Annotated in this window: 51 protein-coding genes and 1 riboswitch (1 of these 52 running past the window's edge); of the genes, 23 read left to right on the top strand and 28 right to left on the bottom strand. The window is 56.7% G+C overall.

What is annotated here, in order from left to right; genetic code table 11:
• A protein-coding gene (gene tnpA, locus AC13DJ_RS15730) for an IS200/IS605 family transposase (protein WP_081697630.1) crosses the window boundary here: on the top strand, positions 1 to 92 show its 3' portion. 325 nt of this gene lie to the left of the window's left edge; only the last 92 of its 417 coding nucleotides appear in the window; its start codon lies beyond the left edge, outside the window; it ends in the stop codon at positions 90 to 92.
• A 317-nt stretch (positions 93 to 409) separates the two neighbouring features.
• A complete protein-coding gene (locus AC13DJ_RS15725; RefSeq protein ID WP_482933171.1) occupies positions 410 to 568 on the top strand; it encodes a hypothetical protein in 159 nt (52 codons plus the stop codon).
• Positions 569 to 600: 32 nt separating this feature from the next.
• Here AC13DJ_RS15725 and AC13DJ_RS15720 read toward each other — a convergent pair whose 3' ends face one another.
• The 3 genes from AC13DJ_RS15720 to AC13DJ_RS15710 form a co-directional block, all read right to left on the bottom strand.
• On the bottom strand, positions 601 to 1842 hold the full coding sequence (locus AC13DJ_RS15720) for a patatin-like phospholipase family protein (RefSeq protein WP_482933170.1): 1242 nt from the start codon (positions 1840 to 1842) through the stop codon (positions 601 to 603).
• A gap of 87 nt (positions 1843 to 1929) precedes the next feature.
• On the bottom strand, positions 1930 to 4236 hold the full coding sequence (gene ptsP / locus AC13DJ_RS15715; protein ID WP_482933169.1) for a phosphoenolpyruvate--protein phosphotransferase: 2307 nt from the start codon (positions 4234 to 4236) through the stop codon (positions 1930 to 1932).
• Positions 4237 to 4265: 29 nt separating this feature from the next.
• A complete protein-coding gene (locus AC13DJ_RS15710) occupies positions 4266 to 4778 on the bottom strand; it encodes an RNA pyrophosphohydrolase (protein WP_022989890.1) in 513 nt (170 codons plus the stop codon).
• A 171-nt stretch (positions 4779 to 4949) separates the two neighbouring features.
• Here AC13DJ_RS15710 and AC13DJ_RS15705 point away from each other — a divergent pair, with 171 nt between their 5' ends.
• On the top strand, positions 4950 to 5606 hold the full coding sequence (locus AC13DJ_RS15705) for a histidinol-phosphatase (RefSeq protein WP_482933168.1): 657 nt from the start codon (positions 4950 to 4952) through the stop codon (positions 5604 to 5606).
• 95 nt (positions 5607 to 5701) lie between these two features.
• Here AC13DJ_RS15705 and AC13DJ_RS15700 read toward each other — a convergent pair whose 3' ends face one another.
• The 3 genes from AC13DJ_RS15700 to AC13DJ_RS15690 are packed head-to-tail and all read right to left on the bottom strand — an operon-like array spanning position 5702 to position 8235.
• Complete coding sequence (locus AC13DJ_RS15700; RefSeq protein WP_199456767.1) at positions 5702 to 6898, bottom strand: class I SAM-dependent rRNA methyltransferase; 1197 nt, start codon at positions 6896 to 6898, stop codon at positions 5702 to 5704.
• A 6-nt stretch (positions 6899 to 6904) separates the two neighbouring features.
• A complete protein-coding gene (gene gcvH, locus AC13DJ_RS15695) occupies positions 6905 to 7297 on the bottom strand; it encodes a glycine cleavage system protein GcvH (protein WP_153741312.1) in 393 nt (130 codons plus the stop codon).
• A gap of 47 nt (positions 7298 to 7344) precedes the next feature.
• Positions 7345 to 8235: a LysR family transcriptional regulator gene (locus tag AC13DJ_RS15690; protein WP_474540653.1), complete on the bottom strand. Its 891-nt coding sequence runs from the start codon at positions 8233 to 8235 to the stop codon at positions 7345 to 7347.
• A gap of 111 nt (positions 8236 to 8346) precedes the next feature.
• On the opposite strand from AC13DJ_RS15690, the gene metE reads away from it, so the two are divergent.
• Positions 8347 to 10617: a 5-methyltetrahydropteroyltriglutamate--homocysteine S-methyltransferase gene (metE, locus tag AC13DJ_RS15685; RefSeq protein WP_474544113.1), complete on the top strand. Its 2271-nt coding sequence runs from the start codon at positions 8347 to 8349 to the stop codon at positions 10615 to 10617.
• 83 nt (positions 10618 to 10700) lie between these two features.
• Here metE and cpdA read toward each other — a convergent pair whose 3' ends face one another.
• The 3 genes from cpdA to AC13DJ_RS15670 form a co-directional block, all read right to left on the bottom strand.
• Positions 10701 to 11507, bottom strand: coding sequence for a 3',5'-cyclic-AMP phosphodiesterase (cpdA, locus tag AC13DJ_RS15680; RefSeq protein ID WP_482933167.1), 807 nt, complete (start codon positions 11505 to 11507; stop codon positions 10701 to 10703).
• A 165-nt stretch (positions 11508 to 11672) separates the two neighbouring features.
• The gene (locus AC13DJ_RS15675) at positions 11673 to 12158 is read right to left on the bottom strand and encodes a DUF1249 domain-containing protein (protein WP_286815767.1); all 486 of its coding nucleotides are present in this window, start codon (positions 12156 to 12158) and stop codon (positions 11673 to 11675) included.
• Complete coding sequence (locus AC13DJ_RS15670; RefSeq protein ID WP_482933166.1) at positions 12155 to 12775, bottom strand: NUDIX domain-containing protein; 621 nt, start codon at positions 12773 to 12775, stop codon at positions 12155 to 12157. Before AC13DJ_RS15670 ends, AC13DJ_RS15675 begins: the two co-directional genes overlap by 4 nt.
• Positions 12776 to 12829: 54 nt before the next feature.
• Here AC13DJ_RS15670 and AC13DJ_RS15665 point away from each other — a divergent pair, with 54 nt between their 5' ends.
• Complete coding sequence (locus AC13DJ_RS15665; protein WP_482933165.1) at positions 12830 to 13345, top strand: toxin-antitoxin system TumE family protein; 516 nt, start codon at positions 12830 to 12832, stop codon at positions 13343 to 13345.
• Entirely contained in the window at positions 13342 to 13743 is a 402-nt protein-coding gene (locus AC13DJ_RS15660; protein WP_288372739.1) for an HVO_A0114 family putative DNA-binding protein, read from the top strand. Before AC13DJ_RS15665 ends, AC13DJ_RS15660 begins: the two co-directional genes overlap by 4 nt.
• A 172-nt stretch (positions 13744 to 13915) precedes the next feature.
• Here AC13DJ_RS15660 and thiC read toward each other — a convergent pair whose 3' ends face one another.
• Positions 13916 to 15793: a phosphomethylpyrimidine synthase ThiC gene (thiC, locus tag AC13DJ_RS15655; RefSeq protein WP_473802380.1), complete on the bottom strand. Its 1878-nt coding sequence runs from the start codon at positions 15791 to 15793 to the stop codon at positions 13916 to 13918.
• 80 nt (positions 15794 to 15873) lie between these two features.
• A riboswitch (TPP riboswitch) is annotated at positions 15874 to 15987 on the bottom strand.
• A gap of 137 nt (positions 15988 to 16124) precedes the next feature.
• Here thiC and AC13DJ_RS15650 point away from each other — a divergent pair.
• On the top strand, positions 16125 to 17528 hold the full coding sequence (locus tag AC13DJ_RS15650; protein WP_482933164.1) for a TolC family outer membrane protein: 1404 nt from the start codon (positions 16125 to 16127) through the stop codon (positions 17526 to 17528).
• Between the two features lie 56 nt (positions 17529 to 17584).
• Here AC13DJ_RS15650 and waaA read toward each other — a convergent pair whose 3' ends face one another.
• Positions 17585 to 18838: a lipid IV(A) 3-deoxy-D-manno-octulosonic acid transferase gene (gene waaA / locus AC13DJ_RS15645; RefSeq protein WP_031211220.1), complete on the bottom strand. Its 1254-nt coding sequence runs from the start codon at positions 18836 to 18838 to the stop codon at positions 17585 to 17587.
• A gap of 17 nt (positions 18839 to 18855) precedes the next feature.
• Between waaA and lpxL the strand changes: the two genes are divergently transcribed.
• Genes lpxL through AC13DJ_RS15605 form a run of 8 tightly spaced genes read left to right on the top strand, consistent with a single transcriptional unit; the run spans position 18856 to position 26574 of the window.
• A complete protein-coding gene (gene lpxL / locus AC13DJ_RS15640) occupies positions 18856 to 19908 on the top strand; it encodes an LpxL/LpxP family Kdo(2)-lipid IV(A) lauroyl/palmitoleoyl acyltransferase (protein ID WP_482933163.1) in 1053 nt (350 codons plus the stop codon).
• 16 nt (positions 19909 to 19924) lie between these two features.
• Complete coding sequence (locus AC13DJ_RS15635; RefSeq protein WP_288370555.1) at positions 19925 to 20830, top strand: lysophospholipid acyltransferase family protein; 906 nt, start codon at positions 19925 to 19927, stop codon at positions 20828 to 20830.
• 2 nt (positions 20831 to 20832) lie between these two features.
• Entirely contained in the window at positions 20833 to 21768 is a 936-nt protein-coding gene (locus tag AC13DJ_RS15630; protein ID WP_482933162.1) for a mitochondrial fission ELM1 family protein, read from the top strand.
• Positions 21765 to 22865 carry a glycosyltransferase family 4 protein gene (locus AC13DJ_RS15625; protein ID WP_482933161.1) on the top strand — a complete coding sequence of 367 codons (1101 nt, stop codon included), beginning with the start codon at positions 21765 to 21767 and terminating at the stop codon, positions 22863 to 22865. Before AC13DJ_RS15630 ends, AC13DJ_RS15625 begins: the two co-directional genes overlap by 4 nt.
• 60 nt (positions 22866 to 22925) lie before the next feature.
• Positions 22926 to 23966 carry a glycosyltransferase family protein gene (locus AC13DJ_RS15620; RefSeq protein ID WP_482933160.1) on the top strand — a complete coding sequence of 347 codons (1041 nt, stop codon included), beginning with the start codon at positions 22926 to 22928 and terminating at the stop codon, positions 23964 to 23966.
• On the top strand, positions 23963 to 24706 hold the full coding sequence (locus AC13DJ_RS15615; protein ID WP_482933159.1) for a YrbL family protein: 744 nt from the start codon (positions 23963 to 23965) through the stop codon (positions 24704 to 24706). The genes AC13DJ_RS15620 and AC13DJ_RS15615 overlap by 4 nt, the downstream gene beginning before the upstream one ends.
• 38 nt (positions 24707 to 24744) lie before the next feature.
• A complete protein-coding gene (locus AC13DJ_RS15610; protein ID WP_482936984.1) occupies positions 24745 to 25755 on the top strand; it encodes a glycosyltransferase in 1011 nt (336 codons plus the stop codon).
• Positions 25756 to 25767: 12 nt separating this feature from the next.
• The gene (locus AC13DJ_RS15605; protein ID WP_482933157.1) at positions 25768 to 26574 is read left to right on the top strand and encodes a glycosyltransferase family 25 protein; all 807 of its coding nucleotides are present in this window, start codon (positions 25768 to 25770) and stop codon (positions 26572 to 26574) included.
• 9 nt (positions 26575 to 26583) lie between these two features.
• Here the strand turns inward: AC13DJ_RS15605 and rfbC are convergent, their stop codons facing one another.
• Genes rfbC through rfbB form a run of 4 tightly spaced genes read right to left on the bottom strand, consistent with a single transcriptional unit; the run spans position 26584 to position 29981 of the window.
• Entirely contained in the window at positions 26584 to 27159 is a 576-nt protein-coding gene (gene rfbC / locus AC13DJ_RS15600) for a dTDP-4-dehydrorhamnose 3,5-epimerase (RefSeq protein ID WP_482933156.1), read from the bottom strand.
• A 12-nt stretch (positions 27160 to 27171) separates the two neighbouring features.
• The gene (gene rfbA / locus AC13DJ_RS15595) at positions 27172 to 28038 is read right to left on the bottom strand and encodes a glucose-1-phosphate thymidylyltransferase RfbA (protein WP_286874793.1); all 867 of its coding nucleotides are present in this window, start codon (positions 28036 to 28038) and stop codon (positions 27172 to 27174) included.
• Entirely contained in the window at positions 28039 to 28911 is an 873-nt protein-coding gene (gene rfbD, locus AC13DJ_RS15590) for a dTDP-4-dehydrorhamnose reductase (protein ID WP_286874791.1), read from the bottom strand.
• Entirely contained in the window at positions 28908 to 29981 is a 1074-nt protein-coding gene (gene rfbB, locus AC13DJ_RS15585; protein WP_286874789.1) for a dTDP-glucose 4,6-dehydratase, read from the bottom strand. The genes rfbD and rfbB overlap by 4 nt, the downstream gene beginning before the upstream one ends.
• A gap of 124 nt (positions 29982 to 30105) precedes the next feature.
• On the opposite strand from rfbB, the gene AC13DJ_RS15580 reads away from it, so the two are divergent.
• Positions 30106 to 31353, top strand: a complete 1248-nt coding sequence (locus tag AC13DJ_RS15580; RefSeq protein WP_286874787.1) for an O-antigen ligase family protein — start codon at positions 30106 to 30108, stop codon at positions 31351 to 31353.
• On the opposite strand, the gene AC13DJ_RS15575 is transcribed toward AC13DJ_RS15580, so the two are convergent.
• The 5 genes from AC13DJ_RS15575 to glnE form a co-directional block, all read right to left on the bottom strand.
• Complete coding sequence (locus tag AC13DJ_RS15575; RefSeq protein WP_286874785.1) at positions 31329 to 32159, bottom strand: glycosyltransferase family 2 protein; 831 nt, start codon at positions 32157 to 32159, stop codon at positions 31329 to 31331. The two genes, AC13DJ_RS15580 and AC13DJ_RS15575, sit on opposite strands and share 25 nt — an antisense overlap.
• A 72-nt stretch (positions 32160 to 32231) precedes the next feature.
• Entirely contained in the window at positions 32232 to 33263 is a 1032-nt protein-coding gene (locus AC13DJ_RS15570) for a hypothetical protein (RefSeq protein WP_474547855.1), read from the bottom strand.
• An 86-nt stretch (positions 33264 to 33349) separates the two neighbouring features.
• The gene (locus AC13DJ_RS15565; RefSeq protein WP_286874782.1) at positions 33350 to 34297 is read right to left on the bottom strand and encodes a KpsF/GutQ family sugar-phosphate isomerase; all 948 of its coding nucleotides are present in this window, start codon (positions 34295 to 34297) and stop codon (positions 33350 to 33352) included.
• A gap of 36 nt (positions 34298 to 34333) precedes the next feature.
• Entirely contained in the window at positions 34334 to 35260 is a 927-nt protein-coding gene (locus tag AC13DJ_RS15560; RefSeq protein WP_482933155.1) for a branched-chain amino acid transaminase, read from the bottom strand.
• Positions 35261 to 35340: 80 nt separating this feature from the next.
• Positions 35341 to 38166, bottom strand: coding sequence for a bifunctional [glutamate--ammonia ligase]-adenylyl-L-tyrosine phosphorylase/[glutamate--ammonia-ligase] adenylyltransferase (glnE, locus tag AC13DJ_RS15555; RefSeq protein ID WP_482933154.1), 2826 nt, complete (start codon positions 38164 to 38166; stop codon positions 35341 to 35343).
• An 80-nt stretch (positions 38167 to 38246) separates the two neighbouring features.
• Here glnE and AC13DJ_RS15550 point away from each other — a divergent pair, with 80 nt between their 5' ends.
• The gene (locus tag AC13DJ_RS15550) at positions 38247 to 39440 is read left to right on the top strand and encodes a potassium channel family protein (protein ID WP_482933153.1); all 1194 of its coding nucleotides are present in this window, start codon (positions 38247 to 38249) and stop codon (positions 39438 to 39440) included.
• On the opposite strand, the gene AC13DJ_RS15545 is transcribed toward AC13DJ_RS15550, so the two are convergent.
• The 3 genes from AC13DJ_RS15545 to AC13DJ_RS15535 form a co-directional block, all read right to left on the bottom strand.
• Positions 39417 to 40277 (bottom strand): CYTH domain-containing protein, encoded by an 861-nt coding sequence (locus AC13DJ_RS15545; RefSeq protein ID WP_199456756.1) that lies wholly within the window; start codon positions 40275 to 40277, stop codon positions 39417 to 39419. The genes AC13DJ_RS15550 and AC13DJ_RS15545 overlap by 24 nt on opposite strands.
• A gap of 172 nt (positions 40278 to 40449) precedes the next feature.
• A complete protein-coding gene (locus tag AC13DJ_RS15540; protein WP_473802399.1) occupies positions 40450 to 41280 on the bottom strand; it encodes a porin in 831 nt (276 codons plus the stop codon).
• 272 nt (positions 41281 to 41552) lie between these two features.
• Positions 41553 to 42698, bottom strand: coding sequence for an ISL3 family transposase (locus tag AC13DJ_RS15535; RefSeq protein ID WP_482933196.1), 1146 nt, complete (start codon positions 42696 to 42698; stop codon positions 41553 to 41555).
• Here AC13DJ_RS15535 and AC13DJ_RS15530 point away from each other — a divergent pair.
• Positions 42606 to 42869 carry a hypothetical protein gene (locus AC13DJ_RS15530; RefSeq protein ID WP_482933197.1) on the top strand — a complete coding sequence of 88 codons (264 nt, stop codon included), beginning with the start codon at positions 42606 to 42608 and terminating at the stop codon, positions 42867 to 42869. The two genes, AC13DJ_RS15535 and AC13DJ_RS15530, sit on opposite strands and share 93 nt — an antisense overlap.
• 216 nt (positions 42870 to 43085) lie before the next feature.
• Here AC13DJ_RS15530 and dtd read toward each other — a convergent pair whose 3' ends face one another.
• The 3 genes from dtd to typA form a co-directional block, all read right to left on the bottom strand.
• Positions 43086 to 43541, bottom strand: a complete 456-nt coding sequence (dtd, locus tag AC13DJ_RS15525) for a D-aminoacyl-tRNA deacylase (RefSeq protein WP_482933152.1) — start codon at positions 43539 to 43541, stop codon at positions 43086 to 43088.
• Between the two features lie 108 nt (positions 43542 to 43649).
• On the bottom strand, positions 43650 to 44612 hold the full coding sequence (gene pip, locus AC13DJ_RS15520; RefSeq protein WP_473802581.1) for a prolyl aminopeptidase: 963 nt from the start codon (positions 44610 to 44612) through the stop codon (positions 43650 to 43652).
• A gap of 262 nt (positions 44613 to 44874) precedes the next feature.
• On the bottom strand, positions 44875 to 46686 hold the full coding sequence (gene typA, locus AC13DJ_RS15515) for a translational GTPase TypA (protein WP_482933151.1): 1812 nt from the start codon (positions 46684 to 46686) through the stop codon (positions 44875 to 44877).
• A gap of 392 nt (positions 46687 to 47078) precedes the next feature.
• Between typA and glnA the strand changes: the two genes are divergently transcribed.
• The 4 genes from glnA to glnG all read left to right on the top strand — a co-directional run bounded on the left by glnA (position 47079) and on the right by glnG (position 51933).
• Positions 47079 to 48482: a glutamate--ammonia ligase gene (glnA, locus tag AC13DJ_RS15510; protein ID WP_058341484.1), complete on the top strand. Its 1404-nt coding sequence runs from the start codon at positions 47079 to 47081 to the stop codon at positions 48480 to 48482.
• Positions 48483 to 48613: 131 nt separating this feature from the next.
• Entirely contained in the window at positions 48614 to 49141 is a 528-nt protein-coding gene (locus tag AC13DJ_RS15505; protein ID WP_289103272.1) for a DUF4124 domain-containing protein, read from the top strand.
• A 261-nt stretch (positions 49142 to 49402) separates the two neighbouring features.
• Positions 49403 to 50503: a nitrogen regulation protein NR(II) gene (gene glnL / locus AC13DJ_RS15500; protein ID WP_482933150.1), complete on the top strand. Its 1101-nt coding sequence runs from the start codon at positions 49403 to 49405 to the stop codon at positions 50501 to 50503.
• Positions 50500 to 51933, top strand: coding sequence for a nitrogen regulation protein NR(I) (glnG, locus tag AC13DJ_RS15495; protein WP_482933149.1), 1434 nt, complete (start codon positions 50500 to 50502; stop codon positions 51931 to 51933). The genes glnL and glnG overlap by 4 nt, the downstream gene beginning before the upstream one ends.
• Before the next feature lie 582 nt (positions 51934 to 52515).
• On the opposite strand, the gene ssb is transcribed toward glnG, so the two are convergent.
• Entirely contained in the window at positions 52516 to 53058 is a 543-nt protein-coding gene (ssb, locus tag AC13DJ_RS15490) for a single-stranded DNA-binding protein (protein ID WP_199456750.1), read from the bottom strand.
• A 57-nt stretch (positions 53059 to 53115) separates the two neighbouring features.
• Entirely contained in the window at positions 53116 to 54486 is a 1371-nt protein-coding gene (locus tag AC13DJ_RS15485) for an MFS transporter (protein ID WP_482933148.1), read from the bottom strand.
• A 202-nt stretch (positions 54487 to 54688) separates the two neighbouring features.
• On the opposite strand from AC13DJ_RS15485, the gene uvrA reads away from it, so the two are divergent.
• A complete protein-coding gene (gene uvrA / locus AC13DJ_RS15480; protein WP_482933147.1) occupies positions 54689 to 57511 on the top strand; it encodes an excinuclease ABC subunit UvrA in 2823 nt (940 codons plus the stop codon).
• Positions 57512 to 57671 lie beyond the last annotated feature (160 nt).

Below are 57671 nucleotides of genomic sequence, written 5' to 3'. Positions count from 1 at the left end.
TCTGGTCTCCGTCCTACTTTGCGTCCAGTTGTGGTGGGGCGCCGATAGAGATCATTCGCCAATATATCGAGCAGCAACAAACACCGCACTAACCGACCAATGGAGCGGCGACGCCGCTCTCACCTTATATCCCCGCCATGAATGACCGGGCTTTACGGTGTGTTGGGTAAGCAAAAGGCCGGAGGGAGTTATCCCGTCCGGCCTTTTTTGTGCCAGCTTGCCAGGCAGCCATTCAGAAAGCGGACTTTAAACCGGACATTTAACGCCTAAAAAGCAGCTCTTTCCTGCGACCGACTCACACCAAAGCCTTTATTTATGGGCGCTCACTGTGGCATTGTGGAGCTTTCAAAGCGGAAATTAAACCGGACACTCTCGCTCAAGTGCTATCAGAATATACCAAGGACTGTGTATGACTTCATTTATGGACCTGGCCCCGTTCGTACCGCAGGAAGAGGCGTTGATTAAGCACGAGCTTCTCGACCTTGCCAGCAGTCGATCCCCTCTGAAATGGGAAATCCCGGAACATGCGGAACCTTACTACTTCCCGCAGCTTGCTCCCGGTATCTGACTATCGATCAAAGGACAAAAGAGCCACAGACCCTACTGGACCCGGGAAAACAGATGGGTAACGTTACTCAGCCCGCTGGCCAGCTTGCCCTTCTCAGCCTGCTTCTTGCGGCCCTTGGCCACGTACAGCGGTAACAGCTCGCCATACAGGCTGGTGGAGATGGTGCGCTGTTCGTCTTCCAGGCGATCCCGACGCAGCTTGATGCCGTATTTCGCCAGTTTCGGTTCCAGCTCATCAGCCCGGCTGAGCAGGTCCCGCCGGGTCATCTGGTAGGCATGTTCGCACACCATGCGCCGGCTCTGGAAGCTGAAGACGTTGGAGAAGAACAGCTTGGCGTCGTCCCGGGTGGGCTCGAACAGCAGGATGTCTTTGTCCGGGTAATCCCGGGCGTATTGGGCAATACCCGACTGCATTCTCGAATAGACCATGGTGCGGAACATCTGGGACAGCAGGTTGGGCATGCCCGAGCGGGTGAGATCGCCCGGCTGCATGGTGCCTGCCCGCACGGCGGCGCTGGCATCGATGGGCACTTGCGGATTAACCGCCAGCACCAGGTCCGCACCATCCTCGAAAGCGACGGATGCATGCAGGCCTTTTCTCAGGGTGCCGTCCACATAGTACCGGCCATCTACGTCTACCGGTACATACAAGCCTGGAGAGGCCGTGCTGGCCTGCACCGCCCTGGAAATGGGCACGTGGTCAAAACCCGGCGCCCCGAAACACACGGCTTCGGTGCTTTCTACATCGGCAGCCACCACGTACAGCCGGTGCTTCAGTTGCCGGAAGTCGTTAGTACGCCCCAGCATGGTGAACGCCCGGCGCAGGTAATCATGAAGACCTTCATTGTCGAACAGCCCCGCCGGGGCTGCCTGGGCCAGGATGGTCATGGCTTCCAGAAGGCTCTGGTCGTACGGGTTGTTGACGAAACGGCTGATGGCGGTGGAAATCAGCTTCGGCACGGCCAGCAAGCGGTTACCGTACTCCCGGAGCGCCGGGCGGTAGAACACTTCCGGATGGAAGGGATGCACTTCGGCTTCGTTGCGCACAAAGATCCGGCACAGCTGGGCGGTGGTCACCTGGTTGGCCAGGTTGGCGGCCACAAAGGAGCCGGAGTTCACGCCTACGTACACGTCCACATTATTGAAGTCGAGGCCGTCCAGCGCTTCATCCAGCGCCCGCAGGGCACCGATTTCATAAATACCGCCCAATGGGCCGCCGCCGCCAAGGGCGAGGCCAATGCGTGGTGCGGATTTAAGCTCGGTCGACTGCTTCATCGGCTGTCCTTCACGGTTACTGCAGCGAATTTACCCTACTAACCTAACAACGGTTTTTAGAGTGCGCACCCTATAACCACCGGAAAATCAGGAAACGGCCTGTTCCGCCAGTGCAACGGGGGAGGATTTCACCGGGCGCAGGTAGCGGCCGAAACCGGCATTTCGGATGGCCAGGTCAACGCAGCTCTTGATCACATGCGGAGAGTCCAGCAGCAATACATCTTCCAGCAACTGGATCGCCCATTCCCGGTCGATACTGCGAATAACCGATTTCACCTTGGGCAGGCTGGCTGCGTTCATAGATAGCGAATCGTAACCCATGGCCATCAGCAACAAGGCACCGCCCGGATCACCGGCCAGCTCGCCACAGATGCCCACCGGCTTGCCTACGGAGTGGGCGTCCTGTGCAATCCGCACCAGGGCCTGCAACACGGCCGGGTGGTAGGAGTGGTAAAGCTGGGCCACGCGGGGGTTGTTTCGGTCGACCGCCAGCAGGTACTGGGTGAGGTCGTTGGAGCCTACCGACAGGAAGTCCACCCGCTCGGCCAGTTCGCGAATCTGGTACACCGCAGCCGGCACTTCCACCATCACGCCCACCTTGGGCATGTGAATGTCGTAACCTTCTTCCCGAACCTCGTGATAGACCCGGTAAATCAGGTGCAGAGACTCCTCCACCTCGGAGATATTGCTGATCATAGGCAGCATGATCTGCAGATTGTTCAGGCCCTCGCTGGCCTTGAGCATGGCCCGCACCTGCACCAGGAAGATTTCCGGGTGGTCCAGGGTAACCCGGATGCCACGCCAGCCCAGGAACGGGTTTTCTTCCTGGATAGGGAAATAGGTCAGGGCCTTGTCGCCGCCAATGTCCAGGGTACGCATAGTAACCGGGTTGGGGGCGAAGGCTTCCAACTGCTCCCGATAGTATTCCCGCTGCTCCTGCTCGGACGGGAAGCGATCCTTGATCATAAACGGCACTTCGGTGCGGTAAAGGCCAATACCCTCGGCGCCATGGGAAAGCGACCGCAATACATCGGTCATCAGGCCGGTATTCACCAGCAACGCGACCCGGTGGCCGTCGGTGGTTTCACAGGGTTTGTCCCGCAGGGCTTCCAGGCCGCGAATCAGCTCGTTTTCTTCATCGCAAATAGCCTGGTAGAAGGCCCTCAGATCCGCTGAGGGCGAGGCGAAAATCTGCCCTTCGAAACCGTCGACAATCAGTTCCCTGCCATCCAGCTGGTTCACCGGGATGTCCACCAGGCCCATCACCGTTGGCACACCCATGGCCCGGGCCAGGATGGCCACGTGGGAGTTACTGGAGCCTTTTACGGATACCAGCCCCACAAGCTGGCCTTTGGGCACTTCCCCGAGCATGGCCGGAGTGATTTCTTCACTGACCAGTATTGTATGCTCCGGATATTCCAGGTGCTTCTGCTCACCTTCCTGCAAATGTGACAGCAGGCGGCGGCCGAGATCCCGGATATCCACCACCCGCTCCTGCAGGTAGTGGTCGTCCATCATTTCAAAATGCCGGATGTACTGCTGAACTACCTGCTTAAGGGCGCCCTGAGCCCAGATGCCTTCGCGGATCTTGTTGACCACCTCGCCGGGCAGTGCTTCATCGCTGAGCATGCGCAGATACACGTCGAACAGTGCCTGCTCTTCCGGGCGCAGCTGGGACGCGAGCCGGTTCGCTACCCGTTCGATGTCTTCCCGTACTGCCTGCACGGCGGACTGGAACAGCGCCAGTTCCTGCTCGATCTCCTCGGTGGGCTTCTCGGGCACCAGATCCAGGTCTGCCGCCGGATACACAACTACGCCAGTGCCAATGGCCACACCCGGAGCGCCGGGCACGCCGTTGAAGCTGACGTCCTGGGTTTCTTCACCGGTAAGCGACAAGCCACTGATCGCGCCCGTGGCTTCACTGTGGGCGATCACCCCGGCCAGTTGGGCTGATACGGTGACCAGGAATGCCTCTTCCCCTTCATCAAAGCACCGGGAGCTTTCCCGCTGCTGTACCACCAGCACACCAAGTACGCGACGGTGGTGGATAATGGGCACACCCAGGAAGGAACGGAATCGTTCCTCACCGGTTTCAGGAAAGTAGCGGTAGCGCGGATGGGAAGGCGCATCTTCAAGGTTGATAGGCTCCTCACGGGAGCCGACCAGGCCAACCAGGCCTTCGGAGTAGGCCAGGCTGACCTTGCTCACAGAATCCTTATAAAGGCCTTCGGTGGCCATCAGGATATAGCGGTTGGAGGCAGGGTCGAGCAGATAAACGGAGCAGACCTCGGTGTTCATAGCCTTCTGCACCCGCGATACGATGATATCCAGCGCCTCGTTCAGATCGCGGGCGCTGTTCACCTCTTGTACTAGACTTCGCAGGATGCTCAGCATGGAGTCAGTCCGTCATTTCTGGTGTTCCTTCAACGCCGGTTCTGCTCACTCCGATGCCACTGTTCCATGTTATGGAACAGTCTGGGAGCCAGTTCTCTCAGCGCACGTCTGTATACTTCTCTCTTGAATGAGACCACCTGCCCCAACGGATACCAGTAGCTTACCCACTGCCAGCCGTCGAACTCCGGTGAATCCGTGCCATCCACGCGTACATGCGCGTCTGGCGATAACATCCTCAGCAGGAACCATTTCTGTTTTTGCCCCACACAAACGGGGTGCGAGTTGTGGCGTACCATCCTTCGCGGAAGACGGTATCGCAGCCAGCCCCGGGTGCAGCTGATGATTTCCACATCGCTGGCACTGAGGCCGATTTCCTCTCCAAGCTCCCGATACAGCGCGTCTTCCGGTGATTCATTGTGCTTGATACCACCCTGCGGAAACTGCCAGGAGTCCTGCCCTATTCGCCTTGCCCAGAGAACTTCGCCCCTGTGGTTGGCCAGAATGATTCCGACGTTGGGTCTGAAACCGTCTGAGTCGATCACGGCACAGTCCTCGTTAAAGTCGGCTGCCGGTTAATTTGTAACCGGCGGAAATTGTCCAAGTTGCTCTCATTCTTACAGAATCCCAAGGGTTCGGCAAACGGAGCCGTTGGCGGCAGGTCATGCTAGACTGTGCGCCTTGCTACGAAGCCTGTAACGATGGGAGGAAACGGCTTGACGCTCGCAATTTTTGATCTGGACAACACCCTGCTCAATGGTGACAGCGACCACGCATGGGGTGAGTTTCTGGTGGAAGAAGGCATGGTGGATGCCGAAGAGTACAAGCGGGCCAATGACCGCTTTTACGAGGAATACCTGAACGGCGAGCTGGACGTTTTCCACTATCAGCGCTTTGTACTGGCACCGTTAACCCGGCACAGCATGGATGAGCTGGAAAGCTGGCGCGAAGCCTTTATGGCCAAGAAAGTTCAGCCGATGATGCAAGACAAGGCCGCGAAACTGCTGGCAGAGCACCGCGAGCAGGGTCATACGCTGATGATCATCACCGCCACTAACCGATTTATTACCGAACCGATTGCCGAGTTACTGGGCGTAGACCACCTGATTGCTACGGAACCGGAGCTGGTAAACGGCAAGTTCACCGGCGAAGTGGCAGGTACGCCGAGCTTCCAGGAAGGCAAGGTGGTGCGGCTGAATGACTGGCTGGCCGCCCATAACGAGAGCCTGGACGGAGCCTGGTTCTACAGTGATTCCCACAATGATTTGCCGCTTTTGCGGAAGGTGGAGAATCCAGTGGCGGTGGATCCGGATCCGACGCTGGAGAAGACGGCGATCGAGAACGGCTGGGCGGTGATGTCGCTGCGGGATTGATCTTGGCTGGTGCACCAACCCTGACGGATGCAAAGGGGTCTGACCCTACGGGTCAGACCCCACCCTTCTCTACCGCCATTCTCCCCTGGCGGCAATCACAAAAACCCGGTAAGAGAGCGCACAAAGCACGACTTGATATAGTCGGTCTCCGGAATCCCCGGCACGATCGGATGATCAGGTGCCTGATGGCCCTGCTCCAACAGCTGCACAAACCGGTCAATCTTGCGGCCGCTGCCACGGATGATGTCAATCAGCTTTTCCTGGGACAAATGCATGGAGCAAGATGCGGACACCAGCAAGCCATCACGCTCCAGCAAACGCAGCCCCAGTTGGTTCAGGCGGGCATAGGCCTGCTCACCGGCTTTCTGGTCCCGGCGGCGGGGAATGAGTGCGGGCGGGTCCAGCACTACGATGTCGAACTTCTCTTTCTCGTCCGCCAGGGCTTTCAGGGCGTCGAAAGCATCGCCTTCAATCGTATCCACATTCTCCAGCCCGTTCAGTTTGGCATTGTGATGCACCGCATCCACTGCCGATGAAGACGCGTCTACACAGGTCACCTGGGATGCACCCGCACAAGCCGCTTGAATACCCCAACCACCCACGTAGCTGAACACATCCAGCACCTTCTTGCCGGGCGCATAGGCCTGAAGGCGCTGGCGGTTCATGCGGTGGTCGTAGAACCAGCCGGTTTTCTGGCCGCCAGCCAATGGCACTTCAAAGCGGGCGCCGTTTTCTTCTACCAGAACGGTGTCGGCTTCCGGGCCATGAGCAAATTCCACGTAGGTATCCAGACCTTCCACCTTGCGCATCTTGCCATCGTTTTTCAGCACGATAATGCGGGCATGGGCCAGGCGCTGAACGGCTCGCACGATGGCGTCTTTCATTTGCTCCATGCCGGCGGTGGAGATTTGCACCACGACTACGTCGTCAAAGCGGTCAACCACCAGACCAGACAAGCCATCGCTGTCGCCAAAGACCCAGCGGTAGAACGGTTTGTGAAACAATCTTTCCCGCAGACTCAGTGCTGCCTCCATGCGGTCGGTTAAGCGCTTCGGCGTCATGCCATGGTCCGCCTCCCGGCTGATCAGCCGGCCGCAAATCAACGCATGAGGATTCACAAAGGCGATACCCATGGGCTTGTCATTCGAAGCACGCACCTGCACCTGCGAGCCAGGTTCAAACCCCGGCAGCGGGCTACGCTTGGTGTCCACCTCATTGCTGTAAACCCACAAGTGGCCGGCACGGAGACGGCGTTCTGCGCCTTTGCGCAGGTAGAGAACGGGAAAGTCCATCAATGATTATTCCTCAGCGGCCACGTGTTCTGCGTACGCCGCAGCATCCATCAGGCCGTCAAGCTCGCCTTCATCGGCCAGCTTCACCTTGAACATCCAGCCATCGCCATACGGGTCTTCATTGACGATTTCCGGCTCGTCTTCAAGCTTTTCATTGATCTCGATAACCTCACCGGTCACCGGGCTGAATACGTCAGACGCTGACTTAACGGATTCCGCCACACCGGCTTCCTCACCACCGTTAACAGTCACGCCGACCTCGGGCACGCCGATATAGACCACATCGCCCAGTTGCTCCTGGGCAAAGTCGGTGATGCCCACGGTAGCCGTGCCGTCAGCCTCTACCCGCACCCATTGGTGAGTCTCGATGTATTTCAGATCTGCAGGAATGTCGCTCATGATTTGTGTGTCCTGTTGAAATTTTCCGCGCAGTTTAACCGAAGAGATTAGTTCCAGCGAATGCTCCGGGCCAGCTTCACGAACGCGCTCAGGTAATCCACGGCTTCGTCGCGCTCCCGGAAGCCCAGAAAGATCTGTTTGGGCATGCCCTGCTGGCCCAGTTTCAGGGCTTTTATAGGCAGGTTGCGGGCATATTCATCTACCAGCCACCGGGGCAGTGCACTCACGCCTCGCCCTGCGGCCACCATCTGCAACATGATGTCAGTGGTTTCAATGGTTTTATGCCGAGCCGGACCAGTATGGGCGGGCAGGAAGAACCGGGTAAAAATGTCCAGGCGCTCGACCGCAACCGGATAGGTAATGAGGGTTTCCTGCTCGAGCTGATGGGGTTCTACCCAGTGCTCGCCCGCCAGCGGATGGGTTTCGGGGACGACCAGCACCTGCTCATAATCGAATACCGGCTCGAAACACACGCCGGGCTTGTGCAGCGGGTCCGGGGTCACCAGCAGGTCGATGTCATGGCCGAACAACGCGCCCATGCCACCGAACTGGAACTCCTGTTTTACATCCACATCGACATCCGGCCATTGCTGCAAGTAGGGGCCGACGACCTTCAACAGCCATTGGTAACAGGGATGGCATTCCATACCCACCCGCAAGCTGCCTCGCTGGCCTTTGGCAATCTGGCGGATCTGCATTTCTGCATGCTCAAACTGTGGCAGCAACCGATTCGCCAGCCCCAGCAGCTGATTGCCGGCCTGGGTAAACCGCAACTGGCGGCCTTCCCGAAGCCAGACAGGCGTACCCAGCTGCTGCTCCAGCTTTCGCATGGCATGGGACAACGCCGACTGGGTAAGGTGCAGCTGTTCGGCCGCAGCCGTCAGGGAACCCTGCCGTTCAACAGCGCGCAGAATCTCCAGGTGATTTCGTTCGATCATGACCATCCGTGAATTTTGTTCATTGAATGTTGAAATAATACCATTTTTATTCATGCAATCACCCACCTAACCTTAGCTCCTGATTCAACACACAGATTCAAGGATTTGATCATGGCAACCACACACAACCTGGGCTTCCCCCGCATTGGCGGACAGCGGGAGCTGAAATTTGCACTGGAAGATTACTGGGCCGGCCGGCAAACCGAGCAGAAGCTGGCAATCACCGCCACTGACCTGCGTCGGCACCACTGGCAGCAACAGGCCGGGCTGGATTTCGTACCTGTGGGAGATTTTTCCCTGTACGACCAGGTGTTAGACATGTCCGTTACCCTGGGCAACCTGCCGGCACGAGTCGCAGACAAGCAAGGTTCGGAGCTGGACGCCTATTTCCGCGCCGCCCGGGGCCGGGGCGCCAACGACAGCCCCTGTTGCGCCACCGCAGCGGGCGAGATGACCAAGTGGTTCGACACCAACTATCACTACATTGTGCCGGAGTTTACCGCCGACACCCGTTTTGAACTGAACCCTGAGCGACTGCTCGCCCAACTGGCCGAAGCGCAAAAACAGGGCGTTAAGGCCAAACCCATCATCATCGGGCCAGTGACCTACCTCTGGCTGGGTAAAACCTCCGATGGCAGCAACCGGCTGGACTTGCTGGAACGCCTGCTGCCTGCGTATTCGCAACTGCTGGAAGCCCTGGCCGATGCCGGCGCCGACTGGGTACAGATTGATGAACCGGCCCTGGTGACCGACCTGGACGCCAACTGGCGCTATGCCTTCAATCTGGCCTATCACCAGCTCAAGGCCAATCGCCCGAAACTGCTGCTGGCCACCTACTTCGGAGAACTCCGGGACAACCTGCAACTGGCCTGCGAACTGCCGGTGGCCGGGCTGCACATTGATGCCGTGAGCGCACCGGCAGAAGTCAGCCGGGTGGCGGACTGGCTGCCGAGCCACAAGATTCTCTCGCTGGGCGTGGTCAATGGCCGCAACATCTGGAAATCCGACCTGAACAATATTCTGGACTGGCTCGAACCACTGAACGAAAAGCTGGGCGAGCGCCTGTGGCTGGCGCCCTCCTGTTCACTGCTGCACGTGCCGGTCGACCTGGCCCGTGAGCAGGAGCTGGATACCGAAATCCGTAGCTGGCTGGCCTTTGCAGTGCAGAAACTCGATGAGCTGCAAACGCTTGCAAAAGCACTTAACGAAGGTCGCACCGCCGTGCGCAGCGAACTGGCTGAAAACCGTATCGCCATCGAAAGCCGTCGCAGATCCAGCCGGGTAACCAACCCTACCGTTCAAAAAGCCGTTGCTGCGGTAACGCCAGAGCTGGGCAATCGCCAAAGCCCCTACCCCCAGCGAATCGCCAAACAACGGCAAATTCTTAGCCTGCCGGCATTCCCGACCACCACCATTGGCTCCTTCCCGCAAACCCCGGAAATCCGCCAGGCCCGCCTGCAGTTCCGCAAAGGCGAGCTGAGCGGCACCCAATACACCGAGCAAATGCAGGCAGAAATCGCCCGTTGCATCGAAGCGCAGGAAAAACTGGGGCTGGATGTGTTGGTGCACGGCGAACCCGAGCGCAACGACATGGTGGAATACTTCGGTGAACAGCTCGACGGCTACGCCTTTACGCGCTTCGGCTGGGTACAGTCCTATGGCTCCCGCTGCGTGAAACCGCCCATTCTGTTTGGCGATATTCGCCGGCCCAGGGCAATGACTGTGGACTGGATCCGCTACGCCCAGTCTCTCACCGACAAACCGGTGAAGGGTATGCTGACCGGCCCGGTGACCATTCTGAACTGGTCCTTCGTGCGGGACGATCAGCCAAGAAAAGACTCCTGCCTGCAACTGGCCCTGGCCATTCGCGAGGAAGTGCAGGATCTGGAGAAAGCCGGCGTGAATATCATCCAGATCGACGAAGCCGCCCTGCGCGAAGGCCTGCCGTTGCGGCAGTCAGACTGGGCAAACTACCTGGACTGGGCCATCAACAGCTTCCGCATCGCTGCCAATGGCGTGGAAGACGGCACCCAGATCCACACCCATATGTGCTATTCGGAGTTCAACGACATCATCGAAGCCATCGCCCGCATGGATGCCGATGTGATCACCATTGAAACCTCGCGGTCAGATATGGAACTGCTGGATGCCTTCCGGAACTTTGAATACCCGAACGATATCGGGCCGGGCGTGTATGACATCCACTCGCCCAACATTCCGGACAAGGACCACATCATCAACCTGATGACCCTGGCGGCAGAGCGCATCCCGGCAGAGCGGCTGTGGATTAACCCGGATTGCGGATTGAAAACCCGCAAGTGGGAGGAAGTAACGCCGGCGCTGGAGACAATGGTGGCGGCTGCGCAAGCACTGCGGGCCTGACACTCGCGCACAGTTTTGTCCCTATATGTTACAAACCGGCGTGCAGGTCAGCCATTGGGAATATATAGGGACATCTTGATCGGCTAGTAGCCGGCGCTACCTTCATCCAGGTTGAACCGGAACTGCTCTGCGCGGCAGACTTTTGTGGTGATGTTGCCGGAAGGATCGAGCTCAAACCAACGGTAGCCCGGGGCTAACGGTTCTACCGCAAAATCAGTGGAACCTCGCGTAAACTGAATACAGGTCGACGGAGAGGCCATTAGCTGCACGCCATTGCGCTGCTGCTGAAGCTCCTGATGAATGTGCCCCCAGAGCACGCCTCTGACGTTCGTGTGCCGGTCGATCACCTGCCAGAAAGCCTCACGGTTTTTGAGGCCTATCTGGTTCATCCAGTCCGAGCCGATATCGACGGGGTGATGGTGCAGGCAAACCATGGCGGGCAAGCCCGAGTGTTCCGACAGGGTTTGATCCAGGAACGCCAATTCGTCCGCCGAAAGTTCTCCATGCACTTTCCCGTGTACGGAGGAGTCCAGCATAACGAAGTGCCAGCCCCCAAGCACAAACTGCCGGCGCCGGGCGTCGAATTCATCCGCAACGGCGTACATGGTGGCTGAGTCATCGTGGTTACCGGCAATCCATGCAGACGGGCACTGGAAAGCCTCCAGTTTCTGCCCGAAATAATGATAGGAAGCCACGGAAGCATCCTGGCTGATATCGCCGGTGGCCAGAATCAGGTCAGGCTGGCCATGGCTGCGCAGAGCCTCTTCAATGACGGCCGACAGGCTTTCGCGGGTGTTCACCCCCAGCAGGGCACCATCTTCCCGTGCCATCAGGTGCGGGTCTGTCAGCTGTAAGACTTTTAGCGGGCGGGCAGATTTGGGGTCAGACATTCAGGACCTGCTGTGTTCGGAGCAAATGGTTGAAATTACAACGAGTGTACGATGGCCGGGTTCCTTTTGATTAATGTGAAATCGTAGATTGTTCACATTCTGGCCCGCAGACACAAAATTTTTGCAGTTTTTGACAACTTCACCACAGGCAGAGTGAGATGCTGTCTAGTCGATCCCCTCACCCGCCGACCAGACGGCATTCTCCATAGGCAGGTGCCCAAAGCGCAAACAGTAGTCCAGCCAGTCGGCCAGGAAACCATTCACCTGAACCTTTTCATCGGGGTGATGCATAAAACGGTTCGGGTAATCGTTCACCGGCGCGATCTGGCGCTGCCGGTAGCAACTGATGACTTCCGCCATCATTGCATCGTGGTAGACCCGCACGGTCATCTGTGGATTATTCAGCCAGCGGCCGCTGTTGTGGACCTGCTCCAGCAACAGGGTTTCGGTAAACTTTGCCGTTTGCAGCACTTCAATCCGCACTCGCCCCAGGTACTGGTTCTCCCGGTGCAATTCAAACTCGCACACCGGCTTGCCATCGGATTCCAGCTGCCGCAGTTTGCGGAGCCGCTGATAGTTGCCATCACACAACGCACCCAGCTGGCGTAAATCCGGCACATAGGACTTGGGACGCTTCACCCACTCAGTCATGCCAACCACTCCCGGCGCAGCCTGTCGCGGTTCAGCTGTAGCCACTGGATAGCAATGATCGCAGCGGCATTGTTAATGCGGCCATCGGCCATCATGGCGAAGCACTCGTCGGCGCTGACCACGTGGCTGAGAATGTCTTCGTGTTCATGCTCCACACCGAAAATACCACCGGCTTCGGCAGTGCTGACCTGGCCACAGTACAGGTGGATCATCTCGGTGGTGCCGCCGGGGGAAACCAGGTAATCACAGATCTTGTCCAGCCGGCTGAAACTTAACCCGGCCTCTTCCTGCCCTTCCCTCTGCGCCACGTCTTCCGGGCTTTCGCCCTCTTCGTTCATTCCGGCTACGAGCTCCAGCAACCAGGGGGATTGGTTGCGGCCCAGGGCGCCGAGACGGAACTGCTCCAACAGCACGACTTCATCCGTTTGCGGGTCGTAGGGGAGCACGCAGGTGGCATCGCCGCGGATGAAGAGTTCGCGGGTGAACGTGGGCATGTCGCGGCCGTCAAAGCGCGGGTGGGTCAGCCAGAGCTTGTCCATGCGGAAGAAGCCCTGGAAAACGGTTTCGCGTTTTTCGATTTTGACGTCGCTGGCGTTGAACTGGAACGGTTTCGGCATTCGGGTTTCCGGTTTGGTGTTCGGCTTGGAACGATAGCCTTTGGGGTTGCTTGGGTGCAAGTGTCTTACGGCTGGTGTAATGGTTTGGTTCTGGCCCCAGCCTTCCTCGGGTTGGCGCATGGCAGAACGCCATCTCTATATCAGCGATTTCTCAAGATCAAAAACTCATGTTATGATCTGAGCATAACTTTAGAGGTAGGCAATCCATTGGACGGATTAGAACAGCTTCTGGCCATGCATGGCAGCCAGGTGCACAGGGATGATGGTTACTGGTGGAAGATTGAAGCGTGGTGCGTGCCGCCAACGCGAGAGAGGCCCCATGGTATCCGGTATAACCTCACGCTCCATGACAAGCACAACCGGCGTCTATTTGGCATGGACAATGCCCATGCGGTAAAGCCGGCGAGAACGGGGCTGAACAGCGGCAAGGTGCATGAGTTCGATCATGTTCACCAAACCATGTCAGACACAGGTACACCTTACGAGTTTAAGGATTGTTTTGCGTTGCTGAGCGATTTCTTTTCTGGCGTGGATAAAACAATCTCAGACATCAACGGAGGCCGTCGATGAAAGCATGCATTGGCATAATGCCCGAGGAGTTGATTCGAAAAAGATTACTGGCGATGGCTCAGGGGCTGTACACACCGGGGGCTGACGAACCCCTGGTTTGGTATACCTCACTAAATGCGGTGTCTCAGGTTTTGTGCCCGGAAAACATCAGGCTTTTGCGCTTAATCGATTCGGAAAAACCTCAAACAATGACGGAGCTCGCCCGCCTGACTGGTCGTGCAAAAAGCAACTTGTCCCACACGTTGAAATCCCTGAGCGACAAGGGGTTTGTCAGGCTTGAGAGGCAGAGCGGAAACACTCTTAAACCAGTGGCCTTATTTACAGATTTCGAGATCATTTCCAGCTCGGAAATTGAGAACAAGATTCGCAAAGTGGCAAAAGACAGAGACGTAGCCTAGATATTACTGCAAAAACCGCAAAGAGCCGGGGTGGTGGGCCGGTTCAGAAATTTGCGGAGCCATGGATGGCGGAGCAGAAGCGCCCACGGATGGCTTGAGCGTTTTCTGAACCGGCCCACCACCCCGGCTCTAAGCACCCAACCAAAAGGCTAGGTGCTCACAAACTCCAACCTCAAACCTTGTCGTAAAGCTTGGAGCCAGACTCCACGAACTCCCGCGATTTAGCCTCCATGCCGGCGTCAATTGCCGAGACTTCGTCAATGCCCTGCTCTGCTGCGTAATCCCGCACTTCCTGCGAGATTTTCATGGAACAGAACTTCGGCCCGCACATGGAGCAGAAGTGGGCCACTTTGGCGGATTCCTTGGGCAGGGTTTCGTCGTGGTAGGCGCGGGCGGTGTCCGGGTCCAGGCCGAGGTTGAACTGGTCTTCCCAGCGGAACTCGAAGCGGGCCTTGGACAGCGCGTTGTCGCGAATCTGGGCGCCTGGGTGGCCTTTGGCGAGATCGGCAGCGTGGGCGGCGATTTTGTAGGTGATGATGCCGGTTTTCACGTCGTCTTTATTGGGCAGGCCCAGATGCTCTTTCGGGGTGACGTAGCAAAGCATGGCGCAGCCATACCAGCCGATCATCGCCGCGCCGATGCCGGAGGTGATGTGGTCATAGCCCGGGGCGATGTCGGTGGTCAGCGGGCCGAGGGTGTAGAACGGGGCTTCATCGCAGCATTCCAGTTGCTTGTCCATGTTCTCCTTGATCAGGTGCATGGGCACGTGGCCGGGGCCTTCGATCATGCACTGGACGTCGTGTTTCCAGGCGATCTTGGTGAGCTCTCCCAAAGTTTCCAGTTCGCCAAATTGTGCCGCGTCGTTGGCATCGGCAATGGAACCCGGGCGCAGGCCGTCACCGAGGCTGAAGGAGACATCGTAGGCCTTCATGATTTCGCAGATGTCTTCAAAGTGCTCGTACAGGAAGCTTTCTTTGTGGTGCGCCAGGCACCACTTGGCCATGATGGAGCCACCCCGGGAAACGATGCCGGTGGTGCGTTTGGCGGTGAGGGGCACGTGGTGTAAACGAACACCCGCGTGGATGGTGAAGTAATCCACGCCTTGCTCGGCTTGTTCGATCAGGGTGTCCCGGAAGATTTCCCAGGTCAGGTCTTCCGCAACGCCGCCCACCTTTTCCAGCGCCTGATAGATAGGCACGGTGCCGATGGGAACCGGGGAGTTGCGGATGATCCACTCGCGGGTTTCGTGGATGTTCTTGCCGGTGGACAGGTCCATCACCGTGTCGGAACCCCAGCGGATACCCCAGGTCAGTTTTTCTACTTCGTCTTCGATGGACGAGGTCACCGCCGAGTTGCCGATGTTGCCGTTGATTTTCACCAGGAAGTTGCGACCGATGATCATCGGCTCGGTTTCCGGATGGTTGATGTTGGCGGGAATAATCGCACGGCCCCGGGCCACTTCATCCCGAACAAACTCGGGGGTGATCTCCGGCGGCAGGTTGGCACCGAAGGACTGGCCGGGGTGCTGGTCCGCCAGCAAGCCGTTGGCCCGGGCCTCCTGCAGCTTCATATTTTCCCGAATGGCAACGTATTCCATCTCCGGCGTAATGATGCCCTGGCGAGCATAGTGCATCTGGGATACGTTTCTGCCGGGCTTGGCGCGCAGTGGCTTGCGCTCGTCCATAAACCGCAGGGGGTCAAGCTGAGGGTCTTTCATGCGGCGGCGGGTGAATTCGGAGGTGTAGCCGTCCAGTTGCTGTACATCGCCCCGCTCGGCAATCCAGGCGGCGCGAACCGGCGGCAGGCCCTTGCGGAGATCAATGGTGGCTTCCGGGTCTGTGTAGGGCCCAGAGGTATCGTATACCACCACGGGCGGGTTCTTTTCGCCACCCATTTCAGTGGGGGTGTCGCCCACAGTAATTTCCCGCATAGGCACGCGCAGATCGGCTCGGCTACCCTGCACGTATATTTTTCGTGAGCTTGGTAATGGTTTGATTGCTGCGGAGTCTACTTTTGCGGAGTCGCTGAGGTATGCTGGTAAGTCCGTCATGATCTGCTCCCGGATGGTCTTGTGGTATCGGGTCGCGTATGACGGAGTTGCGACAAATAGCCCTACAGGCATGGTGTCGCGGTTCATCTGGCCTTAATCCCTACGTCGGTATTATCCGGATCAGGTCGCGGGTTCTGCGTTGCAATCTCAGCCGATCGCCAGTTTATGGCGAATCAGCACCCCGTCAAGACGCGATTCTGAATTCGTTTGTCCACAAAATACGTGGACTTAGCAAGTCTAGAGACGGGAACGATTATTGTCCATAATGGCCAACCAATACCTTTGAGTCATTGCCGGGCAGATTCCCGGAGTCAGTATTTCAGGAGAACCAATGAAAAAACGTTTACTTCCAGGATTGATCACCCTGCTCGCAGCCCAGCCTGCGCTTGCTCTGGATCTGATGGAAACCTACGAGAAAGCCCTGTCTTATGACTCCGGCATTGCCTCTGCCATGGCACAGTTCCAGGCCCAGCAGGCAACCAGCGATGTCAGCAAGAGCGCCCTGCTGCCCAAAATCTCGGCGGTTGGGTCAGCAAGCTACACACGTTTCAAGCCCAGGAATATACCCGGGGGGGCAAACGCCGATGAGCTGGTGCGGCAACTCTTCGCGGGAGACAGTTATCGAACCTACCGCTACGGCGTCGAGCTGACCCAGCCACTGTTCCGGGCTCAAGACTGGTTCAGCTACGAAGCCAGCCAGTTCCAGGCCGAGGCGGCCGAGGCCCAGTACAACCTGGCCCAGCAACAACTGATTCTGGATGTGGCAACCGCCTACTTCGATGTCCTGCGCGCCAAGGACACCGTCACAACCGCAAAAGCGACTGAAACGGCCATCCAGCGCCAGTACGAACAGGCCCGGGAACGGTTTGACGTGGGGCTCATTGCCGTCACCGAAGTCTATGAAGCGCGTGCCAGCTACGACGATGCCAGGAGCCAGCGCATCGCCGCCGACAACGACCTGAATGTGGCCAGGGAACAACTGGCCCGGTTAACCGGAGAATATCCGGACGCCATGGAAAATCTCAGGCAGAATTTTCCGCTCGGGCGCCCGGAGCCCATGGATCCGACTTCGTGGGAAGCAACCGCGGTGGAGCAAAACTGGTCTATTCAGGCGGCCCTGAGGCAACTCAATGCCAGCGAAGCCAGCCTGAAAGCGGCAAAGTCCGGTCATTTGCCAACCCTTGAGCTGAGCGCCTCCTACCAGGAAACCAGTCTGGAGAACGCCCTTTTTACCCAGCAGGAGCGCAGCCAGTCCGTTGCCTCACTGTCACTGACCATCCCGCTCTACACGGGCGGCGGCACCCAGGCCGGCGTGCGCCAACAGCGCTCACTGGTCACCGTGGCCGAGCAGGACCTGAACACCACGCGCCGGGATGTGCAGGTGAACACCCGCAGCCTGTTCCTGACCGTGAACAACAACGTGGAGACAGCCTCTGCCCTTGAGCAGACCATCATCTCCCGCCGCAGTGCACTGGATGCAACCCGCGCCGGCTACGATGTAGGTACCCGGAACATTGTGGAAGTGCTGGATGCAGAACGTGCGTACTACGTGGCGCTGCGGGATTACGCCAACGCCCGCTATGACTACGTGATCAACACCCTGCAACTGAAGCAGGCGGCAGGCACCCTGAGCCCGCAGGATCTGATTGACCTGAACAACTGGCTCAGTGAAGGCGCTCAGGGCATAGAGGCACTGGCCAACGATGAGGAAGTGCTGGACGACCCGATGCAATAACGCTGGCCTTGAGCATTACACCAGCCAGGCGGGCCTCCTGATTCAGGGGCCCGTTTTTACAGGCGCTCGACAATACCCTCAACGACCCTGTCCAGTGCCCCGCGATTTTTATTCACCACCGCCAGTGCCCGCTCCCCCAGAGCCTGCCGTTCTTCCCGGGTCGCCATTAAACGGACCACGGCCTGGCCCAACTCGTCCCCGCTTTGGACCATCACCACACCCTCGCCGGCACGAAGGCGCTCATACACCGTCTCAAAGTTGAACACATGCGGGCCGGAAAGTACCGGAATACCCCAGGCCGCCGGCTCCAGCGGGTTGTGCCCGCCCCTTTCAATCAATGAACCGCCGACAAACGCCATGTCACCCGCGCCGTAGAGCATCATCAGCTCGCCCATGGTGTCGCCCAGGTATACCTGAGCATGGGCAGGATCTTGCTGCAGTGAGCGGCGGGCCACGTTGAAACCGGCTTTTTCCGCCAGCTCCGCCACCGAACCAAACCGGTCCGGGTGGCGGGGCACAATCACCAGCAAAGCCTGCGGGTGTTGCCCGAGCACCGCCCGATGGGCCTCCAGCAGCTGTTCATCTTCGCCGGCATGCGTACTGCCAGCGACCCACACGGGCCGCGCTCCCAGGATTTGTCGACACTGGCGGGCTGACTCACGAATGCCTTCGGTGATATCCACGTCAAATTTCACGCTACCCGTCACTTCCACACTGGCCGGTGCGACACCAATGCGCCGAAAACGCTCAGCATCTTTCTCCGCCTGGGCGGCGATCCAGGTAATTTTCTGCATGACCGGTCGGACCAGTCCCCGCACCCGCTCGTAGCCCCGGGCCGAACGCTCCGAGAGACGGGCGTTGATGAGGAAAACGGGAACCTGTTTGCGGTAGCACTGGGTGATCAGGTTCGGCCAGATTTCGGTTTCCATCACTACCAGGATGCGAGGCTTTATTTGTTTCAGAAAGCGCCCTACGGAGCCTGGCGTGTCGTATGGGGCGTAGGCGTAGGCAATTTTGTCGCCAAACATCTTCCGGGCCTGGGCCAGTCCTGTTTCAGTTGTCGCAGTCATTAGAATGGAGGCATCGGGATTTTCCGCAACCAGCCGCCCGACCATAGGACCTGCTGCAATCGTCTCACCAACGGATACCGCATGTACCCATATAACTGTACCCGACATCTCTGGAACATAGCCTAAACGATGCCACCATTTCTCTCGACGCGCGGGCGCCTTCCGACCACGCCACCATAACCGGCACAAAATCAATGGCAACGCCAACCTGATTAGCTGCGAATAAATGAAGAGCAACACGCGGGACTCCCGGCGAAATGATGCGTTATCATAGTGAAATCATTGTATCGCGGGGCATCTTGCCTTCGGACAAACTTTTTGTCGATTCAGGAACAGCAATTTTGAATAAGAAGTACCGCCAAAAATCCCGGAATACTGACTACTCAGCCTACCTCCATCCCCGCTGGTGGCCAACCTGGGTGGGCATTGCTCTCATGTGGTTTACCGCACAGCTTCCCCTGCGTATTCAGTGGAAGTTGGGGAAAGCTGCCGGACTGATCACATGGAAGTTGGCGAAGAGCCGCCGGCACATCACCGAAACAAATATCCAGCTGTGTTTTCCGGAATACAATGACAAACAACGGGCGGCCTTGGTCCGCAACTCATTTATCGCCAATGGCATTGGCCTGATGGAAATTGGAATTGGGTGGTTCAGAAACACTGAAAAGCTGAAAAAAATCACCTCTATTCATGGCCTCGAACATTTCGAGAAAGCCAAACAGGAAGGTCACGGCATTTTGCTGATTGGCGGCCACTACAGCACATTGGAAATGGGTGGTTCCCTGGCAACCCTGTATATCGATTCTGATGTCATGCAGCGCGACCACAACAACCCGCTGATGAACGCCGTAATGACCCGTTCCCGCGCCAAACGCTATGGCAAAGTCCTCCCGGCCAAAGATCTTCGCGGACTGTTGCGCAGCCTGAAAGACAACCATGCAGTATGGTACGCCACCGACCAGGACTATGGCCGAAAAGACATCGTCTTCGCACCCTTTTTCGGCGTACCCGCAGGCACAATCACAGCAACCTCCCGCATTGCTGAACGCAGTAAGTGCGTAGTGATGCCGTTCAGCCATTTCCGTCGAGAAGACAAGCCCGGATATGACATCTATTTCCACCCCCCTTTAGAGCATTTCCCAAGCGGGGACGATCTCGAAGATGCCACGCGCATCAACGCGGTTATTGAAAATGAAATTCGAAAAGCACCGGATCAGTATCTCTGGATGCACCGCCGGTTCAAGACCCGACCGAACCCAGAGGACCCCGGATTCTATAACAAGAAGCGCAGGAAACGTTCCAGACGTTGATAGACAAGGCTTCAAAATGAATAAGCTCAAGTACTATGTGATTACCAGCCCTATGAAAGTTGCCGGAGCTTTCTCTTTAAGACTGGCGCAACTCATTGGGTCTTGGGGAGGCGACTTGGCGTGGAAACTGGACACCGAGGCACGAAAGGTCACCGAAACGAATGTAAGATTGTGTTTCCCGGAACTCTCGCAACAGGAACAGAACACCCTGGCCAGAAGCTCACTCAGACATACAGGGATGACAGCGATCGAAATCCCCATGATGTGGGAGTGGCCCGTAGAGAAATGCCTGAAGCAAATTCGAGAAACCCGGGGAATAGAGTTGGTTGATCAGGCTCTGGCAACAGGTAAAGGGCTGGTACTCCTGGCCCCGCACTTGGGTAATTGGGAGCTCGCCGGGCTCTTTTTTTCATCCCGATATAACATGGCGGCACTTTACAGTCCGCCCAAGATGCCAGAATTCGAAGACTATATGATCAAAGTCAGAGGCCGACTCGGCAGCGAACTGGTTCGTGGTGATCGAAAAGGATTGTCCAGACTCATTGGCATACTGAAAGAAGGCGGCATTGCCGGCATTCTGCCGGATCAGTCCCCTAGGGGGAAAAACAATGCCTATGCGCCATTCTTTGGCATTGAAGTACGCACCATGAATCTGGCAAGCAAGCTTCTCCAGAAAACCGGTGCGGCGGTCCTTGTGTGCTACGCGGAGCGCTTGCCCAATCATCAGGGTTTTCGGCTTGTAGTCACTGAACCCGAACCCGGAATGGCTGACGAAGATCCGGTAATGGCGGCAACTGCACTGAACCAGTCGGTGGAGAACGTAGTACGCCGCATTCCCGAACAATACCAGTGGGAATACAAGCGTTTTCGTCATCAGCCTGAGGGTCGCCCCAATCCCTACAAAGAGAGCGGGAAAAACTGATTATGGCCGCCCCAAAGCTCAGTGGACCCGTCGTTTGGTTACTGACCGATAATAAACCGGGCCATAAGAACCAACTCCGGGGACTTGCCGAGCGGTTGGAAGCGCGTGCAGAGGCGCGGCTAGCGTGGATTGAAACCCATAAATACCCGGTTTCCTGGGCCCGCGCGCTTCTGGGTATTACTCCCGCCATCGAGCACTCGAAGCCAGACATCATCGTCGCTGCCGGCAGCCAGACCCAAAAACTGCTGCTGGCCTGCCGCAAACGTTATGATGCAATGACTGTTGTGCTGATGCGCCCGGCACTTCCATTCGCAAAACCAGACCTTTCGATCATCCCGGCCCACGACAACCCGCCGGACCGCCCAGATGTACTGATCACCCGAGGTGTTCTCAACGCCATCAAGCCACAAGAGCAGGCCGTCGAAGCACAAAACGGCCTGATCTTGCTTGGGGGCCCTTCAGAGCATTACGAATGGGACGGTGAAGCCATCTTAGGGCAGGTCAGCACCCTGGCCGACGAATACCGCGATTGGCACTGGACAGTCACCTCTTCACGCCGGACGCCAGCCGCCCTGCTCGTACAACTGACTGACATCCAGCGTAACAACGTGACATTCCACCACCACGAAAAGACCGGCCCCAACTGGTTAATCGACACGCTGGCCGAGACACGCACCACCTGGGTCTCCCCAGACAGCGTGTCCATGGTTTATGAAGCACTCACCGCAGGCACATCTACAGGATTATTAGATCTGAAAGCCCGCAACAACAGCCGTGTCGTTCGGGGTCTGGAGTCACTAAAGGCCGATGGATTGGTGACTGAATGGCAGGACCGCGCTCAACTCATGCAGGCGGAACCCGGCAAAGCCCCCAAACTGTGGGAAGCCGACCGTGCCGCTGAGTGGGTGATCAGAAAATTCAGGGAGTTTCATCAATGAGAGTACTGCAAGTCCTGCCGGCACTGAACAGTGGCGGCGTGGAACGGGGCACGGTGGAGTTCGCCCGGGAACTGGTCAAACAGGGGCATGAATCCATCGTGCTTTCCTCGGGCGGTCGCCTGGTTGATCAACTGGAAGCCGAAGGTTCACGCCACATCACCATGCCGGTCCACCGAAAATCCCTGGCCTCATTTGGACAGATACTGCCGGTGCGCCAACTCCTGAAACAGCTGAAGCCGGATGTTGTTCACGTCCGCTCGCGGCTCCCGGCCTGGATCATCTGGCTGGCCTGGAGGGGCCTGCCGGAAAAGGATCGCCCGGCCCTGGTCAGTACCTTTCACGGCATGTATTCCGTGAACGCCTACAGCGCCATCATGGCCAAACCGCAGCATCTGATCGCCATTTCCCACTGCGTGGAACGGTACATTCTCGATAACTACAAGGTAGCCCCCGAACGCATTACCGTCATTCAGCGCGGCGTGGATACCCGCGCCTTCCACCCGGCACCTCCCGATGCCGCCTGGCTGCAGCAGCTTTATTCGGAACACCCTCAGCTCAAAGACAAAAAGCTGATCCTGATGCCTGGCCGGCTGACTCGCTGGAAAGGTCAGGAGGCATTCCTGACCATGATGGCGGACCTGCTCCAGCGCGAGCCCCAGGCACACGGCGTTGTTGTTGGCGGCGCCGAGAAAAACAAGGAGAGTTACCTGGCAGAACTGGAAGCACAGGCAAGAGAGCTTGGTATTGACCAGCAGATCACTTTCACCGGCCACCGCTCGGACATTGTCGAGTTCTATCGATTGGCCAACGTGGTCTGCCATATGTCGAACAAACCCGAACCTTTCGGCCGCACCCTCACAGAAGCCCTGGCGGTGGGCACACCGGTTGTCGCCTTCGACCGTGGCGGGGCGGCAGAGTCGCTGTCCGCCTGTTTCCCCGAAGGCCTGGTACCACCGGATAACCTAACAACCTTTGCCGCCAAGGTGCATGAACAGCTGCACCAGCATCCACAAATTGTTGTGCATCCAGAGTTTCAGCTAGAGCACCAGGTACAGGCAACCCTTGAGGTCTATCACAAAGCAGTATCCCGCAGCTGAAGACCCTAGCCGGACCGGCTGGTACAATAACCGTTTTATCATTCAAGGGACCCGCCAGACATGCGTGTACTTCACATTGCCTACCAGCAGTTGCGTCGTTATGGCCAGACCCGGGTAAGCTGGGCACAGAAACTCAGCTTTGGGTTAATCAAAAACGATCACTATGTGATCGATTTCAGTGATCGAGACATTGCTGCGTTTGAAGCGCCATTTGGCATTCGGGATCTTGGCCACAAAAAGGCGAACCAACGTTTACTGGAAACCGCTGAAGCAGCCGAACCAGACCTGATCATTATTGGGCATGGTAATATTATTACCAATGAAACGCTGCTTGAAGTCAGGAAACGCAACCCCAACGCCGTACTGGTTCACTGCAATCTTGATCCGTTGTTTGTCCCCGAAAACGATGAAAAAATCCGGCATCGAGCCGAGGTTTGTGATGCCGTTTTTGTTTCAACAGGAAGAAAAGAGCTCGAAAGGTTCAAGGACACCAACACTCGCCTTTACCACATTCCAAATCCGGTAGACCCCTCGATTGAGGTCTTTAACAACGCAGAAAGGATTGACCTGCCTGTAGATCTCGTTTTTTGTAGCAATAGTGATGATTACACACGCCGCCAAGAAATCGTGAAAGAGGTAAAGGAAAGGCTCGGCGATGAGCTGGTGTTTAATGCTCACGGTAGCTTTGGTACGCCTCCAGTATGGGGTCGGGACTACGATAAAGCCCTGGGCGAGTCCAGAATGGCACTGAACCTAAACCGGCAAGAGGGAGATTATTGGTATTCTTCCGAACGCATGGCTCAACTGGCCGGCAATGGAATTCTCCAATTTACTCATGAATCCGCTCGTTTTGACGAGCTCCTGCCTCCTGAAACGTTGGTATATTTCTCGGATGTGCATGACTTGGTTGCGAAAATTCGGGAGTTCCATCACGACGACGAGAAACGTCGCCGCTGGGCAGGAAGGGCTCGAGATTTCTTCCATCAGGAGATGAATACTCGCCTGTTCTCTCAATACATCCTCGAAGCATCCATGGTGCAGCCATTTAGCCACGACTATGTCTGGGCCCGGGACATAAACCTGGACGGCAGCCTGAAATGACCCTAGTTCTGACCGGCCAGGAACCCTTCGCCCGGGGCGGTAACCGACTATGTTTTGTGCATCCCGAAGATGATCTGCGTTGCATCAAGGTGCGGAGGCCAGACTTCACCCTGGAGGATCGTCGTCGGGAAAAGGGATTTCCCAAAAACCTCAAGCCTCTGGCCAGCTTCGATGATAACCGGGAAGAATACCTGGTTATGAAACAGTTAAGGCGCACCTATGGCGAGCCGATTTTCCGCCACATCAGCCGCTGCTTTGGCTTTGTCGATACCGATCTCGGCAAGGGGCTGGTATCAGAACTGATTCGTGATCACGATGGCGCCATCTCCCAGACTTTAAAAAAATATCTGTGGGATCACGGCCTCACCGAAGCGTGCCAAGTAGCAATAAACGATCTCTGTAGATTCTGGGAACAGGGGGTTATTCCTTCACGGGATCTTTTACTGCACAACATCGTCGTTCAACAGAGCCAACCTGGAAAAATCGACCGGCTGGTTGTAATCGATGGCCTGGGCAGTTCCGGCCTGATCCCGTTCCATTGGCTGCCCATGACACAACGAAAAAAGAAGGTGGCGCGCAAAACCGCCAACCTGCGTGAACGGGTTGGCACACTGCTTTCGCAGCGAGGCCAAGACACCTTCCCTGGTTACCACGGGCTCCTTCTGCACGACGGACGCCCGGAATCGACTCGGGCGCAAGACACCAACGCCAGCGAACAGGAGGACTCACCGTCTTCATGAGCCAATCAACTGAAACCATCCACCGCGTAGCCCAAGTGTTGGCCGGCGCAGAGCGCGGCGGGGCTGAAAATTTTTTCGTTCGCCTGGTGAAGGGACTGCAGGCAACTGGCAAGGTGAACCAGCAAGCATTCATTCGCGCACACCAGCACCGGATAGATGCACTGGAATCTGGAGGCGTACCCGCTCAAGGCTTCCGTTTTGGGGGCCAAATGAACCTGCTTGACCGCATGCGCTACCAGCGTGCGCTTCGTCAATTCCATCCAGACATTGTCATGACCTGGATGAACCGGGCTTCAATTGCCACGCCACCCGGTGACTACACCCTGATAAGTCGTCTGGGGCACTATTACAACCTTAAGTATTACCGTCATGCGGATTACTGGGTAGGAATCTCCAAGGGTATCTGTGACCATCTGATCCAGGGCGGCATGCCTGCCGACCGGGTGTTTTATATTCCGAACTTTGCCGATGAAACCCCGGTGGAGCCCTTGCCCCGAGACAGCTTCGAGACCCCTGCAGACAGACCACTGATTCTGGCCGCCGGACGCCTCCACGAAAACAAGGGCTTCGACATCCTGCTGCAGGCATTAAAAAAGGTCCCGGACGCCATGCTCTGGCTCGCTGGCAGCGGCCCGGAGGAGCAGGCCCTGAAACAGCAGTGCCATGAACTGAGCCTTGACGAGCGGGTCCGGTTCCTCGGATGGCGTAACGATGTAACCACACTAATGAAAACTGCGGACCTGTTTGTCTGCCCTTCCCGCCATGAAGGGCTGGGGTCTATTGTCATGGAGTCGTGGGCGCACGAGTGCCCAATTATTGCCACCAATTCGCAAGGACCGGGGGAACTGATAGACTCCGGCGAGACTGGCGTCATTACACCGGTTGATAAACCAGAACCTCTGGCCGAAGCGATTCGGGAACTTCTGGACAACCCGGCGGAAGCAGGCCGGCTTGCCCATAACGCAAGCCAACATTACTGGCAAAACTTCAGCGAGTCCGTCATTGTTGGGCAATATCTCGATCTATACCAATCCATCCACAAGAAGTAACTGACAACCTTAATGAACACTAGCTACTGGATCATTACTCTCAAACCGGAATCAGAGAATGTTCAGGAGCTGCAGCAAGCACTGAAAAGCCAGGGACTAGAGGCAAACCTTTTTCAGGCCGTGGATGGCCGCACTGCTATGCCAGCTCTTGAACCTGGTGAAAAGCTGGCGAAACACCGCACTCGCCTGCGCCATCTGTGTGACTTAACGCCTCCTGAGGTGGGGTGTTATCTCTCACACCTGCGACTGATTAAAAAGGCTTGGAACGAAGGTTTCGAGTCAATCTGCATTCTGGAAGATGACGTTAAGCTTGAGCCGGACTTCGCCCGGATTATGAAAGAGATCACGAAGCTACCTTCCGAGGTAGAGATGGTCCGGCTGATGGGACTAAAAATCCGCAAGCGGAAGGTTGTCCAGCCCCTGGGAGATGGCAGCCACCAACTTGTGCGTCCGGAGCGAGGCTGGCTGGGAACCCAAGCGTATTACCTTAATCGCACAGGCATGGAAAAGGTGCTGAAACACGCCAGCACGATTAAAGAGCCTATCGATAAGATGTATGACCATTTCTGGGAAGGCGGGCTTCGCCTGTTCGGTGTTGAACCTCACCTGGTGTACGAAGCCAACGCTGCGCCCAGCAGTATTGCCAAGTCCAATAGACAAAGGGCCAAAGTACCTTGGTTTTATTATCTACTTCATTCTCTGGAGAAAGGCATTTTTAGCGTTACCCGCCACACACACCTTTTGATGAGAAGACGCGAGTTCTACCCGGCAACTCGTCCTCAAAAAGCTCCAGGGCAAAGTGCCAGGATGCGTGAGTGATTTTCTCAATCAAACAGGATACTGTTGGTAAAACTCTTTAAGCTCGGGCTCTGAACTGGCCAGGCTTGATCCTTTACTGTCTTTGCCTGACAGTAACAACTCGGACGGTGCAACCGCGCCCCAGTCAATGCCTATATCCGGGTCGTTCCAGGCGATGGACCTTTCATACTCCGGCGCATAAAAATCCGTGCACTTGTACTGAAAGTCCGCCGTCTCACTGGTCACGAGAAAGCCGTGGGCAAAACCTGGCGGCACCCAAAGCATTCGCTTGTTTTCTTCCGAAAGGTATTCCCCAACCCATTGGCCGAAAGTGGGCGAATTGGTGCGCAGATCGACCGCTACGTCGAACACCTCGCCACGGGTTACTCGCACCAGTTTCCCCTGGGGCTGTTTGATCTGGTAGTGCAGGCCACGCAGGGTGTTTTTTACCGAGCGGCTGTGATTGTCCTGCACGAAGGTTTCATTGATGCCAGCTTCCCGGAAGGCTTTCTCATTCCAGGTTTCCATGAAGAATCCGCGCTCGTCTCCAAATACTTTGGGTTCAATCAGTTTGACTGCGGGAATCTTGGTGTCAGTGATATTCATAAAGATCGCTTATTAAGTTTTAACCAGTTTCTTCAGGTAGGCGCCGTAGCTGTTCTTCTTCAGATTCTCCGCCTCGGCCAGCAGTTGCTCTTCACCGATGAAGCCCATGCGATAGGCCACCTCTTCCAGGCAGGCGATTTTCAGGCCCTGACGTTTTTCCAACGTCTCGATGAATCCGGCAGCATCGTGCAGGGAATCAAAGGTGCCGGTATCCAGCCAGGCGAAGCCACGACCCAGCAATTCCACACTCAGATCGCCCCGCTCCAGGTAGGCCTGATTAACACTGGTAATCTCGAGCTCTCCACGCTCTGAGGGCTTTACTTGCTTGGCAATTTCGACCACATCGTTGTCGTAAAAATAGAGGCCGGTGACGGCGTAGTCCGATTTCGGGCTGGCCGGCTTTTCTTCGATGGAGATGGCCCGCTGCTGGTCATCGAATTCCACAACACCAAAGCGCTCTGGGTCCGTCACCTGATAGCCGAATACCGTCGCGCCTTTTTCTTTTTGAGCGGCGCTCTGAAGCATTTTGCTCAGGCCCTGGCCATAGTAGATGTTGTCCCCCAGCACCAGGCAAACACTGTCATCGCCGATGAACTCCTCGCCAATAATGAAGGCCTGGGCCAGGCCATCCGGGCTGGGTTGCACGGCGTAGCTCAGGTTAATGCCCCACTGACTACCGTCGTTTAGCAGGCGTTTGAAGCCTTCCTGGTCTTCCGGCGTGGTGATGACAAGAATATCCCGAATACCAGCCAGCATCAGGACCGACAGCGGATAGTAGATCATGGGCTTGTCGTACACCGGGAGGAGCTGCTTGGAGATGCCTCGGGTAATCGGATAAAGGCGGGTGCCGGAGCCACCGGCGAGGATGATCCCTTTCATTTACTTCTCCAGGTATTCGTTCAGGGTGAGCGTCAGCTGGCTTTGCCAGTCCGGCAGCTGGATATTCAAGGCGTTTTCCAGTTTGCTCAGGGCCATCCGCGAGTTCAATGGTCGTTTCGCCGGCGTTGGATAGTCGCTTGTGGGGATAGCCCGGGCATTGTCGGGGCCCATGGATAGAGTTTCCCCGGCCCGCTGTGCTTGCCGGAAAATATCCTGGGCAAAGCCATGCCAGCTGGTTTCTCCTCTGGGAGCCAAATGGTAAAGGCCTGTTTTTAACTGGCCGTGGATAGCCAGGGCGGTTACCTGTGCAATCAATCGTGCCGGTGTCGGAGCTCCCACCTGATCCGCGACGATGCTCAGCTCTTCCTTGCTTTGGGCCAGCCGTAACATGGTTTTCATGAAGTTGTTGCCACGGGCGCTGTAGACCCAGCTGGTTCGGAAAATGAGGTGGCCCGCGCCGCTTTGTTCAATGGCTTGGTCACCTTCGAGTTTGGTTTGGCCGTATACGCTCAATGGGCCTGTTGGGCTGGTTTCTTGCCAGGCCTCGCTGCCAGTTCCTGGGTATACGTAGTCACTGCTATAGTGCACCAAGCGGGCGTTATTGGCCTTTGCGTATTCTGCCAGCTGTTTGGGTAAGCCGGCGTTCAGGCGTTGGGCGGCTTGCTGGTTTTCTTCGGCAGCGTCTACGGCTGTGTAGGCGGCTGCGTTTACTATCAGGTTCGGCTGAATTTGGGCGAGATAGTCGGTTACGGCTTGTTCGTTAGTTAGGTCCAGTTTCTCTCTGCCTGGGGCGGTTATGGTGCCCAGCGGGGAGAGAGTGCGGTGGAGCTCGAAGCCGACTTGGCCAGTTTTGCCTAGGAGTAGGATGTTCATTCCCCCTCCCCTAGGCGCTCTCTTTGGTAGCTACCGTCTTGTACTCGCTGGCACCAGTCGAGGTTGTTGAGGTACCACTGTACGGTTTTTCGGATGCCGGTTTCGAAGGTTTCCTGAGGCACCCAGCCGAGTTCTTTCTGGATTTTACTGGCGTCTATGGCGTAGCGCCTGTCGTGGCCTGGGCGGTCTTTTACGGTGGTGATCAGATCACGGTAGCTGGCTTGCTGCGGGCGCAGTTCCTGAAGGATATCGCAAAGGGTGTGGACTACGTCGATGTTTTGCTTTTCATTATGCCCGCCAATGTTGTAGGTTTCACCCGGCTGCCCCTCGGTGACCACTTTATACAGTGCTCGAGCATGATCTTCGACGTAGAGCCAATCGCGGATCTGGTCGCCTTTGCCATAGACTGGTAAGGGCTTTGCTTCCAACGCATTGAGAATCATCAACGGGATGAGTTTCTCCGGGAAATGGTAGGGCCCGTAGTTGTTGGAGCAATTGGTGACCAGCGTTGGCAGGCCATAGGTTCGGCGCCATGCCCTTACCAAGTGGTCTGAGCTGGCTTTACTGGCGCTGTAGGGGCTACTGGGCGCGTATGCCGTACGCTCAGTGAATAGACGCTCTTTGGCGGCATCCGATTCATCGGGGTGAGGGAGATCACCGTACACCTCATCTGTACTGATGTGGTGGAAGCGGAAGTTGGCTTTTTTATCGCATTCCAGTGCCTGCCAGTACTGCCGGCTGGCCTCCAGCAACGTGTAGGTGCCCACGATGTTAGTTTCGATAAAATCAGCCGGCCCGTCTATCGAACGGTCTACGTGGCTTTCTGCAGCCAGGTGCATAATGGCGTCCGGCTGGTGTTGGGACAGTACACGGTCCAGTTCGGCGCGGTTACAGATGTCGACCTGTTCGAAGGCGTAGCGTTCGCTGTCGCTCACTTGCACCAGGCTTTCGAGGTTGCCGGCGTAGGTGAGCTTGTCGACGTTGACCACTTCGTCCTCGGTGTTCTGGATGATGTGGCGGATGACGGCGGAGCCTATGAAGCCGGCCCCGCCGGTTATGAGTAGTTTCATAAGGTAACGTTCAGCTTTCAAATTTATGCTTGAAAATTCAGCCAATTCCTGAATAAAGACGAAAAATAGGCGATAATTGCGCGCTCAATGATATACCCACTCTCTACTGAAAAATATGCCCTCTATGAACGAAGCTGTTGTAGCCCATAGCACTAAGCGCTCAAACCGCGCTGAGACAGTCCTACAAGTATCTTTCCTGTTGTTTATTTTTCTGGGACTTACTCAGGAGTTCGACGATCTATTTCGAGCATTTTTCTTTGTTGGAATGATGCCGGCGACCCTGTACCTTGCTTTAAGAAAGCGAGCTCTCGAATCTTCCATCAGATCCCCTAGCTTCCTCTCAGCTATGGGGCTGATCACGATACTTTACCTTTCAGTGTACTGGAGTGACGTCCCTAACCGGTCTGAAGAAATTCTACGCCATTCTCGCTGGTTTCTCGAAACCCTTATTTTTTTCACCGCCCTACACCTCTACGCCAAATTAGGGATGCACCGAAAGCAAGCACATGGATACACAATACAAGCAGGACTGATCGCCGGAGCCCTTATCGCCATTCTCTTGTATATGCTCAACTCAGAATACCCCGAACGAATAACTGGACTTGGGCTTTTGGATGATATTATTGCCAGCTCTTCCATTCTGATTATGCTCTGGATTGTTTCTCTAACTAGTCTGCGAATGGGCCAAAAGAAAGATCTTTTACTTGCCACCCTAGCCCTTATTTCCGTAACCCTCTATGCAATACTCAACCAAAGCCGCGCTCCTCTTGGGGTTACTCTCTTTGCGTGGCTTGTTTTTATCACCATGCTCTCAAAAGATAGCAGGCGATTGGTTGTTCCCGCTATTCTCATAGCTTGCATCCTGATCTTTATTGCTGACCTCCACATTTTCGATAGCATGATGAACCGGGGGACGTCTTACCGCCTAGAGATTTGGAGTGCGACACTAAGCAATATCGACGAATTCTTCTGGAAGGGTATTGGAGCTGCATCATCCGTTGCAGAGACAGAGATTGGCACCGCAATCAAACAAGCAATGGGCGTCAGACACGATCACCCTCATAACCTCTTTCTTTCTACCTGGGTTGACGGTGGAATATTAGCCTTTGTTTCGATTGTACTTCTGTTTACTGCCCTGCTTCTAAAAGCATTCACGCGGAAAAATCACGAACGAAACCTGACATTATGGATGATCGCCACTGTGGGCGGACTGTGCTTCACTGATCCTGACACACTTGTAACCAGCCCACAGGAAATCTACTTAGTATTCTGGACCCCGATAGGCTTACTAAGCGGGCTACTGTATGGCGAATGGGGCAAGATCACGAATCAGAAAATGGGCATGCCTCAACCAAGGCGATGCGATTGCTGAGGGCTACCATCACTTAAAAACGCCTTCTCACCGGATAAAAAGGCTCTCACTCCCATAAATCTCGCTTTATATTTCTGTCGCTTTTTGGCATTGGTTGCCGTCAGAAACTTCACCCCATAGATAAGCAAACGCCTTCGAGGATGGCACTTACCATGCGCAAACCCATGCTTTACAGCCAAGTATTGATTTGACCACGCATAATGCCAGTCCTTCAAAAAATCAACTTCAACGCTTGGAGTGCTAGATTGCTTTGACAGGTGCTCAATATAGACATCTGAATCCAAGAATATCTTTTTACCCGCTTCTTTAATTCGCATACATAAGTCTGTTTCCTCAGAGAAGAGAAAAATATTCTCATCGAAACCACCCACATCTGCCCAAGACTGCATGCGAAATAACAGCGCGGCACCAATAACCCAATCCCGCTCAACAAGCCCATCCCTCCGAAAATCCCGGGGATTAACCGCTGGCGCAAGAATGGCCACATCACCGGACAAGCCGCCCATGCGCTGCTCCAGTCGCTGAATCGTTTCCATGTCTCCAACAATATCTGGATTAAGCAGGAGCGCATATTCTGTTTCTACTCGCTCAAATCCTTTGTTAGCAGCTCGGCCATATCCAATATTCTGCACGAGAGCAACTACCTCCGCAGACGGAAAGCGAGCTGACAGCGCTGACGCACTGCCATCCGGGCTGCCGTTATCGACGATAATCACACCGAGGTTTCCAGCGTCTATGACGCCGCCCAGGCATTGCTCAATCACTTTAAAGCTATTGAATGAAACGATGACTAGAGTTGTTGCCAAAAGAGCCCCCAAGTACGATTAAGCCTTATTACTTAGGCTTGGATCACTAGCAGGAAAATTTTCTACTTGATATCAGGATGTAAGCAGTCGATAAATATAACTTTGTTTCACGTACTTTGGACTACGAAGATCTGGAAGATTGACTTGTTTAACGCGAAGCATATAATCAATAACTTTAGCCGCTGCATCAGGATCGGAGCCAAGCAAGCTGATATCCTGCGGAAGGTCGTACCAGTCCAAGTCGGTATATACGCCACTATGGGAGGCAACCCCTTCGCCAATTCCTGCAACTGGCAATCCAAGCAGAGCAAACTGCAACAGCATGGTCGAGTTAATACCGAGCACGCCACCGTATTCTTTATAACTCTTAAAAGGGTTTACCGCTGGCGACTGATACTCGACATTGGGCAACTTTGGGAGTGACTCATAATGAGCCCTTGGATGGGCACGCACCAGGAATTTTTGATCCGGGTACGTGGATGACAGGCCCTCGACAAAAGCCGACATAGTTTTGACCGGCGAAGAAAGAACAATATTTGTATCCTGCTCATCCTGTAAAGGAACAAATATTTTCTTTTGGACATCGAAGAAGCACTGCCGGAAAAACTCCGGCGGGGAAACCATCCCTCGCCACCCCAGCATTGAGAATAACAGTTTTCGGCGAGCAAAAAGGAAACGACGACGATCCAATTTATGCTCGGCTAATCCTTCGTTCCAAAGATCCGCATCTGCATTGGTGCCATTAGGGCTAAAGTAACAATGTTGGGACTGAGGGAACCAGCCATACTCGCCATAGATGACTCTTACACGGTCACCAACTTCTTTCCGAATACGTTCGTCAGCATCTGTTCGCCCTCCCCAAATAACCAGGTGGGTTATGTTTTTTTCGTCCAACAACTGAACAAGATCTTTTTCACCCTCAAAAAAGTACTCGGCCTCACTTTCAATAAAGCGCTCTTTTACCGATGCAGGATTACATAGAAAACAGCTATCAATTCCGAGCGACCTCAAAGACTGGCTCAAATAAAAAAATACCTTGTGCTTGGATTGCCAACGTTCAGGCTTACGAGTCTGGTAAAGCCCTAAGGTAAAAAGAATTGACATAACAGGGACCCACATTGTTTAACTAACGACTCTTCACACTTAGAAATGTGGGCGCAGACTCTCCTAGAGAAGCCCATAGAGAACACTCAAACAACCCTACCCGCATCCTGCAGCTTCAACACCCCACTTAAAGCCCCTTGCTCACTAACAACCAAAAGAGAAGTGATACTCGCTTTCAGCATGATATTCTCTGCGTCAGCAAACATCTCATTCTCGTTGATCAGCATTGGGCTGCGAGTCATCACGCTTTCTGCTGTTAAACCATCAAGCGAGTCATGATTGAACAACGCCCGGCGAAGGTCGCCGTCGGTGATAATACCTTTTATTTCGCCATCATCGACCACAACAGCAAGCCCCAATCCCGCCTGGCTTGCGGTCATGATCACTTCCTTCATGCTATCGCGCGATGTGCATATCGGCAGATCGGTATGCATCACATCTTTCACACGCGTGAGCAATCGCCGCCCAAGGCTCCCGCCGGGGTGGAAAACAGCAAAATCATGCGGTTTAAACTGGCGGCGCTCGATTAAGGCAACTGCCAGAGCATCGCCCATCGCCAACGTTACTGTTGTGGAGGTAGTTGGTGCCAGGTTGTTTGGGCAAGCTTCTCGCTCCACCGACACATCTAAAACAAGGTCACTGTTGCGCCCCAATGTCGATTCAGGATTGCCCACCAGGGCAATGATCTTGACTCCGAAATGGCGCAATGAGGGAACCAGGCGTATCACCTCTTCTGTTTCACCACTGTATGAGATCAAAATGGCAACATCATCTGCCGTAAACATCCCCAAATCGCCGTGATAGGCTTCCGCAGGATGCACAGAAAAGCTGGGGGTGCCGGTAGAGGCCAGTGTAGCCGCAATCTTGTTACCGATAATCCCGGACTTCCCCATGCCAGACACAATAACCCTACCGGACGTTGACAGAATCATGTCTACCGCCTGATCAAACTCCTGGCTCAACTTTTCTGCCGTTGCGCGCAAGGCCTCGGCCTGCACTTCAAAGACTTCTCGACCAATACCTTGACTCGACATGATTCTCCAATCCTTTTACCCAGGACTATGGCGGAATTAAGCGTTAACCAGCGTCAACCAATCCGAATGCTCCGGCAACTCACCCTTAACCGCCGCAAAGTACTTAGCCTGCAGCTTCTCGGTAACCGGCCCACGCTTACCTTCACCAATCTGACGGCCATCCAGTTCACGGATGGGCAGTACTTCGGCGGCGGTGCCGGTGAAGAAGGCTTCTTCGGCGATGTAGACTTCGTCGCGGGTAATGCGGCGCTCGCGAACTTCCAGGCCCATGTCGCGGGCGAAGTCGAGGATCGTGGCGCGGGTGATGCCTTCCAGGCAGGAGGTCAATTCCGGGGTATGCAGCACGCCGTCGCGTACGATGAAGATGTTCTCGCCAGAACCTTCAGCCACGTAGCCTTCGTTATCCAGCAACAGGGCCTCTTCCGCGCCGCCGGAGATGGCTTCGTTCAGGGCCAGCATGGAGTTGATGTAGTTGCCGTTGGCCTTCGCCTTGCACATGGTGATGTTCACGTGGTGGCGGGTGTAGGAAGAGGTGCGCACCTTGATGCCCAGCTCTTTGGCTTCCGGCGACATGTACGAGGGCCAGCTCCAGGCCGCAACCATTACGTGCACCTGCAGGTTGTCGGCGCGCAGGCCCATGCCTTCGGAACCCAGAAATACCATCGGGCGCAGGTAGGCTTCGTCCAGGTTGTTCTCACGAACCGCAGCACGCTGGGCTTCGTTGATCACATCTTTGCTGAACGGCATTTTCATGTTCAGGATGTGGGCGGAGTTGAACAACCGGTCGGTGTGTTCTTTCAGCCGGAAAATTGCCGGGCCGTTCGCGGTGTTGTACGCACGCACGCCTTCAAAGCAGCCGAGGCCGTAATGCAGGGTGTGAGTGAGTACATGGGTTTTGGCTTCCCGCCAGGGAACCATTTCACCATCCAGCCAGATAAGGCCATCGCGATCAGCCATCGACATTTCTACAGTGCTCCTGAATAAGCAGTTTTCGGGGATCCAGCATTCTAGCAGGAAAGCCGGACAGAAATAAATTTAGCTTGCTACTCAAGCATCACTTTTTTCCACATACTTTGGATGTAGTCACGCTCTCCCTGAAAGGCACTACCCTCCACCTGGCTGTTCAGGTTTTGTAGCGCCCTGCGGTGAATGGTCGAACGCAGGGTGATGTATACCTCCCGCAACTTCTCTGTGTCCTCTACCGGCAACACACCGGCACGGCCCAGCTCTTCCATCTGGCGGATATTGTCGCTCCACTGGGTCAGCTCCGGGTGTTCAGCACTCCAGGCCAGCATCAGGTACTGCATCATGAATTCGATATCCACAATACCGCCGGCATCGTGTTTGATGTGAAACATTTCGTCCCGCCGGATTTCCGGCGTGCCGAGGCTGCTGCGCATTTTCTCCCGCATCTCCACCACCTGCTGGCGCAGGGCGGTTTTATCCCTTGGCGCGCACAGAATCTGGTGGCGAATATCCTCGAAGGCTTGAAGGGTATCCGGGCAGCCGGCCACGCCACGGGCCCGGGCCAGGGCCTGGTGCTCCCAGGTCCAGGCATCGTTCTGCTGGTATTTCTCAAAGGCCTGCAGGGTACTCACCAGCAAGCCGGAGTTACCGGACGGGCGCAACCGCATATCCACTTCATAAAGCTGGCCTGAGGGCGTCTGGGTGCTGAGAATGTGCACAATGCGCTGGCCCAGGCGGGTGTAGAACACCGCGTTGTCGATGGGCTTGTCACCATCGGTGGCCAGTTGCGGATCGGCCTGATGCACAAACACCAAGTCGAGGTCCGAGGTGTAACCGAGTTCGATACCGCCGAGCTTGCCGTAGCCGATGATGGCGAAGTCTGTGTCACACGCCGAACCATCCGCCCGCCGCGGATAACCATGGCGGCTGACCAGGTTGGAGAAAGCCACATCCACCACATGGTCCAGCACCACTTCGGCAATCCAGGTCAGGTAATCACTCACCTTCATCAGCGGCAAGGTACCCTTGAGCTCAGACGCGGCCACCCGCAGCACATGGGCCTTCTTGAAGTAACGCAAGGCCTCCATCTGCTCTTCCAGGTCTTCATAGGGAATGCGCAGCATCTGCTGGCGCAGGTCGTCCTGCAGCTCTTCCTTGGCAGGCGGGCTGTACAGGCTTTCGGCATTCAGCAGTTCGTCCAGCAGCAGCGGGGTTTCTGCCAGCAGGCGGGCAATCCAGGGGCTGTCGCTACACAGGCGCACCAGCTGCGTAAGCGCGCCGGGGTTTTCCACCAGCAGCACCATGTAGGCGGTGCGGCGCAAAATGGCCTCGACCAGCTGCAATACCCGGTCGAGGGTTTCCGACGCATTCTCAACATCCATCAACGCGTTCAGCAATAACGGCATGAACTGGTTGAGGCGTTTGCGGCCTTGGGTTTGCAGAGTCTGAACGGTTCGGCTGTCCCGCAGGCTCGCCAGGCGCTTGAAACTGTCTTCCGGGTTTTCGAAACCTTTCTCCGCCAGCCATTCCAACGCAGCGGGCTCTTCCATTTCCGCCAGCCAGAGTTCGTAACAGCCGTCATCCATACCGTTTTCGGAATCGCCTTCCTCGTCCTCGGTCGCGATGATGTTGGCGAAGTGCCGGGCAACGCGGTTGCGGTGTTCATCCAGCGCATGCTGGAAGGCGGCCCAGTCATCAAACTCCATAATGCGCGCAACCCGGGCCTGCGACAGTTCATCGTCCGGCAGAACCTGGGTCTGCTTGTCTTCCATACCCTGCAGGGCGTGTTCCAGGTTGCGCAGGAACACATAGGCCTCGCGCAACTCCTTCACAACGGCGGATGGCAGCAGCTCCAGCTCTTCCAGTTCTCTGAGGATGTTCAGCAATTCCCGCTGTTGCAGCTCCCGGTCTCGGCCGCCGCGGATCAGCTGGAAAGCCTGCACCACGAACTCGATCTCGCGGATACCGCCACTGCCCAGTTTGATATTGTTCTCCAGCCCCTTGCGGCGCACTTCCCGGCTGATCATGTCTTTCATGGTGCGCAGGGATTCGAAGGCGCTGAAGTCGATGTATTTGCGGTAAACAAAGGGCCGCAGGCTTTCCATCAACACCTGCCCTGCCCGCTGGTCGCCGGCCACCACCCGGGCCTTGACCATGGCATAGCGCTCCCAGTCCCGGCCCTGATCCTGGTAGTAGGTTTCAAGGGCGGCAAAACTCAGTGCCAGGGCACCACTCTGGCCGTAGGGCCGCAGGCGCATGTCCACCCGGAACACAAAACCATCCGCCGTAATCTGGTCCAGCGCCTGAATCAGTCGCTGGCCAAGGCGGATGAAAAACTGCTGGTTATCCAGGGCCCGTCGGCCACCTTCGGTTTCCCCCTTGGAGGGAAAGGCAAAGATCAGGTCGATATCCGAGGAAACATTCAGCTCCCGCCCGCCGAGCTTGCCCATACCCAGCACCACCATTTTCTGAGGCACGTGGGCACCGGTCACCGGGTCACGACCCATGGGGGTACCGAATTCCTCACAGGCCTTTTCATAAAGCCAGCTGAGAGCGCCATCAATGGCCACGTCGGCAAAGGCGCTGGTGGCCAGCATGGTTTCGTTCAGATCTGCCCAGTTCATCAGGTCACGCCAGATAATGCGGAACTGGATTTCCCGACGGTACTGGCGAAGGGCTGCATGCAGCGACGGCTCGGAATCAACGATTGCCAGGAAATCGCCCCAGCGCTGTTTCAGCCACGCTTCTGTGGTGGGTTCGGTCAGCGGGCGGGCCTTAACGGCCGCCTGAACCTGCTCCGGATAACGTTCCAGCGTCTGGGCCAGAAACACACTGCGGGCGCAGGCCTCGGCAACATCCGCCGGCGACAGCTCCGCTGGTAACGAACCCATAGGCTCAGACATAACGCAAACCCCTGTCTCTCTGATATATTTCCGGTACTGTATAACGAACTTGCCACGGACTGAACAGGCAGCCCCACTCCATGATGCGCAATCGTCGCCCGCTGAACCCGGAACACTCGCAGCCACACCTGCCGATGGGCGGCCTGATCCGGAAACGGATCAAGCGCCTTTTCCTCGCCCTTGGCGCACTGGTTTCCGCGCAGATATTGATTCTCTGGGCTGCGGAGCCTTTGAGCTTTTTTGAATCCGTGTGGCTCACAATGACCACACTGGTCACCGTAGGCTATGGTGACTACGTGCCGGTAACCACCATCGGGCGCATCAGCACTGTGGCGCTTATGTTTATAGCCGCCATCACCCTGCTCACGCTGATTGTCAGCGACTATATTGAATACCGGTTCTACCGCCGTGAACGAATCCTCTCCGGACGCTGGATTTACAACATGAAAGACCACATCGTAATCATCAACACCCCACGCACCGGTGGCGAACAATACTTCATGCGCTTCGCCACCCAGATTCGGTCGATACCGGAGTACCACACGGTACCCATCATGTTGTTGACCCGACAGTTTCCCGGCGGCCTGCCGGCGGAGCTCCGGGATTGCGGCATGGTGCACTTCCACGGTGCAGGCAATGATCCGGAAGCGCTGAAATCCGTCCACGCTGGCAGTGCCAGGCACGTGATTGTGCTCGCGGCCGACGAGTCCGACCCTTTCTCCGATAGCCTGACCTTCGATATCGCCCACCGGCTGGCAGAGTCCAACCTTGGCGGCAAAACCACCGTGGAATGCGTGAGTGATGCCAACCGGGATCGCTTCAAGGCCCTGGGGGTGAGAACCATCATACGGCCGGTTCGAACCTATCCGGAAATCATGGTGCGCGCCGTGGTGGCGCCAGGTTCAGAGAAAGTGCTGGAAGACATGTTCAACTACGAGCGTGACCACCCACACCGCTACGACCTGGAACTGGATGATCTTACCTGGGCGGATATTGTCAGCGCTCTGGTTCGCCACGGAATAGGAACTGCTCTGGCCTACATTGATCACGACAACGAGGTAATCTGCCACCCGGATACCAACGCCGAAGTTGAGGGCAAGGGGCTGATTGTTCTGGTTCGCTCCAGCGAGACGCCGGAGGTGTCAGTGGTAGAGGAAGCGCTTGACCGGTATCGGGAGTTTCTCAAGCAGTGGCGCGCCATGCATGAGCAAAACGAGAAAGCCGTCACCGAGAAGCCTGAAGAAAATCCTTCAGCCGGCGGCAGCGAGCGCTAACTGCAGCTGGCCGAACTCAGGAAACTGCTCAACCAGACTCGCCACGGCAATACCGTCTTCCAGTGCCCTGGCTACCGGCCTCCACACCGGCACTAGCCCGACCGCTTCCGCCTGCCGCTCAATCTCCGCAAGCGTGCTGGCGGGCAGACGCATCGTATCACCGGTTAACCAGGCCAGACTCAGGTAATGCAGAAAGGATAGCGAGCTGAACCCTGAAGCTGGCAATGCCAGGGACGGGCGGTAGATTCCGGCAAGGTAGTAGCCCTGCTCGGCTTTGCTCACAAGGTTAAGAAATACCGGAACGGCTTGTGCGAGCGCGCGGGCATTTTCAAGCAGCGCTGCCGGCTCGCCCGCTTTCAGCTCAAATTCCACTTCATACAGGGGCCTTGCCTGCTTTCCGCCTACCACTTCGCCTGAGTCCAGAGCGACCTCAATGACGGACTCTGCTTGCTCCAGCATGATAATGCGCCTCTGGAAGTTGGTCTCGAAAACCAGTTCCAGTTCGCCAAGGTCGACCTCAGATCTCAACGGAGTCTGTTCCAGAAGCTCAAGATCCAGATCCGGCCCCGGCAGATCCCACTCCCACTCCTGGCGGCGATGGGCTCCGTTTACGAACTCGCCCTGGGTTTTCAAGGTCTGGATGTAGCGACCACCGGCCTGACGGACTCGCAACGCGGCACGGGCCTGATTCAACGCAGCATTCGGGGTGTCATAGTAACGATTGACCAGTGTTTTAACCGGACCTTCGCTTGCACCCGGTTGACCTTTGAGCCACTCGAAGGCCCGGGACTGTGCGGATTCCGATAGGGTCAGCTTTACTTCAAGTTCCGTGGCCACTGGAGTGCTCCTGATGATTTCTTTTCCTGCCAAAACAGAAAAGCCGGTGACAGAGACACCGGCAGTTGCATCAAAGTCATCAGTGTTGTCTGCACGCTCAAAGTTGTAATCGTACACGTCGTCACCACCGCCAATGTAGCCTTCGAAGTATACATACAGGTGGTCAGATACATTATGCAGCGCCTGCAGGCAGGGTAATGGTATCCCACTTGGTGCTGTCAGAGTTGTCAGCTTCAGCCATTTCGTAAGAAAGAGCGAACTGGTTTTTACCCAGAGTGTACACACCCATCAGGCCAAACTTGTCATACGCATCTTTACGAGTGTGGTATTCACCGGTAACCCGCAGGTTGTCCAGATTGTAGCTGACACGCAGACCGTAGGTGTTCTCGTTATCACCACCGTTGTCGTTAGAGTCAACGGCAAACGCCAGCTCAAGAGCGTCTACTTCGTACATTGCAGCCAGCTGGTAAGGATAAGACTTGTCACCGCCTTCGCCATCGCCGTTAACCTGCACTGCACCACCCAGAGTCAGACCGCTGAATGACGGAGAACGATACTGAATCAGGTCACCTTCGCCAGTGCTATAGCCCGCTGCGCCGATGCTCAGGGTCGCTACTTCGTAGAACTGAGCGATTTCGTCGACTGCAGTTTCATATGTGGAGTCGTCTGAACCGATCCATACCTGGCCAAAACTGTCGCCCTTAACACCAATGTAGGCTTCGTCGATGTTTGCACCAGATGAGTCTTTCTCATCAGCACCAAAACCGTCCAGCTCCAGCTTGAAGAAACCGGTAATGCCCGGAGCAATCTCGTGGTCGTGCATAACACCCAGAGTAGAACCGTTGTCAGCGTGTTCAACTTCAGACGGACCACCATCAACGTTGTCGTGGGTCAGAACGTACTGAATGTTACCGTAAACGGTCGGCAGGTTGCTTTCCTGGGCCAGAGCAGCGCCAGAGAAGGTTGCGGCTGCAATAGCAGAAGCAAGAATAGTTTTTTTCATGTTGCGTCTTCCTTTTTGAGTTAACTCAGGTTTTCGACGGGTGTAAGCCCCGATTTTTACTGGTAAATCCAGCAAATGCCGGCTTTACCGGAACCCCGATCAACCCCCATTTATTTCCAACAGGGGGCCGACATTTCTTCTTTTTATCTGGCCGGGAAAGCCCCGAACCTTAGTTATCAACCACTTACAGAACTTTGTTAAAGTTCAGCGTGATAAACCTGTCTTAATACAATGTTTGCATTTTTGCAAATTTTCACGGGCTAATTTTTGGTTCATCGCGGGTTAGCGGGAAATGCTGCTTTTATCTTCAGAAAGAAGTAGTCGTTATCCCGGTAGCCGTAGGCCACCCGCTTGATCACCTTGATCTTGTTGTTCATTCCCTCCAACACACTGGTGTTCAGCCGGTAGACCGCGCTGGCGATAATGCCGTCGACGTAGCCCTTGAGGCGCCTGGCAAACTGCTGCACGGGGGCCAGCCCACTACTCATAGCCAGATTTAGCCAGTCTTGCCAGCGTTGTCTGGCATCGGCCTCTGAGGGAGCGTACCAGAGCTCTTTGAGCTGGTCTTTCAGGACGTAGACAGTCATCAGGGGCTGGTTGGCTTGCAGCAGTTCTTCGAGCTTCAGAGCCTGCTCATCCTTGAGGTTGCCTCGGTTTCTGAGCAACAGCCAGCGACTTCGTTTCACTACTTTGCGAGCCGGCTTGTCGTGTCGAAGCTGATTGGCCTGATCGACCCGGACACGGTCAATCACTTCCCGTCCGAACTTTGCTACAACGTGGAACAGGTCATAGACCACCCGTGCTTGTGGGCAGTGGTGCTGAACTTCCAGGTCCATGGCGGTATTCATATCCATCGCCACGGCTTCGACCTGGCCACAGGTTTCCGGCCCCAGCCATTCAAAGAAGGGGCGTACCGCTGCTCGACTGCGGCCTTCTCCAACCCAGAGGACTTGTTGAGTATCCGCATCAATCGCCACGGTGGCGTAGCGGTGTCCCTTGAACAAGGCGAACTCATCCATGATCAGTCGACGAATCCGGCGTTTATCTGGCTCAGTCACTTCTCGTTTGAGGCGCCGATGGTCGATGGCCTTGACCGTATGCCAATGCAACCCTAGCAGCGTTGCCACATGTTGGATCGGCATCAGTCGTACCAGGGATTCAATCCAACTGACCATGCCTGCCGTCAGACGCTGTCGCCCTGGTAACCAGCGAATCTGTTCAAGCTTGGGGCCACAGGTCGTACAACGAACTCGGCGAACTGGCACGTCCAGCCAGACACGGTATTGGAACAGGTCGCGTTCTCGGACTCGTCGGGTGCTGATGTCATGGATGGCAAGCGTGTGCTGATTACAACCACTGCAGCATGGCAAGTAATCGTCGGCAGGTTGCAGTCGGATGAGCAGAGATTGAGCGTCAATCTGGGCATACGATTCTATCGTGAATCCTTCCCAGAACAGGGCAAGAGGATTAGCATTCATAGGGACGGCGGTGAGTCGGTCAGGTTTGTTGTTTTGGCGAACTCAAAACTAACCGGTTTTACCGCCGTCTCCTACTTTTTCACGCTAACCCGCGATGAACCTAATTTTTAGCCTTTTTTGGTCAGGAAGCAAAGTTCTTTATTCCTCAATGGCTTGACCACAGATTCCGGTTTTATCTACCAAAATCAGGGCCAGAACCCAAAAACCGCTTCCAGAACAATCAACTAAGGCAGTCCGAGCTAGCAAAACCACAAACCGGCTCAAACATTACCTTATCTACCGCCCTTTTGTGAGGCGCCAGATACAACTCTGTCACATTTCGGTGCACTAACCCTTTTTGCCGGTTTCTAGCATGAACGTGACAGGGCCGTCATTTACCAGGGCCACTTTCATGTCTGCACCGAACTGCCCTTCCCCAACACGACTCTCCCCAAGTTCAGCTCGGGCCTGGGCCACAAAATTCTGATACAGGGAATTGGCCATATCCGGCGCAGCCGCCAGCGAGAACCCCGGGCGGGTGCCGGAGCCGGTATCGGCGGCAAGTGTGAACTGGGGAACAATCAGCAGCGATCCACCGGAGTCCTGAACGTTAACGTTCATCCGGCCCTGCTCGTCGGGGAATACCCGGTAGGAGAGGATTTTTCGGCACAAGTCCCTGGCCTCATTCTGTGTGTCGTCCTTTTCCACACCCAGCAATAGCAGAAGCCCCGGCCCAATGGCGGAAATCTTTTCCCCATTCACCGTTACACTGGCTTCGGAAACGCGCTGGACCAGTCCTTTCATTCCATCCCTTGGCAAGATGAGCACAGGGTTAAAAATCAGCAACGCGCAAGAGTGTATAGGGCCCTCGGCGGGGCCGCAAGCCCTTGAAGGCCAATAATAAGTCTATGCTCAACCGGCGCTGGGCAGGCTTTTCGCCACTACCTCTTCTACGCCCCGCAACAGCGCATCCACAATAGCCGGCTCGGACGCGGAATGGCCGGCATCCCGGATAATATGCAGCTCGGCTTCCGGCCAGGCCCGGTGCAGGGCCAGGGCATTATCCAGCGGGCACACCATGTCGTAACGGCCGTGCACAATTACCCCGGGGATATCCGCCAGCCGGCCCGCGTCCCGCACAATCTGATCCGGTTCCAGAAAGGCGTTGTTCATGAAGTAGTGGCACTCAATACGTGCCAGGGCGATGGCCACATGGGGGTGGCCGAAATGCTCCACCACCTTGGGGTTCGGGTGCAGAGTTGCGCAACGGCCTTCCCAGATCGACCAGGCCTTGGCTGCCTGTATCTGCTCCAGTTCATTGGCGCTGGTGAGCCGGCGATAGTAGGCCGTCACCATATCACCGCGCTCAGCTTCGGGAATCGGAGCCAGGAAATCCTGCCAGTAATCCGGAAACACCCGGCTCGCGCCTTCCTGATAAAACCACTGAATATCTCGCGGCCGGCACAGGAAAATGCCCCGCAACACCAGCCCGAGAACCCGCTCCGGATAGGCTTCGGCATACACCAGGCTGAGCGTGGAGCCCCAGCTGCCACCAAACAGCAACCAGCGGTCAATGCCCAGAAACTGGCGAATGGTTTCCATGTCCTGCACGAGGGTGTCGGTGCTGTTGCCTTCCAGCTCCGCCAGCGGCGTGGAACGGCCAGCGCCGCGCTGGTCCATCAGGATAATCCGGAACCGCTCGGCATCGAAAAACCGCCGGTGGTAATCCTCACACCCACCACCCGGCCCACCGTGAACCACAAGCACAGGAATGCCATCCGGATTGCCGGATTCTTCCAGGTACAGCTCATGGGGTTCGTCCACCGCAAGGCGATGACGGGCGTAGGGTTCAATATCGGGGTAGAGGTTCAGCATGACGAACTCCGTTTCAGGGATAACGGCAGTCTAGCTGAGTTGGGTGGGGACAATAAAGGAGGGATTGGTTTGCCACGAAATCCACTAAAGGACACGAAAGAAAGAAAGAAACTGACTGGCCACGGACACTCACTGACCCTCACGGACAAAAATGCTTTTGGCAGTTGTCCGTGTAATTCCGTGAGTGTCCGTGGCAAAAAATAATCTTTTTCTTTTTAAGCTCTTTTCGTGTTCTTTCGTGGTTTTCGTGGCAAAAAGTCTTTTACTTCTTACCCGCGCGCTTGCGCTCGTTCTCGGTCAGAAGCTTCTTGCGCAGACGGATCGACTTGGGCGTTACTTCCACAAGCTCATCGTCGTCGATGAACTCCAGCGCCTGCTCCAGGGTGAACTTGATGGGCGGCACCAGGCCGATCACTTCGTCTTTACCGGAGGCACGCATGTTGTCCAGCTTCTTGCCCTTGGTGGGGTTAACCACCAGGTCGTTGTCGCGGCTGTGGATACCACACAGCTGGCCTTCGTAGATTTCCTGGCCCGGGTCCAGGAACAGCTTGCCACGGCTCTGCAGGGTTTCCAGCGAGTAGGTCAGCGCGGTACCGGTCGCCATGGAAACGATAACGCCGTTCTGGCGGCTGGTTACGTCACCCATCTTCACCGGGCCGTAGTGGCTGAAGGTGGAGGTCAGGATGCCGGTACCGGAGGTCATGGTCAGGAAGGTGTTCCGGAAACCGATCAGGCCGCGGGCCGGAATGGTGTATTCCAGGCGGATACGGCCCTTGCCGTCCGGGATCATGTTGGTCATGTCACCCTTACGCAGACCCATCTGCTCCATAATCGGGCCCTGGTGCTGCTCTTCGATGTCGATGATCACGTTTTCGTACGGCTCTTCCTTCTGGCCGTTTACTTCCTTGACCACCACTTCCGGGCGGCCTACGGCCAGCTCGAAGTTTTCGCGGCGCATGTTCTCGATCAGAACCGACAGGTGCAGCTCACCACGGCCAGACACCTTGAACTTGTCCGCTGAATCGCCTTCTTCAACACGCAGTGCCACGTTGTGCAGCAGTTCTTTTTCCAGGCGCTCTTTGATGTTACGGCTGGTTACGTACTTGCCTTCTTTACCGGCAAACGGCGAATCGTTTACCTGGAAGGTCATGGATACGGTGGGCTCGTCAACGGTCAGCGCCGGCAGGGCTTCTACGTTAGAGGGATCACACAGGGTGTCGGAAATGAACAGCTGGTCCAGGCCACTTACGCACACAATGTCGCCAGCCTGGGCTTCTTCAACTTCCACACGCTGCAGGCCGGAGTGGCCCATGATCTTCAGAATACGGCCGTTGCGCTTCTTGCCGTCGGCACCGAGAGCCACCACCGGAGTGTTGGTCTTCACTTTACCGCGCATGATACGACCGATACCGATTACACCCAGGAAACTGTTGTAGTCCAGCTGGGAGATCTGCATCTGGAACGGGCCGTCCATGTCAACAGAAGGCGCAGGCACGTGGTCAACAATCGCCTGGAACACGGCGTCCATGTTGTCCTGGAGGTCTTCATGGTCCATACCGGCAATGCCGTTCAGGGCGCTGGCGTAAACAATCGGGAAGTCCAGCTGCTCGTCGGTGGCACCCAGGTTATCGAACAGGTCAAATACCTGGTCTACAACCCAGTCCGGGCGCGCACCCGGGCGGTCGATCTTGTTCACAACCACAATCGGGCGCAGGCCCGCTGCGAAAGCTTTCTGGGTAACAAAGCGGGTTTGCGGCATGGGGCCGTCGATGGAATCCACCACCAGCAGCACACTGTCTACCATGCTCATTACCCGCTCAACTTCGCCACCGAAGTCAGCGTGGCCCGGGGTGTCTACGATGTTGATATCGTAGTCCTTCCATTTCAGCGCGGTGTTTTTTGCCAGAATGGTAATGCCACGCTCTTTTTCCTGGTCGTTGGAGTCCATAACGCGCTCGTTTTCGAGCTCTTTACGGTCCAGGGTGCCAGACTGGCGCAGCAACTGGTCAACCAGGGTGGTTTTACCGTGGTCAACGTGGGCAATGATGGCGACGTTTCTAAGCTTATCAATCACAACGGGTATCCTGCAGAAATTAGCGGCGCGCAGTATATCGAAAAGTCCATGTCGATAATATGAAGAATAGTGCCTAATATGTAACCAACCCTTCCGGCGCACTGATATCAGGCAATCCACCGGTTTTCGCACCAAAGTGGTGCGCTATTCTGGTGCAATTCCAGGCCGGCCACCGTACACTTTTGCACACACAACGCACCAAAGCCTTGCCACTGCGCTGTTGTGGCGCAGTTACACAAAACTGGCAAGGCACTTGCTTAGTGAGGAGCAGCCGTAATTGAAAGGTAAGGGCCAAAGGCTTCTGGTAAGCTGCCTTCACCTGCAAGAGATCGGGCCTCAGCACACTGAACGATCCGGCACAACGAACACGAAATCACTACGGAGCATGCACAATGTCCAAGACGATTGATTTGATCAAAGAACACGAAGTCAAATGGGTTGACCTGCGCTTCACCGACAGCCGCGGTAAAGAACAGCACGTTACACTGCCTGCCACTGAAGTAGACGAAGACTTTTTTGCCGACGGCAAGATGTTCGACGGCTCTTCTATTTCTGGCTGGAAAGGCATCAACGAGTCCGACATGATCCTGATGCCGGTTGATGAAACCTCCGTGCTGGATCCGTTCACCGAAGAAACCACCGTTAACATTACCTGCGACATCGTGGAACCCACCACCATGCAGGGTTACGAGCGTGACCCCCGCTCAGTTGCCCGTCGCGCAGAGGAATACCTGAAGTCTACCGGCATTGCCGACGGCGCCCTGTTCGGCCCGGAGCCGGAATTCTTCATCTTTGATTCCGTTAAGTGGAAGACCGACATGCAGGGCTCCATGTACGAGCTCTACTCAGAAGAAGCCGCCTGGGTATCCGGCGAAGACTTCGACCGCAACAACATCGGCCACCGGCCGGGCGTGAAAGGCGGCTACTTCCCGGTTCCGCCGGTAGACAGCCTGCACGACCTGCGTGGCGCCATGTGTGCGGCCATGGAAAGCATGGGTCTGACCATCGAAGTGCACCACCACGAAGTGGGCACGGCCGGCCAGTGTGAAATCGGCGTTGGCCCGAACACCCTGACCCGCAAAGCAGACGAAGTTCAGATTCTGAAGTACTGCGTGCACAACGTAGCCCACGCCTACGGCAAAACCGCCACCTTCATGCCCAAGCCGGTCGTGGGTGACAACGGTTCCGGCATGCACGTGCACATGTCCCTGAACAAAGACGGCAAAAACCTGTTCGCAGGTGACAGCTATGCCGGCCTGAGCGAAATGGCCCTGTACTACATCGGCGGCATCATCAAGCACTCCAAGGCCATCAACGCCTTCACCAACCCGGCCACCAACAGCTACAAGCGCCTGGTACCCGGCTTTGAAGCCCCGGTCATGCTGGCCTACTCTGCCCGTAACCGTTCCGCTTCCATCCGGATTCCGTACGTAAGCAGCCCGAAGGCACGCCGTATCGAAGTGCGCTTCCCGGACCCGGCAGCCAACCCGTACCTGGCCTTCGCCGCCCTGATGATGGCCGGCCTGGACGGCATCCAGAACAAGATCCACCCTGGCGATGCCATGGACAAGGACTTGTACGACCTGCCGAAGGAAGAAGCGATGAACATCCCGCAGGTAGCCACTACCCTGCAGGAGGCGCTCGATTGCCTGGCAGAAGACCACGAGTTCCTGACCCGCGGCGGCGTGTTCACCGAAGACATGATTGCCGGCTACATCGACCTGAAGCGTGGCGAAGTTGAGCGTATCAACATGACCACTCACCCGGTTGAATTCGAACTGTATTACTCCTGCTAAGCCCCTGCACCAATTTGGTGCGGCCCGGTAACAGCCAGCCCCGCCCCGCGCGGGGTTTTTTTGTATCAGCCGTTGAAAACCCCGCCAACGGCGCCGATAATCGAGGCAGTTGATCAATGCAGGCCTTTATTATGAAAACACCTCTCGCCCTTGTAACCGGATTCTGTTTACTGGCCGCCGCCGGCGCCCACGCAGAGGTGTACCGGCATGTGGATGCCCAGGGCAACGTCACCTTCTCAGACGAGCCGATGCAGGGCAGCGAAACCGTTAAAGTAAAACCGGTTACCACCATCACCCTGCCCAAACCGGAAGTGGTGAGAGAAACCGACCAGCTTCGGCAAGAAGTCCAGAAGGAAGGCGCCAACTACGACAGCCTCACTTTTGTGCACCCGCAAAACGACCAGGCCTTCTACAGCGGCAGTGGCGACGTCACCTTTGAAGTGCGCAGCACCCCCGGCCTGCAACGCGGCCACAAATACGAAATCACCCTCGACGGCCAGCCCGTAGGCCAGAGCTCCTCCGGCTCGGTAACCGTGAACAACATTGATCGCGGCACCCACCAGGCCGGTGTGCATATCGTGGACGACCAGGGCGTTCAGGTGAAAACCGGCCCCGGCATCAGCTTCACCGTTCATCGCCCGTCTGTCCTGCGCCGATAACACATCAGCGGTAGCATCCGGAATTAGTTGCACCAATTTAGTGCATACGCACCACATTAACGCCATACTCTGGGCAGCGAAGGGGCAAATCGCCGGCTGCCTGTAGCCTTTCCCGCACCATCTGCACCAAGCCACAGCACCGCCATGCCCCACAGGCCGGCCCGCGCCCGGCCGTTGCCCATTTTTTTCTGCGAGCCAGCAAAACTGGTTCGGATTTTGCAAAACCGGGGTACACGCATGAAACGAAAACGGAAGCCGAGCATGACGTCGCAGCCGCCCGCCACCCCGGACAGTGGATACAAAAGCATTCTGGACAGCCTGACCACCTCCCTTCTGGTGCTGGGCGAAGACCTCACTATCCGTTACCTGAACCCGGCGGCCGAGAACCTGTTTGAAACCAGCCTGACCCGCACCCGTGGCCAACCGCTGGGCGATCTGCTAATCGACTCCAGCGACGCCCTGAAGACCCTGTACGCAGCCCTCAACAACGGCCAGTCCTACACCCGCCGCGAGGCCGAGTTCGCCCTGCTGACAGGCTCACGTTTCACCGTAGACTACTCGGTAACCCCGGTCAGCGTAGACCCGACCGAGCTGGTGATCGAAATCCAGCCGAAAGACCGGATGCTGCGCATCAGCCGGGAAGAAGACATCATCTCCCAGCAGGAAACCACCCGCATCCTGGTGCGCGGCATGGCCCACGAAATCAAGAACCCGCTGGGGGGCATTCGAGGTGCGGCGCAACTGCTGGACCGGGAACTGAACAGCGAAGACCAGCGCGAATACACCCAGGTGATCATTAACGAAGCCGACCGCCTGCGCAGCCTGGTAGACCGCATGCTGGGCCCCAACAAGGCCCTGCAAATGGCCAGCACCAACATCCACGAAGTACTGGAACGGGTACGCACCCTGATTGAAGCCGAAAGCAAGGGCCGGGTGCGCCTGAAGCGGGATTACGACCCCAGCATTCCGGAATTCACCGGCGACAAGGAACAGCTGATCCAGGCCTTCCTGAACATCGCCCGCAACGCCATGGAAGCCGCCTTCGAAAACCAGGTAGACAGCCACAGCGGCGACATGCCCACCATCACCTTCCGCACACGGGCCCTGCGCCAGTTCACCATCGGCCACCGACGCCACCGCCTGGTGTGCCGGGTAGACATCATCGACAACGGCCCGGGTATACCGCCGGAACTGCTGCAGAACGTCTTCTACCCCATGATCAGTGGCCGGGCGTCCGGCACGGGCCTGGGGCTTTCCATTACTCAAAGCATCATCGGCCAGCATCGCGGGCTGGTGGAATGCGAGAGTGAACCGGGAAGAACCGACTTCATCATCTTCCTGCCTCTGGAGGACAACCAATGAGCCGAACGGGAAACGTCTGGATCATAGACGACGACAAAAGCATCCGCTGGGTACTGGACCGTGCCCTTACCCAGGCCGGCCTGCACCCCCGCGTATTCGACAGCGGTGAAAGCATCATGATGCGCCTGGAGCACGAACAGCCGGATGCCATTATCAGCGACATCCGCATGCCCGGCGTAGACGGCATTACCCTGCTGTCCAGGATCGTGAAGAAGCACCCGGACCTGCCCGTTATCATCATGACCGCCCACTCCGACCTAGACAGCGCGGTGACCAGCTACCAGACCGGTGCCTTCGAATACCTGCCCAAACCCTTTGATGTGGATGAAGCCGTGGCTCTGGTTAAGCGCGCCATCGCCCACAGCCACGAGAAAAAGGCCGCGGCAGAACCCCAGATGGAGTCGGTTCAGAAAAACCTGGAAATCATCGGCGAAGCACCCGCCATGCAGGAGGTGTTCCGCGCCATCGGCCGGCTCTCCAACTCCAACATTACCGTACTGATCAACGGCGAGAGTGGCACCGGTAAAGAACTGGTGGCCCAGGCCCTGCACAACCACAGCCCCCGGGCCCACAACCCGTTCATCGCCCTGAACATGGCCGCCATCCCCAAAGACCTGATTGAATCGGAACTGTTCGGCCACGAAAAAGGCGCCTTCACCGGCGCCGGCGCCACCCGCCAGGGCCGGTTTGAGCAAGCCAACGGCGGCACCCTGTTTCTGGACGAAATCGGCGACATGCCCGCCGACACCCAGACCCGCCTGCTGCGGGTACTGGCCGATGGCGAATTCTACCGGGTAGGCGGCACCACCCCCATCAAAGTGGATGTGCGCATCATCGCCGCCACACACCAGGACCTGGAAAAACTGGTGCAGGCCGGCAGCTTCCGCGAAGACTTGTTCCATCGCCTGAACGTAATCCGCGTACACCTGCCCAAACTGGCGGAACGCCGGGAAGACATCCCCAAGCTGATGCAGCACTTCCTGAAGCGGGCCGCCAAGGAACTGGCGGTAGAAGCGAAAATACTGCGGCCAGACGCCGAAGAATACCTGACCACCCTGCCCTGGCCCGGCAACGTGCGCCAGCTGGAAAACACCTGCCGCTGGCTGACCGTAATGGCCAGTGGCCGGGAAATCCACGTAGACGACCTGCCCCCGGAACTGCTGCACCAGGCCGAAACCGATAATGCCGGCACCGGCCAGACCTGGCAGGAAGGCCTGAAAAACTGGGCCGAACTGGAACTGAAACGGGGCAAGAAAGCCATCCTGGACACCGCCGTGCCGGAGTTCGAGAAAATCATGATCGAAGCCGCCCTGAAACACACCGGCGGCCGCCGCCGGGATGCCTCGGTACTGCTGGGCTGGGGGCGGAATACGCTGACGCGGAAGATTAACGAATTGGGGATGGATCATCCGGAGGGGGAGGAGGAGTAAGCCTCTTCCCCCATGAGATTGGATTCAGTTGGCGGGGACTTCGCGCCAGTAGATGATGCGGTCGTTGCCGCGGTAGACGCCGAAGGTGGCGGTGGCGCGTGATCAACACCACTTATCCGTGTTTGATCGGTTCGCACCCGATGATCCGGCGCCTGTCAGGTGCAAGTCCGACAGGCTGCCAGGTAGTCAACGTGCGTCCCACTTAGGTTCCACTTACGTCCCCTTAACACTCTCACCGAGCGCGTATCACGTGGTTGGTTAGCCGGGCGTTCTAACAACTTCCCCGACCGACTACACGTGAAGTGACCTCTCAAGAGTCATAGGTCACTGATATCCTGAAACCCACAAAGGACTATGGTTCAACCAATCAGGCTTAACCGTATGGGGCCTGTAATGACGGGCGCAAGTTAGACTCTTTCACCGCCACCCGCCTTTTCCTGACATGCTGCACTCCCCTCCCTCTTTCGAGGTTCAAGCCCATTACTGGGCGAGGATAAGTCAGGTTTGCAATAGGCCTACCAACAGCCTATACGTGTAGCGAAAATGTCACAAATACTTGATTTACCTAGAAAAATGGCTCACTCAGAAGGGGATATCGTCATCAAAGTCGTCAATCGGCTCCGGCATGCCGCCGCCCTGCTGCTGGGGCGGCTGGTTGCTGTATCCGCCACCCTGGTTACCCTGGCCACCCTGCTGCTGTTGCGGGGGCGGGGTGTTGTAGCTGGCCGCTTGCTGGGGCCGGCCCTGGGGCGCGCCCTGGTTCATGCCGCCTTCGCCACCACGGCTGTCGAGCATCTGCATCTGGCCGTTGATATCCACCACGATCTCGGTGGTGTAACGGTCCTGGCCGTCCTGCCCCTGCCATTTGCGGGTTTGCAGGCGCCCTTCGATATACACCTTGGAACCTTTGCGCAGGTACTGCCCTGCCACTTCAGCCACCTTGCCGAACAACACCACCCGGTGCCACTCGGTTTTCGGTACCAGTTGGCCGGATTGACGATCCTTGTAGCTTTCATCGGTCGCCAGGTTGAGGTTTACCACCGCGTTGCCGTTCGGGGTGTAACGGGTATCCGGATCCTGGCCCAGATTACCGATAAGAATTACCTTGTTTACGCCTCGTGCCATTGTATGCTCCTGGTCTCTTTTGCTGAACGCCTGCGTTCCATGCAGGCATCCTGTGTTTTAAGTAGTGCTACCCTGCCGCACAAATTCAAAGTGCGCAAGCTGCTCTTCCCGAAAATGCTGACGGTCTACCTTCAGGTACGCCATGGCGGCCTCTTCCACGATCACCACGTCTTCCACGCCCGGCAGTTTTCGCAGGTTCTGGTCGATCTCGTCAAAACTGATACTCACGGCGTTTTTCAGCTGTACCACAAAACTGGTGGTGTAACCCGGTGCAGGCATGGTTAACGCCACCAGCAGCCAAACCACCAGCGCTGCGGCCATCAGCCAGAGCACACCGTCCAGGCCAGCGGTCTGCAACAGCCCGCCACCCAGTGCGCCGCCCAGAAACGCGCCGAAGAACTGGGAAGTGGAATACACGCCCATGGCCGTGCCCTTGGCCGCGGCTGGGGCTTCTTTGCTGATCAGCGACGGCAAGCTGGCTTCCAGCAGGTTAAACGCCATAAAGAAGAAGAATAGCACAGCCCACGCCAGCCACAGGCTCTGGCCAACACCGGTCATCGACGCAGCCGCCAATGCCAGCAAGGCGATGGCACCGCACAGCACCGGTTTCATTTTGCGTTTCTTCTCGCCAATGATAATGAAAGGCACCATGGCGAAGAACGAAGTAATCATAACGCTGAGATAGAACCACCAGTGGGAACTGGCCTTCAGACCCAACTGGTCCTGCAACATGGTGGGGAACACCAGGAACAGCGCGGTCAGCACAAAGTGCAGGATGAAAATGCCGAAATCGAGCCGCAGCAGCCGGCCATCCGCCAGGACACGGCTGACCATTTCCCGGGCCGGATGGGTGTCGGCACTGACCTTGTGCTGGTGCGGTGTGGGCACAACCCGGGCAACCACCACCAACGCCAGAACCGCCAGTACCGCGGTGGTATAGAAAATCCCGGACAGCCCCCAGGCAGCTCCCAGCAGCGGGCCCACAACCAGGGAGACCGAAAACGACAGGCCAATGGAAATGCCCACGGTGGCCATGGCCTTGGTGCGCTGCTCCTCCCGGGTGAGATCACTGAGCAACGCCATCAGCACGCTGGCAATCGCGCCGGCGCCCTGAAGAATCCGCCCGGCAATAACTACGTATATGGAATCGGTAGCGCCAGCCAGCACACTACCGGCTGCGAACAGAACCAGGCCGATGTAGATCATCCGCTTGCGGCCAACCCGGTCTGACAGCAAGCCGAACGGAATCTGCAGCAGTGCCTGACTCAGGCCGTAGGCACCAATTGCGAAACCGATCAGCGCGGGCGTAGCGCCTTCGAGGTCGCTGCCCAGCAAAACGAAGACCGGCATTACCATGAACAGGCCCAGCATACGCATGGCGTATACCGATGCCAGAGCTACTACTGAGCGTTTTTCAAGCGCGTTCATGCTAACCCGTGCCGGACTGATTGAATGTATAGGCGCAGCCTGTCACTGCGAGCGGCGCATTGTACCAGAAGCGCTATGCAGACGGGACTACTCACAACGGGGTGGCTAACGGCGGCTGAGAGTGGCCAGGCGCGTCTGTACACGGTTTAGCCGGCGCCACCCGAAAACGATATAATCGACGTTTTTACCCAAGCGAGGTGTTATGGACCATATCCAGATCAAGGGTGCACGCACCCACAACCTGAAGAACATCGACCTGGATATGCCGCGGGACAAGCTGATTGTCATCACAGGCCTTTCCGGTTCCGGTAAATCTTCCCTGGCGTTCGATACGCTGTATGCCGAAGGCCAGCGCCGGTACGTGGAATCGTTGTCCACCTATGCCCGCCAGTTCCTGTCGATGATGGAAAAACCCGATGTGGACCACATCGAAGGCCTTTCCCCGGCCATTTCCATCGAGCAGAAATCCACCTCCCACAACCCGCGTTCTACTGTGGGTACCATTACCGAGATATACGACTACCTGCGCCTGCTGTTCGCCCGCGCCGGCGAACCCCGCTGCCCGGACCACGGCCAGCCGCTGGAAGCCCAGACCGTAAGCCAGATGGTCGACCAGGTGATGGCCATGCCGGAAGGCAGCAAACTGATGATCCTGGCCCCGGTCATCCGGGATCGCAAAGGCGAACACCTGCAGGTAATCGATACCATGCGCAGCCAGGGCTTTATTCGCTTGCGGGTCGACGGCACCGTTTACGACATCGACGACGTACCGGCGCTGGATAAAAAGCGCAAACACCAGATTGATGTGGTGGTCGACCGGTTCAAGGTGAAGGAAGGCCTGGAGCAGCGGCTTGCCGAGAGCTTTGAAACCGCTCTGGAGCTTGCCGACGGCATTGCCCTGGTTGCCCCCATGACCGGCGAAGGCGAGGAACACACCTTCTCAGCCCGCTACGCCTGTACCCAATGCGGCTACGCCCTGAGCGAACTGGAACCCAAGCTGTTTTCTTTCAACAACCCGGCCGGCGCCTGCCCCACATGTGACGGCCTGGGCGTGCGCCAGTTTTTCGACGCCGAAAAGGTTATCCAGAGCCCGGAAGCCACCCTGGCCTCCGGCGCCATCAAAGGCTGGGACCGCCGCGCCGTGTACTATTTCCAGATGCTCACCAGCGTGGCGGAGCACTACGGCGTTGACCTGGAAACACCCTGGGAAGAGCTGCCGGAAAACTTCCAGCAGGCCCTGCTGTATGGTTCCGGCGATGAAGACATCACCTTCCGGTATGTAAATTCCCGCGGCCATATCATGGAAAAGGCACACCCGTTCGAGGGCATACTGCCCAACCTGGAACGCCGCTACCGGGAAACTGACTCCCAGAGCATGCGCGAAGAACTCGCCCGCAACCTCAGCACCCAGCCCTGTAAGGATTGCGGCGGCTCACGCTTGCGCCGCAGCGCCCGCCATGTGTTTATCGAAGAGCGTACCCTGCCGGAAATCACCCGGCTGCCTGTCGGCGACGCCCATCGCTACGTGAGCGAACTGGCCCTGCCCGGCCGCAAAGGCGAAATCGCCGAGAAAATCCTCAAGGAAGTGCGCGAACGCCTGCAATTCCTGGTTAACGTCGGGCTGGAATACCTAACCCTGGAACGCAGCGCCGACACACTGTCCGGCGGTGAAGCCCAACGCATCCGGTTAGCCAGCCAGATCGGCGCGGGCCTGGTGGGCGTCATGTACATTCTCGATGAGCCATCCATAGGCCTGCACCAGCGGGACAATGATCGCCTGCTGGCCACCCTCACCCACCTGCGGGACCTGGGCAACACCGTGATCGTGGTGGAGCACGACGAAGACGCCATCCGCGCCGCCGACTACGTGATCGACATCGGCCCGGGCGCCGGCGTACACGGCGGCGAAATCGTCGCCCGCGGTACCCCGGCCGAGATCATCGCCAACCCGGCGTCCATGACCGGCCAGTATCTCAGTGGCGAAAAGGAAATTGCCGTTCCCAAAGCCCGAAATAAAGGCAACGGCAAAAAACTGGTGCTATCCGGCGCCTCCGGAAACAACCTGCAGAACGTCACCCTGAACCTGCCACTGGGCGTGATGACCTGCATCACCGGTGTATCCGGCTCCGGCAAATCCACCCTGATCAACGCCACCCTTTATCCGGTGGCGGCAGCCAAGCTGAACAAAGCCACCAGCCTGAGCCACGCCCCCTACAAAAACCTCAAGGGCCTGGACCACCTGGACAAGGTCATCGACATAGACCAGAGCCCCATCGGCCGAACCCCCAGATCCAACCCGGCCACCTACACCGGCCTGTTCACCCCCATCCGTGAACTCTTCGCCGGCACCCAGGAGGCCCGGTCCAGAGGCTACAAACCCGGCCGATTCTCATTCAACGTCAAAGGCGGCCGCTGCGAAGCCTGCCAGGGCGATGGCGTAATCAAAGTAGAAATGCACTTCCTGCCCGACGTGTACGTGCCCTGCGACATCTGCAAAGGCAAACGCTACAACCGCGAAACCCTGGAAGTCCGCTACAAAGGCAAAAACATCAACGAAGTGCTGGAAATGACCGTTGAAGAAGGCCGTGAATTCTTCGACGCCGTGCCCTTCATCGCCCGAAAACTGCAAACCCTGATCGACGTGGGCTTGTCGTACATCCGCCTCGGCCAAAGCGCCGTCACATTGTCCGGCGGAGAAGCCCAGCGGGTAAAACTGGCCAAGGAACTGTCCAAGCGCGATACCGGTAAAACCCTGTACATACTGGATGAACCGACTACCGGCCTGCATTTCTACGACATCCAGCAGTTGCTGACCGTACTGGAGCGGCTGCGGGACCATGGCAACACCATTGTAGTGATCGAGCACAACCTGGATGTGATTAAAACGGCGGACTGGATTGTGGACCTCGGACCCGAGGGTGGTTCTGGTGGCGGGCAGATTATTGCCGAGGGAACTCCGGAGGAGGTGGCGGAGAATCCAGCGTCGCACACAGGACGCTACCTGAAACCAATGCTCATCAAATAGCCCGCCGGAGGAGCGGGCACAGCGAGTAGGGTGAGGCGTCACCGCCTCATCCCTCTCACAGAACCGTACATACGGGCCACGTATACGGCTCATGCCATTAACTTACCCCGAACTCGGGGACAGTGATGCCGGTTTTGACCTTCGCAAGATCCATCAACTT

This window comes from Marinobacter sp. L-46 (genome assembly GCF_056859535.1).
Note: the sequence above shows the minus strand (reverse complement) of the source record. Positions and strands in the feature narration are given on the sequence as shown.

What these genes read in the sequence shown, in the direction of transcription:
- AC13DJ_RS15725 (WP_482933171.1), top strand. Translation starts at nt 410, where the DNA reads ATGACTTCATTTATGGACCTGGCCCCGTTCGTACCGCAGGAAGAGGCG.
- AC13DJ_RS15720 (WP_482933170.1), bottom strand. Translation starts at nt 1,842, where the DNA reads ATGAAGCAGTCGACCGAGCTTAAATCCGCACCACGCATTGGCCTCGCC.
- ptsP (WP_482933169.1), bottom strand. Translation starts at nt 4,236, where the DNA reads ATGCTGAGCATCCTGCGAAGTCTAGTACAAGAGGTGAACAGCGCCCGC.
- AC13DJ_RS15700 (WP_199456767.1), bottom strand. Translation starts at nt 6,898, where the DNA reads ATGGACTTTCCCGTTCTCTACCTGCGCAAAGGCGCAGAACGCCGTCTC.
- gcvH (WP_153741312.1), bottom strand. Translation starts at nt 7,297, where the DNA reads ATGAGCGACATTCCTGCAGATCTGAAATACATCGAGACTCACCAATGG.
- AC13DJ_RS15690 (WP_474540653.1), bottom strand. Translation starts at nt 8,235, where the DNA reads ATGATCGAACGAAATCACCTGGAGATTCTGCGCGCTGTTGAACGGCAG.
- metE (WP_474544113.1), top strand. Translation starts at nt 8,347, where the DNA reads ATGGCAACCACACACAACCTGGGCTTCCCCCGCATTGGCGGACAGCGG.
- cpdA (WP_482933167.1), bottom strand. Translation starts at nt 11,507, where the DNA reads ATGTCTGACCCCAAATCTGCCCGCCCGCTAAAAGTCTTACAGCTGACA.
- AC13DJ_RS15675 (WP_286815767.1), bottom strand. Translation starts at nt 12,158, where the DNA reads ATGACTGAGTGGGTGAAGCGTCCCAAGTCCTATGTGCCGGATTTACGC.
- AC13DJ_RS15670 (WP_482933166.1), bottom strand. Translation starts at nt 12,775, where the DNA reads ATGCCGAAACCGTTCCAGTTCAACGCCAGCGACGTCAAAATCGAAAAA.
- AC13DJ_RS15660 (WP_288372739.1), top strand. Translation starts at nt 13,342, where the DNA reads ATGAAAGCATGCATTGGCATAATGCCCGAGGAGTTGATTCGAAAAAGA.
- thiC (WP_473802380.1), bottom strand. Translation starts at nt 15,793, where the DNA reads ATGACGGACTTACCAGCATACCTCAGCGACTCCGCAAAAGTAGACTCC.
- AC13DJ_RS15650 (WP_482933164.1), top strand. Translation starts at nt 16,125, where the DNA reads ATGAAAAAACGTTTACTTCCAGGATTGATCACCCTGCTCGCAGCCCAG.
- lpxL (WP_482933163.1), top strand. Translation starts at nt 18,856, where the DNA reads ATGATGCGTTATCATAGTGAAATCATTGTATCGCGGGGCATCTTGCCT.
- AC13DJ_RS15635 (WP_288370555.1), top strand. Translation starts at nt 19,925, where the DNA reads ATGAATAAGCTCAAGTACTATGTGATTACCAGCCCTATGAAAGTTGCC.
- AC13DJ_RS15630 (WP_482933162.1), top strand. Translation starts at nt 20,833, where the DNA reads ATGGCCGCCCCAAAGCTCAGTGGACCCGTCGTTTGGTTACTGACCGAT.
- AC13DJ_RS15625 (WP_482933161.1), top strand. Translation starts at nt 21,765, where the DNA reads ATGAGAGTACTGCAAGTCCTGCCGGCACTGAACAGTGGCGGCGTGGAA.
- AC13DJ_RS15620 (WP_482933160.1), top strand. Translation starts at nt 22,926, where the DNA reads ATGCGTGTACTTCACATTGCCTACCAGCAGTTGCGTCGTTATGGCCAG.
- AC13DJ_RS15615 (WP_482933159.1), top strand. Translation starts at nt 23,963, where the DNA reads ATGACCCTAGTTCTGACCGGCCAGGAACCCTTCGCCCGGGGCGGTAAC.
- AC13DJ_RS15605 (WP_482933157.1), top strand. Translation starts at nt 25,768, where the DNA reads ATGAACACTAGCTACTGGATCATTACTCTCAAACCGGAATCAGAGAAT.
- rfbC (WP_482933156.1), bottom strand. Translation starts at nt 27,159, where the DNA reads ATGAATATCACTGACACCAAGATTCCCGCAGTCAAACTGATTGAACCC.
- rfbA (WP_286874793.1), bottom strand. Translation starts at nt 28,038, where the DNA reads ATGAAAGGGATCATCCTCGCCGGTGGCTCCGGCACCCGCCTTTATCCG.
- rfbD (WP_286874791.1), bottom strand. Translation starts at nt 28,911, where the DNA reads ATGAACATCCTACTCCTAGGCAAAACTGGCCAAGTCGGCTTCGAGCTC.
- rfbB (WP_286874789.1), bottom strand. Translation starts at nt 29,981, where the DNA reads ATGAAACTACTCATAACCGGCGGGGCCGGCTTCATAGGCTCCGCCGTC.
- AC13DJ_RS15580 (WP_286874787.1), top strand. Translation starts at nt 30,106, where the DNA reads ATGAACGAAGCTGTTGTAGCCCATAGCACTAAGCGCTCAAACCGCGCT.
- AC13DJ_RS15570 (WP_474547855.1), bottom strand. Translation starts at nt 33,263, where the DNA reads ATGTCAATTCTTTTTACCTTAGGGCTTTACCAGACTCGTAAGCCTGAA.
- AC13DJ_RS15565 (WP_286874782.1), bottom strand. Translation starts at nt 34,297, where the DNA reads ATGTCGAGTCAAGGTATTGGTCGAGAAGTCTTTGAAGTGCAGGCCGAG.
- AC13DJ_RS15560 (WP_482933155.1), bottom strand. Translation starts at nt 35,260, where the DNA reads ATGTCGATGGCTGATCGCGATGGCCTTATCTGGCTGGATGGTGAAATG.
- glnE (WP_482933154.1), bottom strand. Translation starts at nt 38,166, where the DNA reads ATGTCTGAGCCTATGGGTTCGTTACCAGCGGAGCTGTCGCCGGCGGAT.
- AC13DJ_RS15550 (WP_482933153.1), top strand. Translation starts at nt 38,247, where the DNA reads ATGATGCGCAATCGTCGCCCGCTGAACCCGGAACACTCGCAGCCACAC.
- AC13DJ_RS15540 (WP_473802399.1), bottom strand. Translation starts at nt 41,280, where the DNA reads ATGAAAAAAACTATTCTTGCTTCTGCTATTGCAGCCGCAACCTTCTCT.
- AC13DJ_RS15530 (WP_482933197.1), top strand. Translation starts at nt 42,606, where the DNA reads ATGGATGGCAAGCGTGTGCTGATTACAACCACTGCAGCATGGCAAGTA.
- dtd (WP_482933152.1), bottom strand. Translation starts at nt 43,541, where the DNA reads ATGAAAGGACTGGTCCAGCGCGTTTCCGAAGCCAGTGTAACGGTGAAT.
- pip (WP_473802581.1), bottom strand. Translation starts at nt 44,612, where the DNA reads ATGCTGAACCTCTACCCCGATATTGAACCCTACGCCCGTCATCGCCTT.
- glnA (WP_058341484.1), top strand. Translation starts at nt 47,079, where the DNA reads ATGTCCAAGACGATTGATTTGATCAAAGAACACGAAGTCAAATGGGTT.
- AC13DJ_RS15505 (WP_289103272.1), top strand. Translation starts at nt 48,614, where the DNA reads ATGAAAACACCTCTCGCCCTTGTAACCGGATTCTGTTTACTGGCCGCC.
- glnL (WP_482933150.1), top strand. Translation starts at nt 49,403, where the DNA reads ATGACGTCGCAGCCGCCCGCCACCCCGGACAGTGGATACAAAAGCATT.
- glnG (WP_482933149.1), top strand. Translation starts at nt 50,500, where the DNA reads ATGAGCCGAACGGGAAACGTCTGGATCATAGACGACGACAAAAGCATC.
- ssb (WP_199456750.1), bottom strand. Translation starts at nt 53,058, where the DNA reads ATGGCACGAGGCGTAAACAAGGTAATTCTTATCGGTAATCTGGGCCAG.
- AC13DJ_RS15485 (WP_482933148.1), bottom strand. Translation starts at nt 54,486, where the DNA reads ATGAACGCGCTTGAAAAACGCTCAGTAGTAGCTCTGGCATCGGTATAC.
- uvrA (WP_482933147.1), top strand. Translation starts at nt 54,689, where the DNA reads ATGGACCATATCCAGATCAAGGGTGCACGCACCCACAACCTGAAGAAC.